Source organism: Caulobacter sp. P1_D6 (assembly GCF_056406095.1).
The window spans coordinates 56,813-104,718 of the sequence record NZ_JBFUAW010000025.1 but is presented as its reverse complement, the minus strand read 5'-3'; the positions used below and the strand labels follow the sequence as shown (position 1 = coordinate 104,718).

The following is a 47,906-nucleotide window of genomic DNA, read 5'->3' as shown; positions in this document are numbered from 1 at the left end:
CCCATTGGCCCGCGCCCTCGGCGGCCGGTTTCTCCCGAAAGGGATCGAGACCGGGTCCGGCTAAGCCTCAACAGGGCTGCCCACCGGATGCTGGCGGATAACGATGGCGCGGAGCGACTGGCTTCGTCGAAACGGTATTCATTCAAAGACCTCCGGACGTCGTCCGGCGCTCCGCGACCCTTTCCATTCCCTCTCACAGCCGAAGGCGTGAGCTTGAGAAGTCGTGCCCGCTAACACTTGCCCCCACCTGGCGGCTTCGCCGCCTGTCCGCCCCCACAGGGGGCGGAGGACGCGCCTCTTCCCCCTGTGGGGGAAGACGACCGCGAAGCGGTCCGTAGGGGGCAAGTGTTCGCCGCACCGAAGATCCCGGCCATGCCCCCGAACCCGCTTCGTCGAACACCCGTCGTTAAGCCGAGAGCGCTACAGTCTCCCGCCATGAGCAACCGTCCTTCCTCCGCCGGGGTCACCCCCGAACAGCTGGCCACCCTCAGCCACGAGTTCCGCACCCCGCTGAACGGCGTGCTGGGCATGGCCCGGCTGCTGGAAGGCACGCGGCTGACCGCCGAGCAGCGGGCCTATGTCGGGGCGCTGCGCGAAAGCGGCGACCACCTGCTGTCGCTGGTCAACGACGTGCTGGATTTCGCCCGGCTGGGCGCCACGGCCATCGAGCTGCACAACGCGCCGGTCGACGTCGAGAACCTGCTGCGCCAGGTCGCCGAGCTGCTGAGCCCGCGCGCCCACGAAAAGGCCATCGAGATCGCCTGGGCCGCCGCGCCCGGCCTGCCCGCCATCCTGGCCGACGAGGGCCGCCTGCGGCAGGTGCTGCTGAACTACGCCGGCAACGCCATCAAGTTCACCGAGGTCGGCGGCGTGCTGCTGAGCGCCGACGTCGCTCCGAACGGCCGCATCCGCTTCTCCGTCCGCGACACCGGGCCGGGCGTCGCCCCGGAAGCCCGCGCCGCCATCTTCGAGGCCTTCGTCCAGACCGATCCCTCGCACCAGGTCCAGCTGGGCGGCGCGGGCCTGGGCCTGGCCATCGTCGCCCGCCTGGCCGGCGCCATGAACGGCGAGGCCGGGGTCGGCGGCGAGCTGGGCCAGGGCGCGGACTTCTGGTTCGAGGCCCCGTTCGAGTTCGCGCCCGCCCTCCCGGTCGACCTGCCCCTGACCGGCCGCACCGTCGCCATCGCCTCGCCCAACGCCATGGTCCGCGAGGCCGCCATCCGCCAGGTCCGGGCCAGCGGCGGCCAGGCCCTGTCGGGCGAGACCGTCGCCGTCGCCCTGAAGGGCGCGCCGGCCGACGCCGTGCTGCTGCTGGACGCCGCCCTGGCCGGACCGCGCGGCGCGCTTAAGGCCCCGGCCGGCCGCGCCTGCGTCGCCCTGCTGACGCCCGAACAGCGCGACCGCATCCCCAAGCTGAAGGCCTCGGGCCTGGGCTACCTGATCAAGCCGCTGCGCCGCGCCTCGCTGATCGCCCAGGTGCTGGCCGCGCGCCCGGCCACCAAGGTGCAGCCTGTCGAGACCACGCCCTCGACCGCCCACGAGGACGACCGCATCGCCCCGGCCGCCGCGCCCGGCGTCCGCGTGCTGCTGGCCGAGGACAATCCGATCAACGCCCTGCTGGCCCGCGCCCTGCTGGAGCGCGAGGGCTGCAAGGTCGACCGCATCGCCAGCGGCGACGAGGCCGTCTCGGCGCTGTCGCGCGGCTTCTACGACCTGATCCTGATGGACCTGCGCATGCCGGGCCTGAACGGCATCGAGGCGACCAAGGCCCTGCGCGAGCGCGGCGTGACCACGCCGATCGTCGCCCTGACCGCCGACGCCTTCGACGAGGACCGCCGCGCCTGCCTGGCCGCCGGCATGAACGACTTCCTCCCCAAGCCCCTGACCCCGGCCGCCCTGCGCGGCGTGCTCATCAACTGGACCGGGCTCGGCTGGACGAAAGCCACGACGCGCGCCAAGGTCGCCGGCTAAGGCGGGAGCCGTGCTCCCCGAAGGTTCGACGGGGGTTTGAATGGCGACGCAGAAGGCCGGAACCGAAGACGCGACGCCCCAGGCACAGAGCGCCAAGGCCCTTCTGACCTCGTTCCACGGCCGTGTCGGCCGGCTGCAGTTCTGGCTGGTCCAGGTGGCGGCGGCGGCCATTTTCGGCCTGTTCTGGGCGCTGGTGAACCTGAAGCCGCCGGTCGATCCGACCGCCACGCCCGCGCCCCGTCCGCCGGGTTCGGAAATCCTCGACGCCCTGCCGTGGCTGATCGCCGTCGGCCTGGCCTGGCCGCTTATCGCCATCGGCGTGAAGCGCTGCCACGATCGCGGCAAGAGCGGCTTGTGGCTGTTGGCGGCCCTCGTGCCAGTGCTGGGCTGGCTGTGGTTGCTCTATGACCTGGGCGTCGTGAAGGGCCAGGACGCTCCCAACCGTTTCGGCGCCCCCGCCTCGGCCCAGGGCGAGGGCACACGGGACGTGCGCAGCACCACCGTGATGTTCTTCCTCGGCTTCTCGGCCGGCTTGCCCGCCCTGCTGGTGTTCGACACCCTGTCGATCTGGCTGCGCGACGTCGGGCTGAAGCTGGAGGTCATCGCCTTCTTCAGCCTGGCCACCCTGTTCACCGCCCTGAAGTTCCTGTGGGCCCCGATCGTCGACCGCACCGCGGTGCCGTTCCTGACCAAGTGGCTGGGCCACCGCCGCTCGTGGATGCTGGTCTCGCAGGCCGTGATCATCGTCGGCCTGACCCTGGTCTCGGGCACCAATCCCGCCACGCACCTGGGCCTGATGGCCCTGTTCGCGGTGATGGTAGGCTTCGCCTCGGCCAACCAGGACATCGTCATCGACGCCTGGCGGATCGAGGTGGCCGAGGACGCCAAGCAGGGCGCCATGGCCGCCGCCTATCAGTGGGGCTACCGCATCGCCATCATCGTGGCCGGCGCCGTCCCGCTGATCCTGGCCGAAGCCTTCACCTGGAGCCTGTCCTACGCCGCCATGGCCGCGCTGATGGGCGTGGGCGTGCTGGCCGTGCTGGCCGCCCCGCGCGAGGCTCAGCACGCCGTGCGCCCCATCGACACCGGCGACCTGCCGCCCCGCCCTGTCCAGGAAGCGGCGGAGACCGTGCTCCGCGTCCTGGTCCTGCTGCTGGGCGCCCTGATGCTGGGCGTGGGCCTGATCGGCGACCCGAGCCTGGCCTCGACCCTGTTGGGCCTATTCGGCGCCGACGCGACGGGGGCCAGCCTGGTCGAGGCCTTCAAGTCCGACGCCAAGCCCTGGCTGCAGCTGGCGGGCGTGATCGGCGGCTTCGCGGTGATCGCCCTGGCCGCTTGGCCGATCCCCGGCCGACCGACCCGACCGGGGGTTTATCTGTCCTCGGCCCTGGGCCAGCCCCTGGTCGATTTCTTCGGCCGCTACGCCAAGCTGGGCGGGCTGATCCTGGCGCTGATCTGCCTCTACCGGGTCTCGGACTTCGTCATCAACATCAACGGCGCGTTCTATGTCGATCTGGGCTTCTCCAAGCTGGAGATCGCCGAGGTCCGCAAGGTGTTCGGGGCGGTGATGTCGATCCTGGGCGTCACCCTGGGCGGCTGGTCGGTGTTGCGCTTCGGCCTGATGCGCTCGCTGATCGCCGGGGCGTTCCTGGGTTCGCTCAGCAATCTCAGCTTCGCCTGGCTGGCCATGGCCGGTCACGACATCTCGGCCCTGATGCTGGCCATCGCGGCCGACAACATCGGCGGCGGCTTCGCCGGCACGTGCCTGATCGCCTACATGTCCAGCCTGACCAGCGCCGGCTTCACCGCCACCCAGTACGCGCTGTTCTCGTCGCTGTACGCCCTGTTGGGCAAGCTGCTGGCCAGCCAGTCGGGCCGCATCGTCGAAAGCGTGGCCAAGGCCGCCGACGGCTCGGGCTTCGTCGCCGGCCTCAAGACGCTGATGGCTCGCCTGCCGGCCGAGAGCTACGCCCAGGCCATGGCCAAGTCCGGGGTCAGCCCGGCGGCGCTGGGGACCGGCTATTTCGTGTTCTACGTCTACACCACGGTGATCGGCTTCGTGGCCATCGTGCTGGTGTTCGTCGTCGCCGCCCGCCAGGCGGACCCGGCCCAAACCCAGGAGGCCAAATCCGAAGCCTAGGTCTCGCTCTTCAGGCACACCACCTGGGCCACGCGCAGGTCGCGGCGCAGGCCGTCGGCGACGCGGCCGTAGTTCTCGGTGGTGATCGACTCGCCCAGGGCGAAGCTGGCCGGGCGGCGGCGGCTGTGCTTGAGCAGGTCCTCGACCGTCTCCTGGGCCGTCGTGTAGATGCGGCCCCGGCGCGGCGACTCCGCCACCGTCACGCCGATCACCCGCCCGGCGCTGTCCAGGGCCGGAGCGCCCGACAGGCCCGACAGCGTGCCCTTCAGATTATCGGTCCGGCCGACCTCGGCCCAGACCAGCACCGGCTCGACCCGGGCGCCGCGCCCCCGGACGACCAGGTTCTCGCGGCCCAGCAGGCGCGAGGTGACCTCGCCGGGATGGCCCTGCGGGAAGCCCGGGTGATAGGCCCGCTCGCCGCGCCGGGGCGGCTCGGCCGCGGCGCGCAGCGGCACGGCCGGCGCCCCGCCCTCGGTGGTCAGGATGGCGGCGTCGCCGGAGGGGTCCAGGGTGACGCGGGCCGCGACGCCCCGCCCGTCGGCCACGACGATCGCCGCCTCGCGGCAGCCGTCGACCACGTGCCGGGCCGTCAGCCACGAGCCGCCGTCATCGACCGAGAAGGCCGTGCCGCTGCCGGGCTGGCCCTTCTCGGGCACCTGGACGACGATGGACGGATCGAACGGCGAGGCGGGGCCCAGCGGCAGGCCGACGTCGCCGGGCACCGGCGGCGGCGGCGGCGGCGCGTCGGAGCGCTCCTGCCGGCCGATGGCGACGACCAGCAGGGCGCTGACCACCGCCCCGTAGATCAGCCAATCCGGGAGTTTCGGGAAATGCACGGTGTCGCCCCCGCTCGCCCGACCGTCAGCCGGCCACCGCGGCGGCCAGGATCAGGGCGGTGGCGATCTTGGCCCCGACCAGCAGGGCGGCGGCGGCGACTTCGCCCTCGTTGATCCGCTCGGGCAAGCCCTTGAGCAGCATGTCGGTGATCCGGAAGACCAGCAGCTGGACGGCGATGGTCGAGACGCCCCACAGCACGATCTCCAGCGGCGACACCGAGGCCGACAGCGAGGTGGCCAGCGGAATGGCCAGGCCGACCATCACCCCGCCCAGCGACAGGGCGGCGGCGGCGTTGCCCTCGCGGATCAGCTTGATCTCCTTGTGCGGGGTCAGCAGGGCGTAGAGCGCCGTGCCCAGCACCAGCATCACCAGGGTGATGGCGGCGTGCATCAGGGTCAGCGGCAGGCCGCTGGCGAAGGCCTGGATCTCGGGCGACTGAAGCTGTGGCGGCATGGAAGCGGTAAACCCCGAACTTGAGGGACGCATTGCTAGCACGGGATCAAGCGCCGTGCGTAGAGGGCTCGTCGGCGACGCGAAGGCGCAGGGGTCGCGGCGCTATTGGACGAAGCTCGTCACCGACCAGCCGTAGGACCGGATCCGCCAGGCGCCGCTCTCCAACACGAGCACGAACGACCAGCCGCCGTGCTCGTCGAACGGCTTGCCGTCGCGGACGCCGGTCCAGCGCGTGGGCAGGGAAAAGTAGGCGGTGTCGCCGGTGCGGACGAAGTCCTGCGGCGGACCGAACGTGTGCCGAAGCTCCGAGATCGCGCCGACATGCCGCGCCATCAGGCCGCGCCAGTGGTCCAGGCCGGCTTGGCCGCTGAACACATGCGGCGGGAAGTTCTCGAGGATGGTCACGTCGCCCGTCGAGAACACGCCGTCCAGGACGCTCTGGTCGGCCGTCTCGAGGAACCGCGCAAGCGTCTCGGGGCCGGCCATCATCGCGGCGTCCGGTTCGGAACCGCCCGCCGGCTCCGACATCAGGCGGCCGCCTCGTCCTCGTCGTCGTCCAGCACGCCGGCCATGGCCGCCATCGACAGCTTGCGCATCGCCGAGGCGCGGACCTTCTCGCTCTCGCTCTTCAGCTGGCCGCAGGCGGCGAGGATGTCGCGGCCCCGCGGCGTGCGGATCGGCGAGGAGTAGCCGGCGCGGTTGAGGATCGCGGCGAAGGTCTCGATCGCGGCCCAGTCCGAGCACTGGTAGTCGGTGCCGGGCCACGGGTTGAACGGGATCAGGTTGACCTTGGCCGGGATGCCCTTGATCAGCTTGACCAGGGCGCGGGCCTCGTCGGGGCTGTCGTTGACGCCCTTCAGCATCACGTATTCGAACGTCACCCGGCGGGCGTTGCTCAGGCCCGGATAGGCGCGGATGCCGGCCATCAACTGCTCGAGCGGATACTTCTTGTTCAGCGGCACCAGCACATCGCGCAGGGCGTCGTTGGTGGCGTGCAGGCTGATGGCCAGCATGGCCTGGGTCTTATCGCCCAGGGCGTCCAGCTGCGGGACCACGCCCGACGTCGAGACCGTGATCCGGCGACGCGAGATGGCGATGCCCTCGTTGTCGCTGATGATCTCGATGGCGTTGGCCACGTGGCCCAGATTGTAGAGCGGCTCGCCCATGCCCATGAACACGATGTTGCTCAGCAGGCGGTCGTCCTTGTCGGAAGGCCATTCGGCGAGGTCGTCCTTGGCGATCTGCACCTGGGCGACGATCTCGGCGGCCGTCAGGTTGCGGACCAGGGCCTGGGTGCCGGTGTGGCAGAAGCTGCAGTTCAGCGTGCAGCCCACCTGGCTGGACACGCACAGCGCGCCGCTTCGGCCGACGGAGGGGATGTAGACGGTCTCGACCTCGATGCCCGGGGCCATGCGGATCAGCCACTTGCGGGTGCCGTCCTTGCTGACCTGGCGCTCGACCACCTCGGGGCGGGCGATCGTGAACTGATCGGCCAGACGGGCGCGGGTCTCCTTAGCCACGTCGCTCATCTGGGCGAAGTCGGTGATGCCGCGATGGTGCACCCAACGGAAGATCTGGGTGGCGCGCATCTTGGCCTTGCCGTGCTCGACCACGCCGCTCTCGGTCAGGGCGGCGACCATCTGCGGGCGGGTGAGGCCCGAGAGGTTGATCGGCGGCTTGGGGGCATCGGCCCTTCCCTCAGAATTGGGGGGAGCCATGCGCGACAGGTCGAGGGTGACGCTCAAGGGGCGGTCCGGGGGCAAGAGATTTTCGGGATCGAGGCGAGGATATAGCAGCTCTCCCGGCTTTTTCCAAAGGGACGGGGCGTCGCGGGCTTCCGAGCCGAGGGGCCGCGATTCACCATCGTCGTTTGCGGCCCGTTCACCGTCCTTGGTGATAATGCCCGATCTCTGGGGAGTCGGGCCTTGCTCATGACCATGTGGAAACGCCTTGCGGCGCGGCTCGTGACGCGTTTGGGCGCCGACGAGCGCGGGGCCATCGCCGTGCAGTTCGCGCTGCTGCTGATCCCCATCGCCATCCTGACGTTCGGCCTGATCGACCTGAGCCGCACCAGCGTCCAGAAGCGTCAGCTGCAGGACGCCCTGGACGCCGCGACCCTGATGGCCGCCCGCTCGACCGCGACCAACAACGACGATCTCACGGCGATCGGCCTGGCGGCCATGAAAACCGAGCTGGAGGGCCAGGGCGTGGACCTGGCCAAAGCCGTGGTCAAGTTCAAGCTTGGCACGGGCAACACGGTTGTCGGCTCGGTCGAGAACGTCCCGCTCACTCCGATCATCTCCAACCTCTGGAACACCGGCGACCTGCACGTCTCGGCCGGCTCCACCGTGATGCGCTCGGTGAACAAGCTGGAAGTGGCCCTGGTGCTCGACAACACCGGCTCGATGGGCAGCACCCTGAACTCGGGGACCAAGAAGATCGACGCCCTGATCAACGCCTCCAAGTCGCTGGTCGACGTCCTGGCCTCGGCCGCGGCCCGGGCCAGCGAGACCGACGCGGTGAAGATCAGCGTCGTGCCGTTCTCGATGACCGTGAACGTCGGCTCGACCTACCAGAGCCAGACCACCTGGCTGGCCGGCAAGATGCCGACCACCGGCTACGGCACGGACGTGTTCGCCACCAACCAGAACCGCTTCACCCTGCTGTCGAACCTGGGCCTGACCTGGGCCGGATGCGTCGAAAGCCGGCCCTCGCCCTATGACGTCACCGACGATGCGCCCGCCACCACGATCCCCGCCTCGATGTTCGTGCCGTTCTTCGCGCCGGACGAGCCCGACGACAACACCGTCGGCGTCGCCCAGTCCAGCACGACGCGCTATCGCGACAACCGGGTCGTGAACAATCCCGGCAACCCGATCGTCAACAACTGGCTGCCGGACGGCGTCTCGCCCAGCGGCACCCTGACGACAGCCTGGGCCACGCGCTCGACGCCGACCGCCAAGTACGGCGCGAGCAACAAGAACAATGTCATCAGCCCGGCCAAGACCGGCACCGCCTACGGCCCCAACGCCGGCTGCGGGCTGACCCCCCTGAAGCGCCTGACCAATGTCCGCACCACCACCGAGCGGGACGCAGTGAAGGCCAAGCTCGGCCAGATGATCGCCGACGGCAACACCAACGTCGCCATGGGCCTGGCCTGGGGCTGGCACACCCTGTCGAAGAACGCGCCGTTCGCCGACGGCGTCGATCCGGCCACCGCCAACGGCAAGAAGACCACCAAGGTGATCGTGCTGCTGACCGACGGCGACAACACCAACGACGTCACCAACAATCCCAACAAGTCGATCTATACGGGCTACGGCTATATGGCCCAGGGCCGCCTGAAGAACGCCTACGGCACGTCCCTGACGGCCAACTCCTCGGCGACCGACCGCCGCGACGCGATCGACAGCCGCGAAAAGCTGCTGTGCCAGAACGCCAAGGACAAGGGCGTGGTGATCTACGCCATCGGGGTGGGCGTCTCGGACCACTCCAGGACCATCCTGCAGCAGTGCGCCACCAAGCTGGACATGTATTACGACGTGACCAGCGCCGACCAACTGACCTCGGTGTTCAACACCATCGCCGGCTCGATCCAGAACCTGCGGATCACGAAATAGAAAAGGCCCGGAGCGCTGCTCCGGGCCTTTTCATTTCTATTTTTTCTTTGGTCGCACCTCGCCGCCGGCTCGTCCCGGGACTGATGGAGGGTCCGGGAGCGCGGCGGGCTGTGCTCCCTAGGCCAGCTTGATCTCGCGCAGGCGCTGCTGGAGGAAGGCGTCGGCGGTGATCGGCTCGGGATAGCGGTCCGGGTTCTCTTCCGTGACGCAGCTGGGCAGGGTCTTGATCAGATAGTCCGACGCGAAGTGCAGGAAGAACGGCGTCGAATAGCGCGGCACGCCGCGACGTTCCGGCGGCGGATTGACCACCCGGTGGATCGTCGAGGGCAGGACGTGGTTGGTCAGGCGCTCCAGCATGTCGCCGATGTTGCAGACCACGCAGCCGGGCGGCGGGTTGATCGGCAGCCAATCGCCGTTGCGGTCCAGCAGCTCCAGCCCGCCCTCTTCCGCGCCCATGAGCAGGGTGATGGTGTTGATGTCGCCGTGGGCCCCGGCCCGCACGCCGGTGGCGTCCTTGGGGATCGGCGGATAGTGCAGCAGGCGCAGCACGCTGTTGCCGTCCTTGACCGTCGGATCGAAGAAGTCGCGACCCAGGTTCAGATAGGTGGCGATGGCCTTCAGCACCCGCACGCCCAGGCTGTCGAGCGCGCCGTACAGCCAGCCGACATTGTGGTGGAAGCTGGGGATCTCGGCCGGCCAGACATTGTCGGCCATGTTGGCGCGGAACGGGTGGCCCGGCGGCAGGTCGCGGCCGACGTGCCAGAATTCCTTCAGGTCGTAATGGGTCGCGCCCTTGGCGGTCTCGATGCCGAACGGGATGTAGCCGCGCGAGCCGCCCGACGACCCGGCGTACTGCTTCTTGGTCTCCTCGGGCAGGGCGAAGAAGGCCTTGGCGTCGGCGATGGCCGCGTCGATGCGGGCCTGGGCCATGTCGTGGTCCGAGATCACCGCGAAGCCGTAGCGCTGGAACGACGCGCCCAGCTCCTGGGCGAACCTGTCGAAATCCTTCGAATACAGGGTGAACGAGACGGGTTCGATGGCGGATGCGGACACGGGCGTGGGCCTCGATATTAGTAAGACGGGACTTACTACACCGACAGCGGGCCGGCGCGAAGTCCCCGTTCATGCGGGGGTCATGTGCGATACTGGAACTTGACCATTGGCGAGGCGTTCTGCCTCGCATTGGTTCAAGACGCCAAGGATCACGGGCCATAGCCTGGGATCAAGGCCGCAAGAGGGAAACTACCGTGATGATGAAGAAGACCGCCCCGTGGATCGCCCTCCTGGGCGCCGCGACCCTGGCCTCCGCCTGCACCACGACCGATCCCTATACCGGCATGCCCGTGCGCAACAACACCGGCACCGGGGCCCTGACCGGCGCGGGCGTCGGCGCGGTGCTGGGCTATCTGACCAACACCAACAAGGGCGAGCAGGGTCGCAAGAACGCCCTGATCGGGGCCGGCATCGGCGCCCTGGCCGGCGGCGCCGTCGGCAACTACATGGACCGCCAGCAGGCCGACTTCCGCCGCAGCCTGGAAGGCTCGGGCGTGATGATCCGCCGCAACGGCGACCAGATCGTGCTGGTCATGCCCAGCGACGTGACCTTCGCGGTCGACAAGTCCGAGGTCCAGCCCAACTTCACCCGCGTGCTCGACGACGTGGCCCGTACGCTGAACGCCTATCCGCAGACCACGATCGACGTGGTCGGCCACGCCGACTCCAGCGGTCCGGACGACTACAACCAGACCCTGTCCGAGCGCCGCGCCAGCTCGGTGGCCGGCTATCTGACCGGCCCCGGCAAGGTGATCGCCGACCGGGTCTTCGTGGCTGGCCAAGGCGAGCGCCAGCCGATCGCCACCAACGACACCGCCGAAGGCCGCGCCCAGAACCGCCGGGTGGAGATCATCCTGCGCCCGCTGACGAAGTAGGGGTTCTGCAGGGGGCTGGTGGCTTACCCACTTGCCCCCTTCAGACCTTCGGCCATTTCCCCCCAGAGGGGAGGGTTCAGCGAGGAATGTCGGCCTGATCTCAGTAGAAACCGCTGTTGGCGGCGCCTTCATTGGTCATCGGATCGTGAGTGTATGGGCTGCCCGAACCTGGAACATGGCGGAAGAACAGGGTGCGCGCTTCGTCATAGGTCATGTTCGCGTCGTCGCCGGCATGGACCTGGAAATCCTCGCGGCCAAGGAACGCCGCATAGGCCGTCAGCGCGTAGGGCCCTTCGAGCTTCAGGTTCCTCAGCACCCGGCCGATCTGACCGACCGTATAGAACTTCGAGCCGCCCCAGCCGACCGCCAGGGCCGGAGGCACACGTCGAGCCAAGCGGCGCACCGCACGGTCGCGCTTGAACCTGTCCAGCCACCCCATCGTCGTACTCCCGTGGTTCCGCGACCTTAGCACGGAGCGGGAGGCGCTCTCCACGCTGGAAGACCCCTCAAAACGCCGCCTCGCCCGCCGCCGCGCCCAGCGCGTTCGTTCGCCGATGCGCCAGCGCCTCGGCCACGTGCACCCGCCGCACGCTGGCCGCGCCTTCCAGGTCGGCGATTGTCCGCGCCAGGCGCAGGACCCTCGTCCAGCCTCGGGCGCTGATCTGGCCGGCCTCGGCGGCGCGGGCCAGCAAGGTCCGTCCGGCCTCGTCGAGATCGACGATCTTCTCCAGGAAGCGTCCCTCGGCGCGGCCGTTCAGCGCCTCGGCCCCGATCGGCGAGCCCTCGATCGCTTCGGCCCGTTCCTGCTGCAGCCGCCGGGCTCGGGCCACCCGGGCGGCGACCTCGGCCGTGCCCTCGGACGGCGGGGGCAAGGACAGGTCGGCGGCGGTGACGGCGGGCATGTCGACGGCCAGGTCGATACGGTCCATCAGCGGCCCGCTGACCCGGCCCTGATAGTCGCGAATGCAGCGTGGGGCCTTGCCGCACGCCCCGCGCCCGGCCCCGCCGTGACCGCAGCGACAGGGGTTCATCGCCGCCACCAGTTGCACCCGGGCCGGATAGCGAACGTGGGCGTTGGCCCGGGCCACCATCACCTCGCCGGTCTCCAGCGGCCCGCGCAGGCTGTCCAGCGCCTGGACCCCGAACTCGGGAAGCTCGTCCAGGAACAGCACGCCGTTGTGGGCCAGCGACACCTCGCCCGGCTTGGCCTTCAGCCCGCCGCCGGTCAGGGCCGCCATCGAGGCGCTGTGGTGCGGAGCGCGATAGGGACGAGCCCGAGTCAGGGTTCCCTTGGCGATCAGCCCGGCCACCGAATGGACCATCGAGGTCTCCAGCAGTTCGTGCGAGCTCAAAGGCGGCAACAGCCCCGGCAGGCGCTGGGCCAGCATCGACTTGCCCGAACCCGGGGGGCCGCAGAACAGCAGGTTGTGCGAGCCGGCCGCGGCGATCTCCAGGGCCCGCTTGGCGTGCTCCTGGCCCTTGACGTCGCGCAGGTCGCGGACCGTCTCGCCCTCGACCACCGGGCCGGGTGACGGGGCCGACAGGATCTGGCCGCCCCGGAAGTGGTTGATCAGCGCCACCAGCGAGCGCGGCGCCAGGATCCGCGTGCCGCCCGCCCAGGCCGCTTCGGGTCCGCAGGCCTCGGGACAGATCAGGCCCAGGTCCATGGCGCCGGCGGCCATGGCGGCGGGCAGCGCCCCGGCGCAGGCCGCGATCCGTCCGTCCAAGGACAGTTCCCCCATCGCCGCCCAGCCGTCGAGCGCGTCGATCGGGATCACGCCCATCGCGGCCATCACCGCCAAGGCGATGGGCAGATCGTAGTGCGAGCCCTCCTTGGGCATGTCGGCCGGGGCCAGGTTGGCGACGATGCGCTTGGGCGGCAGGGCCAGGCCCATGCCGGCGAATGCTCCGCGCACCCGCTCCTTGCTCTCGGCCACGGCCTTGTCGCCCAGACCGACGATGACCATCACCTGCTGACCGCCCGTCAGCTGGACCTCGACGTCGACGCGACGCGCCTCGACACCCTCGAACGCCACCGTGACGACCTTTGCGGCCATTGGGATTCCGCCCTCTTGCCCACCGATTTATCCACAAGCCAAGCATGGCCGTTGGAGCGGAGCAAGAACGAAAAACGAACGTTTCAGGAAAGTGTGACGATTCAGTCGTCTAGAAGTAGTTCCTAATCCTCAGGTGGAGCTGAGCTCGGCGATCCGATCCCAGAGGATCGCGGCGGCGTCGGCGCCGCCGAACCGCTTGAGCTGCTGGGCCCCGGTGGGCGAGGTGACGTTGATCTCGGTCAGGTACTCTCCGATCACGTCGATGCCGACGAACAGCAGCCCGCGCTTCTTCAGTTCCGGGCCGATGATCGCGCAGAGCTCCAGGTCGCGCGCGGTCAGGTCCACGGCCTCGGCCCGGCCGCCCACGCGGAGGTTCGAGCGGACCTGGCCGGCGGCAGGCACGCGGTTGACCGCGCCCACCGGCTCGCCGTGGACCAGCAGGATGCGCTTGTCGCCCTTGCTCACGGCCGGGACGAATTTCTGGGCAATCACCTGCTCTCGGCCGATCATGGCGTGCAGTTCCAGCAGAGCGTCGAGGTTGGGGTCGTCGGCCAGAAGTCGCGCCACGCCCGAGCCGCCGCCGCCGTACAGGGGCTTGAGCACGATGTCGCCGTGCCGGGCGCGGAAGTCGTAGATCGCCTCGTGGTCGCTGGTGATCAGGGTCGGCGGCTGGACGCCCGGGAAGTCGGTGACGAACAGCTTTTCGGGCGCGTTGCGAACCTCGGCCGGATTGTTCACCACCAGGGTGTGGGGGTGGACCTTCTCCAGGAAGTGCGTGGCGGTGATGTAGGCCATGTCAAACGGCGGATCCTGGCGCATCAGCACCACGTCGACGTCATCCTTCATGTCCAGCAGCACGGTCTCGCCCAGCTCTGCGTGGGCGCCTTGCGTCTTGGTCAGCTTCAGGGGCTGGGCGCGAGCGAACACCCGACCGTCCTCCATCGACAGCTTGTCGGGCGTGTAGAACCACAGCTTGTGGCCGCGCGTCTGGGCCTCCCACATCATCAAGAAGGCCCCCCCCCCCCCCCCCCCCCCCGCGACTGCCTAGTTAAGGCGGCCCGGGCCCGAATGCGAGGGCCGACCGCGATCCGGACGCGAACCTCAGGCGGTTCCGGCCCGCCGGCGGGTCTTCACGGCCAGCAGGATCCCCGAAACCAGGAAGTAGACGGCCCCGAACGCCGCATAGGGCGCGACGACGGTGATGACCGAGGCGACGGGCCCGGCGGCGCTCTTGATGAAGAACCCGCCCGCCAGGGCCGACTGGGCGCCGCTCAGCACCATCGCCCACTGGGCGCCGTAGGTCCGCCAGCGGCGCACGCCGGCGGCCAGTTGCAGCACGCCGGCCAGGAACGCCCAGGCGCCGAACAGCACCAGCACCAGGCGCATGTCGATCTGGAGGGCGACCAGCACCGCCAGCGCGATCGCGGCGCTGACGGCGGTGTTGAGAGCCTGCGGGGCATTGGCGCGGAAGCCGCCGTTGGCCAGGGCGTCCCGCGCGTTGGCGAACGCGTCCCAGGCCGGATAGATCACCAGCAGAACGCCCGCGAGAACGGGATTGGACCGAGCGATCGTAAAGGCGAGCGCGACCCAAACGGCCGCCACGCCGGCGCGAAGGAAATAGTAGCGCACGAGCGCGTCGGCGCCGGTGCGCGAGAGCGGGATGTCGTTGGCCATGGGGGCCTCCATCGGAACGGAACAGTCTGGAAAATGTCACGACATTTAATGTCGCGACATGTGATATGATCTAACCGGCCGCCCGAACCCCTGTCGAGTCATTATTTGTCACGACATATATTTTTGCGCTAAGGCGGACCGTTCCGAGGAGCCCTCCATGCCAGACCCCGCTCGCACCCTCACGCTCGAAGACCAGCTGTGTTTTTCGCTGTACGGGGCGAGCCTGGCGATCAATCGCGCCTACAAGCCGCTGCTCGACGCCCTGGAGATCACCTACCCGCAGTACCTGGTGCTGAGCGCGCTCTGGGAAGTCGACGGCCAGAGCGTCGGCGCGATCGCCGAGCGCCTGGGCCTGGACTCCAGCAACGTCACGCCGCTGGTCAAGCGCATGGAGGCCGCCGGCCTGCTCTCGCGGGAGCGCAATCCGGCCGACGAGCGCCAGGTCGTCGTCAGCCTGACCGACCATGGCCGCGACATGCAGGCCCGCAGCGCGTGCCTCGGCCAGACCCTGTTCGAGTCGGCCGGGACGAGCGTCGAAAAGCTGATCCAGCTGAACAAGGACGTGCAGGCCTTCCGCGACTCGGTCGCGCGGTTCGTGACGGAGCGGCCCCAGCACTGAGGTCGGGGACATGCCCTTGTGCGTGTCCCCGTTTCCGGACACGGCGCTTGCCGTCAGGGACACGCCCCGAGGGCATGCCCCCGGCCGCCGCTAGTTCAGCCGCATCCGCATCCGTTCGCGCGCCGCCCGGGCCGCGATGGCCGCGCCGCCGTCCAGGACCTGGGCGCGCGACAGGGCCTGCAGGGCCCCGGCCAGGGCGCCCTGGCCCTCGCGGGCGGCGGCGACGTCCAGCCAAGGATGGTGGTCGGTGGGGTCGAGCAGGGCGCGGCGCAGGGCCGAGCGTTCGGCCCGGGCCCAGTCGCGGGCCTGCTGAGCGCGGGCGAAGATGTTGTTCTGCAGACGGATCAACACGGCCCGATCGCTGATCGGGCTCATCAGCACGTCCAGCTTGGCGGCGACGTCGGGCATCAGGCCGGTGCGCAGGGCCCGGCGCGACAGCTCGGACGGCAGCACGACCCGCCCCTCGCTGAACGGGTCCAGGGCCAGCGGCCCCTCCTCGGTCTCGATGCGCAGCAGGAAGTGGCCCGGGAAGTCGACACCGTGCAGCTCCAGGCCGCAGGCCCGGCCGGCGTGCAGGTAGAACACCCCCAGCGTCACCGGCAGGCCCTTGCGCCGCTCGGCCACGGCGACCACGTCGGCGTTGTCGGGATGGTCGTAGGTGATCAGGTCGCCCGACAGCCGCAGGTCGCCGGCCATGGTCTCGGCCAGGGCCTCCTCGGGCGACTCGCCCTTCAACCGCTCGGTCAGGCGGTCGATCGAGGCCTTGGCCATGTCGAGAACGGGAGCCAGGTCGCGGTCCGGATCGTCGTGGACGGCGCAGGCCAGGGCGGCCTCGAACAGCGGAAAAGCCTTGTCCGAACACTCGCCGGCGTCGGTCAGCAGGGCTTCGGCCTCTTCCCGCGTCATTGACCGTCCACCCACGCGTTGAGGACATGGCGAGGGCGGCGGCCGGGCGCGAGGGCGATCAGGTCCAGCCGGACCGAGGCGTCGCGCAGGCCGGCGCGGTGGGCGGCGATGTGCGCGCCGGCGCGACGCAGACGGGCCCGCTGCTCGTAGGTCACCGCTTCCAGCGCCGCCTCCAGACTGGTCCTGCTCTTGACTTCAACAACGGCCAGCACGCCGCCACGTTGCGCCAGCAGATCGATCTCGCCCAGCGGGGTGGCCAGGCGGAACCCCAGGATCCGATAGCCCTTGGCTATCAGCCACAGGGCCGCGACCACCTCGGCGCGACGACCCGACAGCCGCGCGGCGGCGCCCCGCGCCTGTCTTTCAGGACGGCCAGGGCGGACGACGCTCATCCGGCCTCCTTCATCGCCAAGGCTTGGCGGTAGAGGTCCTTGCGCGACAGCCCCAGGGCCTTGGCGACTTCGGAAGCGGCCTCGCCCAGCGGCAGGCGGGTCATGGCCTCGCGTAGCGCGGTCTCGGCGTCGGCGGCCGTGGCGACCTCGTCCTCGCCGGGGCCGACCAGGATGACGATCTCGCCCTTCGGTGCTTCGAAACGAGGATCGGCGGCCAGTTCGTCCAACGGCCCGCGGATGCAGGTCTCGTAGAGCTTGGTCAGTTCGCGGGCCACGGCCCCGGGGCGCGGACCGAACACGGCGGCCATGTCGGCCAGGCTGTCGGCCACCCGCGAGGCGCCCTCGTAGAAGATCAGCGTGGCGCGGACATTGGCCAGGTCCTCGAAGAACGTCTTGCGCGCGGCGGTCTTGGTCGGCGGGAAACCGGCGAACAGGAAGCGGTCGGTGGGCAGGCCGGCCAGGGTCAGGGCCGCCAGGGCCGCCGAGGCGCCGGGGATCGGGAACACCTGGTGGCCGGCCGCGATCGCCGCCTGGGCCAGGCGCAGGCCGGGATCAGAGACCATCGGGGTGCCGGCGTCCGAGACCAGGGCGACCCGCTCGCCGGCCTCAAGCCGCTCCAGAATGCGCGGCGTCTCGCGATCGGCGACGTGCTCGTCGTAGCGCTGCAGCCGCTTGGAGATGGCGTAGGCGGCCAGCAGCTTTCCCGACACCCGGGTGTCCTCGGCCAGCAGGACGTCGCACGCGTTCAGCACGTCCAAGGCCCGCAAGGTGATGTCGCGCAGGTTCCCGATCGGCGTCGCCACCAGATACAGCCCCGCCGCCAGCGGCGCGTCGGACAGGGCGGGCGGGGCAAGCTGGCGGCTCAAGGGCGAACTTTCCGACACGAACTGGGGCGCCGACGACGCGGTTACGCAAGACTGTGCCGACAGGACTATCAGGTCGCGAGCGTTCCTGTCAGCCGGTCCAGCACAAGACGGCCGGATCGGGTGGCGCGAAGCCGAATCCTATCGTCGACGAGAAGATGCGCCTCGACCAGATCTTTCACCTTTGGCGTGTCTGGCGACAAGCCCAGGGCGCCGATCTCGGCGAACGCCACGCCGTCGTCGATGCGCAGGCCCAGCAGCAGGCGCTCCTCGGCCGCCTCCAGGGCGGTGAGGGCTTCGCGCTCGAAGCCGACCCCGGTCTCGGCGACCGCGCGGATGTAGTCGGCGATCCTGCGCTGAGCGGTCGTGGCGAGCTTTCCATCCGCGAGCGTGAGACGCCCATGAGCCCCTGGACCGACGCCGACATAGTCGTGGCCGCGCCAGTAGACGAGGTTGTGTCGTGAACGGGCGGCCTGGCCCCGGGCGTGATTGGAGACCTCGTAGGCGTCGAAGCCGGCGGCCTCCAGCACGCTCTGGGTGGTCTCGAACAGGGCGGCGGCCAGGTCCTCGTCGGGCACGACCAGCTTGCCCCGGCCGACGGCGCGGTCGAAGGCGGTGCCGTGCTCGATGGTCAGTTGGTAGGGCGAGACGTGCTCGGGTCCATAGGCCAGCAGTTCTGACAGCTCCCGCGTCCACGCCTCCACCGTCTGGCCGGGCACGGCGTAGATCAGGTCGGCCGACAGGCGCGGGAAGGCCTTGGCCGCCACGGCGATCGCCCGTCGGGCCGAGCCGGCGTCGTGGTTGCGGCCCAGCAGCGCCAGGGCCTCGTCGTTCAGCGCCTGGACGCCCAGCGACAGCCGCGCCACGCCCGCCGCCGCCAGGGCTTCGAAGCGGTCGGTCTCGGCGTCGGTGGGATTGGCCTCGAGGCTGATCTCCAGGTCGTCGGCCGGCGTCCACAGCGCCTTGGCGGTCTCGATCACCCGGGCGACCTGGGCGGGGTCCATCAGCGAGGGCGTGCCGCCGCCGAAGAAGATCGACAGCAGGCGACGCGGTCCGGTCAGGTCGCGCTGGGCCTTCAGGTCGGCGACAATCGCGTCGGCCAGGGCGGCCTGCTCGTCGGTCCGCCCCCGGTCGCGCACGACGTTGAAGTCGCAATAGGGGCAGATCTTGGCGCAGTAGGGCCAGTGGACGTAGACGCCCAAGGGGGGGACGCCCAGCGACTCTCCCAACGAAGGTTGGGCGTCACTCAAACAGCGCCGCCTTCAGCTTTTCGAACGCCACGGCGCGGTGGCTCATGGCGTCCTTGGCCGCCGGCTCCATCTCGCCGAACGTCTGGTCGTAGCCGTTGGGGATGAAGATCGGGTCGTAGCCGAAGCCCCGGTCGCCGCGCGGCGGGAAGGTCAGGGTCCCGTGGACCTCGCCCTGCACCACCACCGCCGGCCCGCCGTTCGGCCAGGCCACGGCCAGGGCGCAGGTGAACCAGGCGGAACGATCCTGCGAGCCCGTCTCCTCGATCCGCTCGGCGACCTTGTCCATGGCGACGGCGAAATCCTTGGTCGGACCGGCCCAGCGCGCCGAATAGATGCCCGGCGCGCCGTCCAGGGCCGCGACCGACACGCCCGAATCGTCGGCCAGGGCGATCTGGCCCGACAGGTCGGCGGCGTGGCGGGCCTTCAGCAGGGCGTTGCCGACGAAGGTGGTCTCGGTCTCGTCCGGTTCGGGCAGACCCAGGGCGCCGGCGGCCAGCACCTCGAAGCGCCCGTCGAGCAGCGCGGCCAATTCCTTGGCCTTGCCGGGGTTGTGCGTCGCCGCGACCAGCTTAAGACCAGCTTCCAGCTTCAGCGTCATCGCGCGGCTCCTTTCCGGGACAAGATCATGCAGCTTCTCTACTCCCCCATGTCGCCCTTCGCCCGCAAGGTTCGCGTGGTCGCGTTCGAGCTGGGCCTGGCCGACCGGGTGGAGCTGGTGATCGCCAGTCCCTACACCGACGAGAGCCTGCGGGCGATCAATCCGCTGTCGAAGATCCCGATCCTGATCCCGGACACCGATGACGGCGGGGGCGCGCCGATCTTCGACTCGCCGGTGATCTGCGACTATCTGGAAGCCCTGGCCGGCAGGACCCTGACCCCCGCCGCCGGTCCGGAGCGCTGGGCCGCCCTGACCCGGCAGGCCATGGCCGACGGCATGGGCGACGCGGCCCTGGCCATCGTCCGCGAGCGCCTGCGCGACGCCCCGCACCGCCAGGACCTGTTCGACCGCCAGACCGCGGCGCTGGCCGCCGCCCTCGACCTGCTAGAGGCCGAGACCCCGCCCGCCGACCGCTTCGAGATCGGCGAGATCGCGGTCGCCGCCCATCTGGCCTATCTGGACATTCGCCAGGTTCTGGACTGGCGCGAGGGCCGTCCGAACCTCGCCGCCTGGTTCGAAACCGCCGGCCGCCGGAGCTCGATGGTGGCTACGGCGCCACACCTCGCATAATCCGTTCGATGAGCGCGATCATTACAGAGGTTTAATATCGTTTATCGATAAGCGACATTGGCGCTGGTGGAATCGCTCCCTATGTTCGCGCCATGGGAGACACGCCATGTCGGCGCGGTCCCGCACCCGACCCGAAGGCCCGCCAATGTCCGCCGCCAGACTGTTCCGCATCGTCGACGTCGTCGCCACCCGCCTGGCCACGCTGACGCTGATCGCCGGTCTGCCGCTCGCCGCCGTGACCTTCGCGATCAAGACGTTCTGACCCGGGGTCATGCTCGCCTTTGACCCGCCCCGATCCGCCGGGGCATGGTCGGCGTTTCTGCGTGAGGGGAAGAGCGGATGCGCGCCTTGGGGCCTGGCTCGGTATCGAGTTTCCTGAAGATTATTCTCGACGTGATCTATGTGGGTCTGTGGGTCTGGGTCAGCCTGCTGGCGATCTTCACGGTCGCCGTGCTGCTGCTCAGCTTCAATCCTGAACTGATCACCTCGAAACTGCATATCGGCAGCTCAGTCGACGAGCTTATCAACAAGGGCCCGCTGTTCGCGGGGGCGCTTGGGGCCTGGGCGCTGCTTTCGGGAGGCTGGATGGTGATCGTCGAGCGTCTGCGCCGGGTGTTCGCCACCCTGACCGCCGGCGACCCGTTCCATCCGGACAACGTCCGTCGCCTGCGCGTGGTGGGCCTGGTCCTGGCCGCGCTCGAGGTCGGCCACTACATCTTCGCCGCCCTGGCCAAGTGGCTGGCGCCGGACACCAAGATCGTCGACGGCTCGTTCAGCCTGAGCGCCTGGTTTCCGGTCCTGGTGGTGTTCGTCCTGGCCGAGGTCTTCCGCGAGGGCGCGCGCCTTCGACGGGAAGCCGAACTGACAATCTGACTCCGCGGAGACGAAGAACCCCATGGCCATCCGCGTGCAACTGGACCGCATCCTCCTGGAAAGACGGATGTCGCTGACCGAGCTGTCGGACCGGGTCGGCGTGACCATCGCCAACCTGTCGATCCTCAAGACCGGCAAGGCCCGCGCCGTGCGCTTCACCACCCTGGACGCCCTGTGCCGCGAACTGAACTGCCAACCGGGGGATTTGATGACGTACGAGCCGGGTCCGGGGGACGTGCACGAGGAGGACTGAGGATCGCGCTCCCGCTCTCCTAGCACCTACATTTCAACCGTCATTCCGGGCCTTGTGCCCGGAACCCCTCGTTCAGCTGACGGTGAAGCGCCTTGGCGCGCCGGCGCGCCACACCCCTGCCCTTGCGGCGGACAGAGGGGTCCCGGGCACAAGGCCCGGGATGACGAGGATTATTTGGAAACCGCCTCGCGTTGCTTCACGAACAGCTCGCCGATGCCCTTTTCCGCCAGGGCGAACAGGGCGTCGAACTCGGCGCGGGTGAAGCCGCGCTTCTCGCCGGTGGCCTGGACCTCGACGATGTCGCCGGTATCGGTCAGCACGAAGTTGCTGTCGGCCTCGGCGCTGGAGTCTTCCTCGTAGTCGAGGTCGAGCACCGGGGTGTCCTTGAACACGCCGCAGGAGATGGCCGCGACCTGGCCCAGGATCGGGTCGGTCTTCAGCACGCCTTCCTCGATCAGGTAGTTGACCGCGATGCGCAGGGCGACCCAGGCGCCGGTGATGGCGGCGGTGCGGGTGCCGCCGTCGGCCTGGATGACGTCGCAGTCCAGGCTGATCTGGCGTTCGCCCAGGGCCTTCATGTCGACGACGGCGCGCAGGGAGCGGCCGATCAGGCGCTGGATTTCCTGGGTGCGGCCGCTCTGCTTGCCCTGGGCGGCCTCACGCCGGCCGCGGGTGTGGGTGGCGCGGGGCAGCATGCCGTACTCGGCCGTGACCCAGCCGGCGCCCTTGTTGCGCATCCAGCCCGGGACGCTTTCCTCGACCGTGGCGGTGACCAGCACCTTGGTGTGGCCGAAGCTGACCAGGCACGAGCCCTCGGCATAGCGGTTGACGCCGGTTTCCAGCGTGACTTCGCGCGTTTGGTCTGGGGCGCGTTCGGACGGACGCATGGGAAACTCCGGGGCTTTGCGTGATAGGATGGGGCCGCTTATCCTAGTTAAGACGGTCGTCCAATCCCGTCGAAACCCGAGGGGACCTCCCCCGGGACCCTGGCGGCGCGTTCGAAGGCTACATGACACAGCTCTTTTCGGGGTTTTCCGCTCAGACTCCCAGCCTCACGGACCTGGACGCCCGCGCCCGCGACATCTTCCGGCGAGTCGTGGAATCCTATCTGGAGACCGGCGAACCCGTCGGTTCGCGGACCATTTCGCGCGGCGGGGTGCAGTTGTCGCCGGCCTCGATCCGCAACACCATGCAGGACCTGGCCCAGTTGGGCCTGCTGGACGCCCCCCACACCAGCGCCGGCCGCATCCCCACGCACGCGGGCCTGCGGATGTTCGTCGACGGCCTGCTGGAGGTGGGCGACATCGGCGAGGAGGAGCGGCGGATGATCGAGTCGCGCCTGTTCGCCCACGGCCGCTCCTTCGAGGAAGCCATGGGCGAGGCCAGCGCCATCCTGTCGGGCCTGGCCGGCGGGGCCGGCGTGGTGGTCGCCCCGGTCCGCGAGGGCGGGGTCAAGCACGTGGAGTTCGTGGCCCTGGGCGCCGACCAGGCCCTGGCGATCATGGTGTTCGACGACGGCACGGTCGAGAACCGGCTGATGAAGCGCGCGGCCGGCGTCACCCCAGCCTCGCTGCAGGAGGCCTCCAACTTCCTCAACGCCCGCCTGCGCGGCCGCACCCTGAACGAGACCAAGCTCGAGATGGCCGCCGAGCTGGACACCGCCCGGCGTGAACTGGACGCCGCGGCGGCGCGTTTGGTCGAGGACGGCCTGGCCGCCTGGAGCGGCGGCGACGACCCCGACCGCGCCCTGATCGTCCGCGGCAGGGCCAATCTGCTGGCCGACGCCAGCGCCCGGGAGGACCTGGAGCGCGTGCGGCGGCTGTTCGACGATCTGGAGCAGAAGGGCCAACTGATCGGCCTGCTGGACGACGTCCGCACCGCCGAGGGCGTGCGCATTTTCATCGGGGCCGAAACGCGACTCTTTTCGCTTTCGGGTTCCTCCCTGATCGCGGCGCCCTATATGACGGGCCGACAGAAGGTGTTGGGGGCGATCGGCGTGATCGGCCCCACCCGCTTAAACTATGCCCGGGTGATCCCGCTGGTGGACTACACCGCCCGCGTGCTCGGCCGGATGATGGACGGATAAGGACTGAGAGATGACCGACGAACAAACGCCGGCCGAAGACGTGGCCTTCGAGGCCGACGACGCGTCGCAGGAAATCGAGGCGCTGAAGCTGGAAGTGGCGGCCCTGAAGGATCAGGCGCTGCGCTACGCGGCCGACGTCGAGAACACCAAGCGCCGGGCCGAGCGCGAGATGAACGACGCCCGCGCCTACGCGATCCAGAAGTTCGCCCGCGACCTGCTGGGCGTGGCCGACAACCTGTCGCGCGCCACGGCCCTGAGCCCGCGCGACTCGCAGGATCCGGCGGTGACCAACTACATCATCGGCGTCGAGATGACCGAGAAGGAGCTGCTGGGCGCCTTCGAACGCAACGGCCTGAAGAAGATCGACCCGACCAAGGGCGAGAAGTTCGACCCCCATCTGCACCAGGCGGTGATGGAGCAGCCCTCGGACGAGGTCGCCGCGGGCGGCGTCATCCAGGTGCTGCAGGCCGGCTACGAGCTGATGGGCCGCCTGGTCCGTCCGGCCATGGTCGCCGTGGCCGCCAAGGGCTCGAAGGGCCCGGACTCGCCGGCCGAACCGACGGCGGGCGCCAATCCGTACGCCGGCAACGGCGCGGATACGGGCGGGACGTTCGACACCAAGGCCTGACCTTGAATGTCCCGCTCATCCCGGCGAAGGCCGGGATGAGCGGGATTTAGGGTTGGGCCTCGATCCGATCCGCCAGCCCCTTCGCCCCCGCCACGGCGTCGGCCCACGTGATGTCGAAGTCCGCGTCGTCGCCGTAGTACGGGTCGGCCACCGACTTGCCTTCTCGACCCTCGACCACGTCCAGCAACAGCAGCAGCTCCGCCGTCGCATCGGATGGCCGGATCCGCTTGAGGTCCGCGAGATTGTCGCGGTCCAGCGCGACGACGTGGGTGAAGCGACGAAAATCTTCCGGCTTCACCTGACGTCCGCGATAGCCGCCGATGTCGATCCCTTGCCGCAGCGCCACCGCCTGGGCCCGGCGGTCCGGCGGATGGCCGACGTGCCAGCCGCCCGTGCCCGCCGAATCGATCTCGACCTCCAGGCCCCGACGCTCGGCCTCCGCGCGGAAGGCGGCCTCGGCCAGGGGCGAGCGACAGATGTTGCCCAGGCAGACGAACAGGACAGAGGGCAGGACGGCGGCGCGCTTCACGGATGAGCCTTCAACAACGGGACTTCGGAAAGAAATGGGCCGCTTGCGCGCGACCCCGACAGGGCCAACATGTAGCCTCGCCCATTCCCCTGACGAAAGGCCGTCTTCCCATGACCACCCAAACCGCGATCCTCGCCGGCGGCTGCTTCTGGGGCGTCCAGGACCTGCTGCGCCGCTATCCGGGCGTGCTGAAGACCCGCGTCGGCTATTCCGGCGGCGACGTGCCCAACGCCACCTATCGCAACCACGGGACCCACGCCGAGGCGATCGAGATCATCTTCGACCCCGCCGTGATCAGCTACCGCCAGATCCTGGAGTTCTTCTTCCAGATCCACGATCCGACCACCCTGAACCGCCAGGGCAACGACCTTGGTCTCAGCTACCGCTCCGCGATCTTCTATGCCGACGACGAGCAGAAGCGCGTCGCGGAAGAGACCATCGAGGACGTCGACGCCTCCGGCCTGTGGCCGGGCAAGGTGGTGACCGAGCTCGCGCCCGCCGGCCCGTTCTGGGAGGCCGAACCCGAGCATCAGGACTATCTTGAGCGGATCCCCAACGGCTACACCTGCCACTTCATCCGCCCGGGCTGGAAGCTGCCGACCAAGGCCGAACGCGCCGCCGCCGGCTGAAGACTTTCCGACCATCGCGCGATCGCCGAGCCTGGGTGCGCATTTCGCCGCACCCAGGCCTTCCCCCGGTCGCGGTTTGCGCTAATGTCGCAAGTCCATTCATGACGGGGCCACGGGGGGATTCTCTCTGTCGGCGGCGACCCCGAACCTGGACCGAGATATGAAGCTTACCATCGAGCGGGCGGCGCTGCTGAAGGCGCTGGGTCACGTGCAGAGCGTCGTCGAGCGCCGCAACACCATCCCGATCCTGTCGAACATCCTGCTGTCGGCCGATCGCGACACCCTGTCGTTCTCGGCCACCGACCTGGACATGGAGATCATCGACGAGGGCCTGGCCCAGATCGACGGGCCCGGCCAGATCACCGCTCCGGCTCACACGCTCTATGAAATCGTCCGCAAGCTGCCCGACGGCTCTGACGTTTCGCTCAGCTTCAGCGGCGACGACCCCCGCCTGGTGATCCAGGCCGGCCGCTCGCGCTTCAATCTGCCGGTCCTGCCGGCCGGCGACTTCCCGGTGATGAGCAGCGACGGCTTGTCGGGCCGGATTTCGGTCGACACCAACGACCTGATGCGGCTGATCGACAAGACCCGCTTCGCGATCTCGACCGAAGAGACCCGCTATTACCTGAACGGCCTGTACCTCCACACCGTCAACGACGGCGGCGTGACCAAGTTGCGCGCCGTGGCCACCGACGGCCACCGCCTGGCCCTGGCCGAGATGGACGCGCCGGAAGGCTCGGCCGGCCTGCCCGGCGTGATCGTGCCCCGCAAGACCATCCAGGAGGCCCGCCGCCTGATGGAATCGGCCGGCGAGCAGGTCGACCTGCAGATCAGCGCCCAGAAGATCCGCTTCGAGTTCGGCCGCGCGGCCCTGACCTCCAAGGTCATCGACGGCGCCTTCCCGGACTATCTGCGCGTCATCCCGCGCGACAACGCCAAGATCCTGACGCTGGACAACGACCTGTTCGCCAAGGCCGTCGACCGGGTGGCCACCATCTCGGCCGAGAAGAGCCGCTCGGTGAAGCTGGCCGTCGAGCCGGGCCGCATCACCCTGACCGTGCGCAACATGGAAGCCGGCCAAGCCGTCGAAGAAGTCGAGGTCGACTACGACGGCGAAGCCTTCGAGATCGGCTTCAACGCCCGCTACCTACTGGACGTCTGCGGCCAGATCGGCGGCCCGATCGCCGAGTTCCGCTTCGCCGACCCGGCCTCGCCCACCCTGGTGGTCGACCCAACCGATCCGGGCGTCAAATACGTGCTGATGCCGCTGCGTGTGTAGCGACTACAGGCTTCGATCCAGGAAAAACGGGCGCCTCGGGCGCCCGTTTTGCTGTGCGGCTAACACTTGCCCCCTACGGATCGCTTCGCGATCGTCTTCCCCCAGAGGGGGAAGAGGGCCCCGTACGAACGCGCGCCCTCCGCCCCCCATGGGGGCGGACAGACCGCGCAGCGGTCAGGTGGGGGCAAGTGGGTGAGATTTCACGGGAACCGCCTCGCCCTCAGGCGATGCCGAGGGCTCGCACGACCAGCCAGAGGCCGCCGCAGATCACCGCCCACCCGGTCGCGATGCCGAGTTCCGGATTGGTCTGCCACCATTGGCGCTGAGCGCCCAAAGTCTTGAGTCGCATATGCCCCCTCCCCAGGGTTTTGTTAGCGCTATTCATGCCCGATGAGCCGGAAGGCGCAAGCAACCTGCGGTGTCACAAGATCGTCATGTCGACCCAGCCGACATCCTTGTCGGCCTTCCGGCCCGTGCTAAGGTCCGTTTCATAAGAAAACGGGAGGATGCGCATGGCGAGGGTCAGCTACATGACTGTGGGGTCGAACAAGCTGGAGGCGGCCAAGGCCTTCTATGACGCCCTGCTGGGAACGATCGGCATGAAGGGGGTCTACGAGCACCCCTCGGGCGGCCGGCTCTATCGCGGCAAGGGCACGGGGCTGTTCGGGGTGCTGGGCCCCTATGACGGCGAGGCCGCCTGCGTCGGCAACGGCATGATGGGCGGCTTCGACTTCGAGAGCCGCGAGGAGGTCGACGCCTTCCACGCCAAGGCGATCGCGCTGGGCGGCCGCTGCGAGGGTGCGCCGGGCGAGCGGATGCCGGGGGCCTATTTCGCCTATTTCCGCGATCTGGATGGCAACAAGCTGTGCGGCTACAAGTTCGGCTGACCGGCGGCTTGATGCGGGCCTTGGCCTGAGACCCTATATCCTCGCCGGACGCCGTCCGGCGCCGGCGAGGAGCATCTCATGAGCATGGATTTGAGCGGCCGCGCGGCCCTGGTCACCGGCGCGTCTTCGGGCTTCGGCGAGGCCGTGGCGCTGGGGCTGGCCAAGGCCGGCGCCAAGGTCGCCCTGGCCGCCCGCCGCGAGGACCGCCTGCGCGACCTGGCCGCGAGGATCCAGGCCGAGGGCGGCGAGGCGGTCGTCATCGTCGCCGACTTCACCAAGGAGGCGGAGGCCCAGCGGGCGGTCCGCGAGACCGAGGCCGCGTTCGGGCGCCTCGACATCCTGATCAACAACGCCGGCGTCATGTACCTGGAGCCGGTGGCCATCGCCGACCTCTCGCGCTGGCGCTCGATGATCGAGCTGAACCTGCTGGGCCTGATCGCCGCCACCCAGGCCGCCCTGCCCGGCATGACCGCCCGCAAGGACGGCCACATCGTCAACATCGCCTCGACCGCCGCCCACGTCGCCAACCCGATGGCGGCGGCCTATTCGGCGACCAAGTTCGGCGTGGCGGGCTTCTCGGAGTCGCTGCGCAAGGAGGTCCACAAGGACAACATCCGGGTCAGCGTCATCTCGCCCGGCATGGCCGCCACCGAGCTGCGCGACCACATCGCCGTCGAGTCGGTGCAGACCGCCGTGAACTCCGCCGCCGACGCCATGCGCCAGCTGACCGCCGAGGACGTGGCCGACGCCATCCTCTACGCCGTCTCGCGCCCGCCGCACGTGATGATTAACGAGATCCTGATGCGGTCCACGGATCAGGAGCGGTAGGCGGATTTAGACCTGCGGCGCGAATAGGCTAGAACCCCCCGGTGAGCCGCGCCGCCCTTCTTTCGCTGACCCTGACCGACTTTCGCTCGTACGAGCGGGCGACCCTGCGTCCGGATGGGGCCAGCGTCTATCTGTTCGGGGCCAACGGGGCCGGCAAGACCAACCTGCTGGAGGCCATCAGCCTGTTGTCGCCGGGCAAGGGCCTGCGCGGGTCCAGCCTGACCGAGGTGGGCCGCCGCCTGCCTGGCGAGGCGACCGGTCGCGCCTGGGCCGTCGCGACTGAAACCGAAGCGGGCGAGGACGAGCCCGTCCGCCTGGGCACCGGCGTCGAGCTGGCCGGCGCCGCCCGCCGCATCGTCCGCATCGAGGGCGAGACCGTGCCGCCCGGCCGCCTGGCCGACCACGTCCGCCCCATCTGGCTGACCCCGGCCCAGGACCGGCTGTTCCTCGAAGCCGCCGGCGAAAGGCGCAAGTTCTTCGACCGTCTGGTGTTCGCCGGCGAGCCCGACCACGCCCGCCACGCCAACGCCTACGACAAGGCCCAGCGTGAACGCATGCGCCTGCTGACCGACGCCGCCGAGAGCGGCCAGCCGGCCGACGCCGTCTGGCTCACCGCCCTGGAGGCCCGGCTGGGCCAGGCCGGCGCCCTGATGGCCGGGGCCCGGGCCCGCACGCTGCTGGCCCTGCAGGCCGAGATCGACAGTCGAGGCGACCGCCCCTTCCCCCGCGCTCGCCTGGCCCTGACCGGCGAGTGGGAGAAGATGGCCCTGGAGGGCGTCGAAACCGCCGAAATCGAGGTCCGACTCGCCGCCGCCCTGGCCGCCGCCCGGCCTCGCGACGGGGCCGCCGGACGGGCTCTGACCGGTCCTCACCGGGGCGATCTGGCCATCCATCACGTCGACAAGGACCGTCCTGCCGCGGAATGTTCGACCGGGGAACAGAAAGCGCTGATTCTGAACCTGGTTTTGGCCCAGGCGGCGCGACTTTCGCGTGCGAAAGACGCGCCGAATCCTATATTGTTGCTCGACGAAGTCGCCGCGCATCTCGACCTGAAAAGGCGGGCCGCATTGGCCGACGAAATCACGGCGCTCGGACTCCAGGCCTTTCTCACAGGCACGGACCAATCGCTGTTCGACCACCTGAAAGGTCGGGCTCTCGGCGTTCGCGTCAGCGAACTCGGCCTGACCGCATTGGAAGACGTATGACCGAAGAGACCAAAGGCCCTGAAGCCGACGCCAACACCGATCGCCTGACGACCGCGGACGGTTCGGAAATGTCGGCCCCTGAAGTGATGACCGGCGAATACAGCGCCGACTCCATCAAGGTGCTCAAGGGCCTGGACGCGGTGCGCAAGCGCCCCGGCATGTACATCGGCGACACCGATGACGGCTCGGGCCTGCACCACATGGTCTACGAGGTGGTCGACAACGCCATCGACGAAGCCCTGGCCGGCCACGCCACCAAGGTGGAGGTGATCCTCAACGCCGACGGCTCGGTGACGGTCACCGACGACGGCCGCGGCATCCCGGTCGACATCCACGAGGGCGAAGGCGTCAGCGCGGCCGAGGTCATCATGACCCAGCTGCACGCCGGCGGTAAGTTCGACCAGAACAGCTACAAGGTCTCGGGCGGCCTGCACGGCGTGGGCGTCTCGGTGGTCAACGCGCTCAGCGACTGGCTGGAGCTGAAGATCCACCGCAACGGCCACAGCTACCAGATGCGCTTCGAGCGCGGCGACGCGGTGACCTCGCTGGCCCAGACCGGCGATTCGCCCGTCCGCGCCGACGGCCCCAAGGCCGGCGAGACCCTGACGGGCACGGAAGTGACCTTCTTCCCGTCGCTGGAAACCTTCGCCTTCATCGAATTCGACCGGAAGACCCTGGAGCACCGCCTGCGCGAGCTGGCCTTCCTGAACTCCGGCGTGACGATCTATTTCCGCGACCTGCGCGACGCCGAGCCTTGGGAAGAAAAGCTGCACTACGAGGGCGGCATCGAGGCCTTCGTGCGCCACCTCGACAAGGCCAAGACCCCGCTGCTGAAGACGCCGATCGTCATTCGCGGCCGCAAGGACAAGGTCGAGGTCGACCTGGCCCTGTGGTGGAACGACAGCTACCACGAGCACATGCTGTGCTTCACCAACAACATCCCCCAGCGGGATGGCGGCACGCACTTGTCGGCGTTCCGGGGCGCTCTGACCCGGATCATCACCGGCTATGCCGAGAGCTCGGGCATCACCAAGAAGGAAAAGGTCAGCGTCGGGGGCGAGGACGCCCGCGAAGGCCTGACCTGCGTGCTGTCGGTCAAGGTGCCGGACCCCAAGTTCAGCTCGCAGACCAAGGACAAGCTGGTCTCGTCCGAAGTGCGCCCGGCCGTCGAAAGCCTGGTGCAGGAAGGCCTGTCGACCTGGTTCGAGGAGCATCCGAACGAGGCCAAGGCCATCGTCTCCAAGATCGCCGAGGCCGCCGCCGCCCGTGAAGCGGCCCGCAAGGCCCGCGAACTGACCCGGCGCAAGAGCGCGCTCGACATCACCAGCCTGCCCGGCAAACTGGCCGACTGCTCCGAGCGCGATCCGGCCAAGTCCGAGATCTTCATCGTCGAGGGCGACTCGGCCGGCGGCTCGGCCAAGCAGGCCCGCAACCGCGACAACCAGGCCGTCCTGCCCCTGCGCGGCAAGATCCTGAACGTCGAGCGGGCGCGCTTCGACAAGATGCTGTCGTCCGACCAAATCGGCACGCTGATCACGGCGCTGGGCGCCGGCATCGGCCGCGACGACTTCAACCCGGACAAGGTGCGCTACCACAAGATCGTGCTGATGACCGACGCCGACGTCGACGGCGCCCACATCCGCACCCTGCTGCTGACCTTCTTCTATCGTCAGATGCCGGAGCTGATCGAGCGCGGCTACATCTACATCGCCCAGCCGCCGCTCTACAAAGCCGCCAAGGGCAAGTCGTCGCGCTATCTGAAGGACGACAGCGAGATGGACGCCTTCCTGGTCGACGAAGGCGTCGAAGGCGCCGAGCTGGACCTGCCGTCGGGCGAGCGCCGGACCGGCCAGGACCTGCTGGCCCTGGTCCAGCTCTGCCGCCAGGCCAAGGGCAACATCGACCGCCTGGCCGCCCGCGCCCCGGCCTTCGCCGTCGAACAGGGGGCCCTGGCCGGCCTGCTCGGCGACAAGCCGGACATCGCCGCCGCCGCCAAGCGTCTTGATCTCTATGCGGAAGAAGGCGACGGCCCGTGGTCGGGCGAGCGCGGCGACACCGCCTACGTGTTCAAGCGCATCCGTCGCGGCGTCACCGAAAGCGTGGTGCTGGACGACGGCCTGCTGCACGCCGCCGACGCCCGCCGCCTGGCCGAACGGGCCGGCGCCCTGGGCGACATCTTCTCCGGCGCGGCGATCTTCCGCCGCAAGGACAAGTCGACCACCGTGCGCGGTCCGCTCGACCTGCTGGGCGCGGTGCTGGACGCCGGCCGCAAGGGCCTGTCGATCCAGCGCTACAAGGGCCTGGGCGAGATGAACCCCGACCAGCTGTGGGAGACCACCCTGGACGTCGAGGCCCGCACCCTGCTGCAGGTCCGCGTCAACCACGCCGACGACGCCGACGACATGTTCAGCCGTCTGATGGGCGACCTGGTCGAACCCCGCCGCGAGTTCATCCAGGAAAATGCCCTGGACGCCGAGGTGGACGTTTAACGAAGCGACAGCCGCCGGTTACGCGGGATCGAGTTTGAACACGATCTCGGCGTTCCGGTGCGCGACGCGCGCTCTTTCGGAATCGCTCAGAGGCGCGGTTTCGATGAAACGCACGGCGGGCGGCGTGGGCTGGAAGGGGTGATCGATCGCCCACATGATCCGGTCCGCGCCCAGCTTGTCGATGCAGAATCGCAGGGCGGCCGGGTCCTCGACGCCGCTCGTCGTGATCCAGATGTTTCGGGCCATGTATTCACTCGGCGTCAGCCTGTTCTTTCGACCGGCCCGTGACCCTGGCTGCGCCATGAAGTCGAGCCTCCAGAGCCAGAAGGGCAAGGCCTCGCCCATATGGCCGATCACGATCTTGAGCTTCGGAAAGCGGTCCAGCGTACCGCTCATCATGAGCCTGAGAACGTGCGTAGCCACCTCCACCCCGTAGCCCCAGGTCGCGCCTTCCAGGCGGTAGTCCCGAAAGGGCGCAGCCATCCCGTCGGACGGCGCCCGGGGATGGATGTAAAGCGGCGCGTCCAGCGCTTGAGCGGCTTCCAGGATCGGCGCGAAGCGCTCGTCGTCCAGATAGAGGTTGTCCGTATGCGAGTTGATGATGAAGCCGTTGAGCTTCAGGGCGGTGATCGCGCGCTCCATCTCCTTCGCGGCGGCCGATGGATCCTGCGGCGCGAAGCAGGCCAAGCCCGCGAACCGCGCCGGATGCGCATCCATGGCGGCCCGCAGGCGATCATTGGCGACGCGCGCCAGGGTCGTCGCCTCGGCGGGCTCGAACATCTGCGGCCCGGGCATAGCGATTGAAAGGATGTGCATGTCAACGCCGCTGGCGTCCATTTCGGCCAGCCTGGCCGCGCCGATGTCCAACAGTTTGGGAAGCAGCTGAAGCGCGCTGGCGTCGCGGCTTCCGGCCGGCGGCGCTGGCGCGTTGGGCGGGCGCGGCTCGTAGAGCAGCTTCAGCAACGGCAGGTCGAGGCTCGGGCCGCCCTTGGCGAGCACAGCCCGCATGGGCTCCACGAACTCGGGGATCGTGAACGCCTCCTCGGTCGCGATCTTGCGCAGTCGAGTCGCCGGCGCCGACTGAACGGCGTCGGGAAGCAGGGAGATGGCGGCGAGCCCGCCGAGAGTTGCTCGTCGGCTAGTCCCGACCATCGCTCTCTCCTTCGTGAGTCCTGAATAGATGGAGCTTAAGTCGCATATCGGCGTCACGCCACCTCTGGTGGCGTCGTCGCGACGGAAACGCGCTAATCGTCCGTGAAGTAGTCCGCGATCGCGGCGTCCTCCGACTCCAGCTCGAAGTTCGGCGACCCCGCACGTTCCAGGGCGTGGCGGATCTGCCAGGCGCTGCGGCCGACATGGATGTCCATGCCGCGCAGTTCCTCGACGATCGCCGCGCGGGTGGCCTCGTCGACCGACTTGTTGTTCTCCAGCCGCGCCTGGTCCAGCCGCCAGCCGAAATAGCTGTCGGGCGTTAGCTCGATCACCGCCCCCGGGGCCGGCAGCCACTCGTAGATCGCGCACCGATGGTCGACCGCTGAGTCGACATAGCCGGCCAGGCAGTTGCGGTAGCGCCGCGCGGCGTCGCGGATGGCCGCCACTGTCTCCAGCGGCTTCAGACGATCCGTACCCGGATGAGGTGGCTTGGGCAGGTCGCGGCGGAAGTCGTCGGCCACCAGGTTGAACAGCGCCCTGGCGTTGGGCGCCCGCGTCCAAACCGCGACCCGCTCGGCCAGAACGGCCTCCGGCAAACGCCGGCTGAGCAGGGCGTGGGCCTCGGCCAGCAGCTTGGCCTGGGCGGCGCTGACCCGCACGGCCACCCCGCCGGCGTCGCGCAGCGGACGCGGCAGAGCGCCCAGGGTCCGCACCTGCAACGGGTCGATCCGGTCGGCGTGGCGCAGGGTCTTGGCCGGTTTCGGATCGCCCAGCAGGGCGACCAGGACGCGGTAGTCCTCCGGCGCCCAGGCGATCTCGCCCAGCCGCTCCAGCGCCCGGGCCAGCCCCTCCGGAGCCGGATCGAGCACCAGGCGCACCGCCTTGCGCAGCGGCGCGTCCAGCAGCAGGTCGACGTCGGTCGACGCGCGGCCGTCGGCCTCTGTCGCCAGCATCAGGCAGATCAGGTGTCGTCGCGCCGTCGGGGCGGTGAGGAACGGGGTGTGCGGCGCGGGCCACAGCGCGGCCAGCACGTCCGCATAGGCGGGCGCGATCAGGCGCAGCAGGGGCGAGGCGGACTCGGTCGCCTTGGCCAGAACGAGGGTGGTCATCGATAGCTCCCGGCGACAGCCGGGGCGGCCGTCGCTAGCGGTTGTGTTGGAGACGAAGCGGGCGCGGCTCGCACGACGCGCGCCATCGCACCGGGATCGGTGGCTTGTATGGCTGGGCGGCGTTCAAGGTCATGCGGCGGCGGCTTCTTCCAGAGCGTGGATCGGGAAACGCTGATCTCATGATCCCCGGTCACGGACAAGGTCGTCGCGACGCTGGAGGCGACTTGGCGTTCACCTTGTTGCCGTCAGGACACGGTTCGGCGAACGCCGTACGCGTCATGTCATCGGGCGAAAGGCGCGCATTTCGCCCTTGCCAAAACCAATACATAGCTATGTATATATACCGACATGTTTGTGATCCCGAGAGCCTGATCATGACCCCCGACACCCTCGCCGACCTGGGCGTGACCTTCCTGGGCAGCCGGATGAAACGCCTGGCCGACCGGCTGCAGACCGATGCGGCCGCCACGCTCCAGGCCATGGACCTGCCAATCCAGCCGGCCCAGCAGCAGTTCCTGGCCGTGCTGCGCCAGCAGGGGCCGCAGACCGTGGGCGGCGTCGCCCTGCACCTGCGGCTCAGCCAGCCGACCGCCACCCGCGCCATCCAGGCCCTGATCGAGCAGGGCCTGATCGACGTCAGCCGCGAAGGCCGTGACCAGCGCCAGAAGCTGCTGTCGCTGAGCCCCGACGGCGTGGCGCTGATGGACCGGCTGGAACGCGACCTGTGGCCCAAGGTCGAGGCCGCGGCCGTGTCGCTGTGCGGCGGCCGCCATGCCGCCCTTCTGAAGGAGATCGCGATGATCGAAGCCGAACTGGATCGCCGCTCGCTGGTCGACCGGGTGATGACGCCCGACATGACGATCCGCGATTTCACCGACGACCTGGCCCAGGCGTTTTACGACATCAACGCCGCCTGGATCTCGCAGATGTTCGCCCTCGAGGAGAACGACGTCACGCTGCTGGAGAACCCGCGCGAGCTGATCGTCGACAAGGGCGGGGCGGTGCTGTTCGCGGAGACCCTCGACCTCGGCGTGGTGGGAACCTGCGCCATCATGAAGATGAAGGACGGCTGGTTCGAGCTGACCAAGATGGGCGTGCTGGAGGCCGCGCGCGGCCGCAAGGTCGGCGAGTTCCTGCTGGCGGCGTCGATCGAGCGGGCCAAGGCGATGGGCGTGGCCGACCGGCTCTACCTGCTGACCAACAGGAAATGCGGGCCGGCGATCCATCTCTACGAAAAGCTGGGCTTCCAGCACGACGCCGAGATCATGGCGCTGTTCGGCGCGCGGTATGAGCGCTGCGACGTGGCGATGCGGTATCGGGCCTAGGACGAGACCTGCGCCGCCACGGCCTTCAGCACCGCCTTGGCCGCGTTCGGGCCCAGCCGGACCTGCAGGCCCCGCTGGCCGCCATTGATGTAGACGCGATCGTGGGCCAGGGCGTCGGCCTCGATCACCGCCGGCAGGGGCTTCCTCTGGCCGAACGGGCTGATGCCGCCGACCTTGTAGCCGCTGATCCGCTCGGCGTCGGCGGGCTTCATCATCTGGGCCGACTTGCCGCCGACCGCCGCCGCCAGCTTCTTCATCGCCACCTCCCGGTCGGACGGGACGATGACCAGCACCGGCTTGCCGTCGACCAGGGCCATCAGGGTCTTGAGCACCCGGCCAGGATCCTCGCCCAACGCGGCGGCGGCGGCCAAGCCGATGCTGTCGGCGTCCGGATCGTAGTCGTAGGCGTGGACCGTGAAATCGACCCCGGCCTTGGTCAGGGCGAGGGTGGCGGGAGTGGTGCGGGACATGGCGTGACTATAGCCAAGCCCGCCCGCGCCGAACCAGACCCCGGTTTGGGCCTGGTCTCCCTAAGCCTGGTCCGAACCTATTTCGGGCAGATCGCGTCGCCCTCGTTGGAGGCCAGCCGCACCTCGGTCAGCGACAGCGAGAACGGTCCGCCGGTGCTGACCGCGAACGGCGCGGTGACATGGTCCATCTTCGCGCCGGCCGCCTGGAAGCAGGACAGTTTGATCTTGGCGCTGCGCCACTCGCCGGGCTTGGCGTCCTTGAGCAGGCCGGAGACGTCCACCGTCCCGCCGCACGAGGCGTCGTCGCTGCAGCCGATGCCCATCGACACCGGAGCGGTCGGCGCGGCGTCGATCCGATAACGGACCATCACCGCCATGTCGCCGGTGGTCTGGCGCGACAGGTCGACCGCAGGACCGTGGACGGCCAGCGTTCCCTGGCCCGTCCAGGTCGCCTGGCGGGCGTTCTCCTGGGCCCCGGCGTCGATCGTCTTGATCGAGCCCGCCCCCAGGAAGTCCATCCGCCACGGCGCGGGCAGGCGACCATCCACGAAGTAGCGATCGACGCTGCCGGCGGCGGCGACATTGCCCGCGTCCTCCGGCAGGGCGCCCACCTGGCCGCCCTTGGCGTAGGACAGGCCGTAGCCGTAGGCGAACTGCGGGTCGTAGCCGGGCTGACCGCGGTTCAGCGGGCCCTGATCGGCGCGCTTGGGCCAGGAGAAGCCCAGCTTGCCCTGGAAGTCGCGCTTGGACTTGCCGTCCTTGCCCGCCACTAGGACATCGGCCACGCCGCCGCCCTCGCTGCCCGGCAGCCAGGCCGCCACGAACGCGTCCGAGGCGTTGATCTCGGGGTTCACCCAGAGGGGGCGGCCCGACAGGAACACCGACACCACGGGGATGCCCTGCGCCTTCAGCTTCTTGAGCAGGGCCAGGTCGGTCTTGTCGCCCAGTTGGTAGCCGAGGTTGGCGACATCGCCCTGGAACTCGGCATAGGGGTCCTCGCCGAACACCACGATGGCGACGTCGGGCTTGGTCTTGAACGCGCCGTCGGGAGCCAGCTCGGCCTGGCCGCCGGAGGCCTTCACCGCCTGCTCGATCCCGCCCCAGATCGACTGGCCGTGCGGGAAGTCGCTGTTCTTGTTGCCCGTGCCCTGCCAGGTCAGGGTCCAGCCGCCGGAGGCCTTGCCGATGTCGTCGGCGGCGCCGGCGACCAGCACCCTGGCGCCCGGCTTGACCGGCAGCACGCCGTCATTCTTCAGCAGCACCAGCGACTTGGCCACCGCCTCGCGGGCGATCGCGCGGTGTTCGTCCGCGCCCAGACGGTCCAGCTTGCCCTGGACGGTCGGCGCGACGCGCTCGAACAGACCGGTCTTGACCTTGACCCGCAGGATGCGGCGCACCGCGTCGTCCAGCCGCGCCATCGGGATCTCGCCCGCCTTCATCTGGGCCAGGGTGTTGTCGTAGAGCCCCTTCCAGCTGTCGGGCGCCATGTACATGTCGAGCCCGGCGTTCATCGCCTGCGGGCAGCTGACGTTGGTGCAGCCCGCAAGCTGTCCGTGGGCGTTCCAGTCGCTGACCACGAAGCCCTGGAAGCCCATCCGCCCCTTCAGCACGTCGGTGATCAGGGTCTTGTTGCCGGTGATCTTCTGGCCGTTCCAGCTGGAGAACGAGGCCATCACCGTCAGGATGCCGGCGTCGATGCTGGGCGGATAGCCCTGGGCGTGGATCGCCACCAGCTCGGTCTCGGAGATCCTGGCGTCGCCCTGATCCTGACCGCCGTCGGTGCCGCCGTCAGCCAGGAAGTGCTTGGCCGAGCCGGCGATGTGACCGGCGCCAAGGGTCTGGCCGGGCTTCAGTTCGCCCTGCAGGCCCAAGGTCATCGGGCCCGAATAGGACTTCACGACCTCGGGGTCCTCGGCATAGCCCTCGTAGCTGCGGCCCCAGCGGTCGTCGCGGGGCACGGCCACGGTGGGGCCGAAGGTCCAGTCGCCGCCGACCACGGCCACCTCTTCGCCGGTGGCCTGGCCGATGCGGCGGATCAGGGCCGGGTCGCGCGCGGCGCCCAGGCCGATATTGTGCGGGAAGATCGTGGCCCCGACGATGTTGTTGTGGCCGTGCACGGCGTCGATGCCGAACATGATCGGGATCGGGGTGTGGCCCGGCCGCGCGGCCAGGGCCTCCTTGCGATAGGCGTCGACCAGGTCGATCCAGGCCTTGGGCGGGGCGCGATCGTTGCCGCCCGGCGCGGAGTTGCCGCCGGCCAGGATCGAGCCCAGCGGATACTTCTCGAGATCGGCCGGGGTCATCGAGGCGATGTCGCCCTGGATGGTTTGGCCGACCTTCTCCTCGACGCTCATCTTGGCCATCAACTGGGTGATGAAGGCCTCGGTCTTGGCGTCGGTGATCGCCGCCGGGCTGGCCGCCGCGGGCCATTGGGCCGGATGGGCGATGGTCGCCTGGTCTTGGCTTGATTGGGCCGCCGACTGAGCAAGGGCCGGCGCGCCCGCCAGGCAGACCATGCTGGTCGAGGCGACAAGGGCCGAAATCAGAAGGCGGCGGGAGGCTATGGTCATTCAACACCTTCGAGAAGCGGCCCTGGCGACGGAGCGCGGGCGGACATTGCGCGGCAAAAAACCGGCGCGACGGGGAGAACATCGTCGCGCCGGAGTTTGGAGAGCCCCCGATGAAGGGGATCCAGTCACGCCGCCGTCGGAGGGGTCTGACGAAGGCGCGTCGTCCCCGCCGACGGATCGGCGCTGGAACGGGACGGATCGGAATTTCGTGGACGCCGCTCGCCGCTATCGGCGCGCGGACGCGGTGTGGGTGTTCCCTTCCCTGAAGCGGGGGCTGACGCCCCTCTTTGACGGTCCTGACTGCACCATGGATTGACAGCGCTGTCCAGATATTTGATAGCGGTACCTTGTCGAGCCGCCCTGGATGTCGGATCGAGGCCCGTCGCCGCGAGGCTTCAGGCCACCATGGCCTCGGCGGCCCACATGCCGTGGCGCTTCATGTAGTCGGCGTGGCTGGGCATGGCGTCGACGCGACGGGCGATCAGCGCCTTCATGTTGCGGAAACCGTCGGCGATCGCCCGGCTGTCCTGGTCCGCCACCAGCGGCGTATAGCCTTGCGGCTGGACGCCCTGCCCCAGCAGCACGGCCAGCCAGGAGGTCGGGGTGAACATCTCGTCGGGATGGATGACCAGCTGGCCGCGCTCGCGGAACAGTTCGATCCGCTCGGCCAGCGAGTCCGGGATCGGCATCTGGCGCGTGTAGGACCACAGGGCCGCGTCGTCGCGGGCGGTGGCTTTGTAGTGCAGGATCAGGAAGTCGCGGATCGTCTCCATGTCGGTCGCGATGCGCCGGTTGTAGACCTCGCGGTTGGCGGGCGAGAACCGGCGGTCGGGGAAGTGCTGCAGCAGCTTGTTGATGCTGGCCTGGATCAGATGGATGCTGGTGGACTCCAGCGGCTCCATGAACCCGCTGGATAGCCCGATGGCGACGACGTTCTTGTCCCACATCTTGCGGCGACGGCCGGTGGCGAACCTCAGCAGGCGGGCGTCGGCCAGGGGCTCGCTTTCGAGATTGCCCATCAGCATCGCGACGGCGTCGTCGTCCGAGATGAAGCGGCTGGAATAGACATAGCCGTTGCCCACCCGGTGCTGCAGCGGGATGCGCCACTGCCAGCCGGCCTCGCGGGCCGTCGAGGTGGTGTACGGCGACAGGGGGCCGCGCAGGGCGCAGGGCACGGCGGCGGCGCGGTCCATCGGCAGGTAGGACGACCAGTCGTCATAGCCGGCCTTCAGCGTCTGCTCGATCAGCAGGCCCCGGAAACCTGTGCAGTCGATGAACAGGTCGCCCTCGACGCTGGCGCCGGACTTCAGCCGCAGGGCCGTGACGAACCCGGTTTCGGAATCCTGGTCGACCTGGACGACCTCGCCCTCGGTCCGGACGACGCCCAGGCCCTGGGCGAAGCGGCGCAGGTACTGGCCGTAGAGGATGGTGTCGAAGTGATAGGCGAAGCCGAAGGTCGCCATCGGGTCGCGCGGATCGTCGCTCTGGCGATCGAACCGGCCGGCCTTGGCGGCCTGGGCGCACAGCGAATAGTCGGCCAGGGCAAGGCTTCCCCCGTCTTGGGCGCCCTCCTGGTTCAGCTTCAGCCAGTACTGGAAGAAATGGCCCATCTCGGCGTTGAGGCCGTAGACGCCGAACGGGTGGAAATAGGACTGGCCAAGGCCGCCCCAGTCGCGGAACTCGATGCCCAGCTTGTAGGTCGCCTGGGTCTCGCGCATGAACTCGGCCTCGTCCAGGCCCAACATGGCGTTGAACAGGCGGATCGGCGGGATCGTCGCCTCGCCGACGCCGACCACCCCGATGTCCTGGGACTCGACCACCTGGATCCGGTAGCGGCGATCCAGGCCCCGGGCCAGGGCCGCGGCGGTCATCCATCCGGCGCTTCCGCCCCCGACGATGACGATGTTCTGGATCCAGTCGTTATCCGACATGTCGCCGTTCCTTCCGGCCTAGTAACAGCTCGTCGCCCAGGGATCGTGCGACCGATCCTCCGCCCGGCGACGGCGATGCTCAAGGAAAATGGCCATGGCTCGCCAGGAGCCATGGCCATCCCACGCCTGGGCCCTAGCGGCCGAAGCGGTAGCGCAGACCGAACGAGACGCGCCGGTCGCCCGACACGAAACGCAGGGGCAGGTCGGAGAACTGCAGGTAGCTCTTGCTGTCTTCCTTGGTCAGGTTGGAAGCCTCCAGCGTCACCTTCAGGTCCTGGGTGATGTCGTAGGCCACCTGGCCGTCCAGCTGGCCGTAGGCTTCGTTGTAGATGCCCAGGTTGTGGACGTCCGCGCCGGAGCCGAAGCCGTAGTTGCCCTGATAGGCCTTGTCACGCCAGGCATAGGACAGGCGGGTCGAGAACGGACCCCGCTCGAAATAGCCCTGGACGTTGAAGGCGTTCTTGGAGACGCCCGGGATCGGCAGGTTGTCGGAGAAGTCGTTGGCGTAGGGCGACTTGGAGTCCGAGTAGGTGTAGTTGGCCGTGAAGCCCAGACCGTTCTCGAACGCGTACTGCGCCTGAGCCTCCAGCCCCTTGATCTCGCCGCCCTCGCCGTTGACCACCGAGGTGAACGTGCCGGTCGAAGCGCCCGCCACCGACTGGTCCTTCACCGTCACCGGGAAGGTGTTGGAGACGATGAACGAGTCGACGGTCTTGTAGAACACGCCGGCCGAGACCAGGCCCTGGCTGCCGAAATAGTGCTCCCAGGCCAGGTCGAACTGCGACGCGCGGAACGGGTCGAGGTTGGGGTTGCCGCCGCTGCCGTTGGTGTAGAGGAACTTGTCGAGGTTCGGCCCCGGGGTGGACGAACGGGTGAAGTTATAAGACGCGCCCTGGCCCAGGTCGAACAGGTTCTGGGCGGCGACGACGCGGGCGCCGGTCGCCCGGACCTTGTCGTTCTCGTTGATGTTGAACACCGCGTTGATGCTGGGCAGGACGTCGGTGTACTCGCGCACCGTGCGGGCCGAATCCGGGTTCTTCAGGATCCCGTTCCAGCTGTCGGTGCCCCACCACAGCGGGGTCACCGGCGTGTTGGACGAGTCGATGGTCAGCTTGGTGTGCACCACGCGGACGCCGGCGTTGATGTGGTAGCCGTCATCACCCAGGTCGGCCATCACATAGCCCGACGTCGTCGCGTCCTTGATTTTGAAGGACTCGATCGGGTCGCGATAGAAGCCGAGCTTGGTCGACGGATACAGCGCCTGCAGCCATGCCACCGGGTCTTTCATCTGCGCGTAGTCCTGGAAGATCGCGTTCACGCCGTGGACGTTGTCGGTGACCGCGCGACCCGGGGCCGAGGCGGCGGTCTGGTAGGGCGTGACCACGGCGGGCGAGTCGCCAAAGCGGCTGCAGCCGTAGAAGGCGATGTCGCACTTCTTCAGGCCGATCGAGCCGTCTTGGAAGTAGCCCAGCGGGGTCCAGTCCACGAAGACGCCGTGGTCGGTCGTGCCCTGGGCGCTGGCCGGCAGTTCGCCCTTGGCGGAGTAGTCGGCCAGGTAGCGGCCATAGTCGGAGTCGACCTTGTTTTCCGAATAGCGCAGGCCGCCGGTCAGCACCATGTTGGCGCCCTCGCCGAACTCGGGACGCCAGCTGAGGTCGCCGGTGATGGCCTTGTCGTCCAGCTTGGACTTGTCGCCGAACGCCCAGTGCGACTTGAAGAACACCGAGCTGGGCGTGGTCATGGCGGTGGCCAGGTTGGCCGCCGGCGTGAACATCGGATAGGCGCCGTTGGTGAAGCCGTAGGTCGCCGTCAGCGGGGCGGTCGAGTTCGGGGCGAAGCCCGCGATCCCGTCACGCACCGTGTACTGCGTGTAGCGCGTGTCGACTTGGCCCGAGGTGGACTTGTAGTCGGTCTTGGACCAGGCGGCGCGGACCTTGCCGCTCAGGCGCTCGGTGCCCTTCCAGTCGAGCGCCAGCTGCACGTTGTCGGTCTTGGCCTTGGCGTTCTTGGCGAAGGTGTCGCCTTCCGACGAGTTGGCGGTCACGAAGCCCGACTGCAGGACGTTGTCGCTGCTCTTGGTCAGCCCCTGCGAATTATACATCGCGTTTTCGTTGGCGTAGGCCCACTTCAGCGAGTGCTCGCCGGTGAAGATCTTCAGGTCGGAGTGGAACCAGTCCGCTCGCAGGGTCACCGTGTCCGAGATGTCCCAGTCGGCGTTCAGCGAGAAGGCGGTGCGCTTGCGCTCCTGGTGGCGGTTGTTGCTGTAGCGGTATTCCGGCGACCAGATGTTGGTCGTGCCCGTCTGGACCTGGTTGTTGCCGGTCGCGGTGGGCCGGTTCAGATAGGCCCAGCCGCCGCGGTTCTCGCCGCTGAGCACCTCGGTGTCGATCGAGCTTTCGTCGTAGGTGAAGCTGCCCAGCAGACCGAAGCTGTCGGAGAACTTGTAGCCGATCACCGCCGACAGGTTCGGCTTGAGCTTGCCCTTCGTCGAACCCTTGTTGCCGGCGACGTCGAGCGCCAGGGTCAGGTCGTTGGCCATGTCCAGCGCGTTGCGGGTCTTCAGGTTGACCGTGCCGCCTAGGGCGCCTTCGATCTGGTCGGCCTGCGGCGACTTGATGACGTCCACGCCCGCCAGCAGGTTGGAGGGGATGCCCTCCAGCGAGTTGGTCTGCTTGGCGTTGCCCTCGCCCAGGCGGAAGGCTTCCAGCCCCGACAGGAACGTGTCGCTGTTCAGCAGCGTGACGTTCTGGTCCAGGCCCCGGATGCGGACCTTGGTGCCCTGGCCGTTCTCGCGGTCGATCTGCACGCCGGGCAGGCGTTGCAGCGACTCGGCGATGTTCTGGTCGGGGAACTTGCCCATGTCCTCGGCGGTGATCGACTCGATGATCTGGTCCGAGTTCTTCTTGAGAGTCAGCGCGTTGGCCAGCGAGGCGCGGAAGCCGGTGACGACGACGGCGTCAACCTCAGATGGTTGGTCGTTTTGAGCTGGCGCGGCCTGGGCGAGGGCCTGGCTGGCGCTCAGCAGCACCATGGCCGAGGCGGCCCCGAGCAGAGCCGTGCGTGATCGATAAGACGTTGTGGTCATTATGCATTCCCCTGATGTGCGGCAGCAGTTCTCAGTCTCGATCAGCGGAGCCGAACGAGCCAAGACGCGGAAGTTTGAGGGATGCGTGCGCATCCTCCCGTGGAGTTCCGGCTTTTTTTGGAGTGCCGGTAGCTTCAACCTATGGACAACCGACAGCGCTGTCAACTTTGGACGGGATATTTCGAAATCGATTTTCGTTATGCGGCTTTCAGGTCACGCCCGGCGTCGTTCTCGCGGTCACTTTCGGGCGAGGGCTGAACCGATCGCCGCCAGGGCCACGGGCTCCATCGCGGCGTAGCCTTCGCGGGTGGGGTGGACCCCGTCATAGGCCAGGCCCGGCTTCATGCCGCCCGCCCCGTCGTCCAGCACCTGGGTGTAGTCGGCCAGCACCGCGCCGCGTTCGGCCGCGTAGGCGCGCAGCCAGGCGTTCAGGGTTCTGACCTTGGCCGTAGGGCCCAGGCCAGGTTTCCAGGGAAATTCCGCGACTGGCGTGACCGTGGCCAGGATCACGGCGATTCCGCCGGCCTGGGCCAGCGTCGTCATGGCCTGCAGGTTGGCCTGGGTGGCGGCCGGATCGTAGGGCCCGGCGTTCTGGGCGATGTCGTTGACCCCCGCCAGGATGTGCACGGCCGCCGGCTTCAGCGCGACCACGTCCGGCCAGAACCGCACCAGCATCTGGGCCGTCACCTGACCGCCGATGCCCCGCCCCAGCAGGCCGTTGTCGGCGAAGAAGGCCGGATGAAAGTCGCGCCAGCCCTGGGTGATCGAGTCGCCGATGAACACCACCCGCCGCCGCTCGGGCGGCAGGTCGCGGTCGGCGGCGTTCTCGGCGGCGTAGCGCTGCAGGAACGGCCAGTCGGTGCGCAGCCGCTCCTCCTCCGAGGGCCACTGGGGCGGGACAGTGGTCTGGGCCAGGGCGAGGCCGGGGACCGCGCCGAGACCGGCCGTCAGCAGGGCGCGACGATCCAGCATCAGCGCACCTCCGCCTTGGCCGGGGTCACGTTCCAGCCGCGCAGCTCGACCTTGGCGCCGCCCCTCGCCGCGCCCGGATAGCGAATCTCCACCGTCCGCCGCTCGCCGGGCAGAAGCGAGACGTAGTTGTCGGCGTAGTAGGCCGGCAGGATCCGTGCGCCCTTGGCGTCGACCAGGGTCAGCTTGCCGTTCAGCGCCGGGGCCGAACCGGTGTTGGCCAGGATCACCGTGACCACGGTCTCCGCGCCCGAGGCGGACGAGGCCGCCGCGATCGACACCGGCTGGGCCGCCATCGCCGACAGCTTGCGCTCGCCCTCGGCGTCCCTGGCCGCCCAGTAGAGGTTGCTCGACAACAGCGTCCCGTCGGCGGCGGTCAGGTCCAGCCGCACCACCACCGCGCCTTGGTCCAGCGGCAGGTCCAGCATCTCGCCCAGGGCCGTGCTGTTGGCGGCCGCGTCGATCCGCGAGGACCGATTGGCCAGGACCTTGCCGTCCAACGCCACGACCCGGGCCCGAAGCGTCGCCCCGGTGATCGGTGTCAGGCCGTTGTTGACCAGGGCCAGCCGGTGGTCGGGCTGGCTCATCTGGACGTGGACGATCTCCGAGCCCTTCTGGGTCCCGTAGTACGAGGCGTGGGTGTCGTAGTCGTGGCTGAGGATCTGCCACATGGTCGAGGGCCAGGCGGGCTGAGTCATCCACAGCAGGCGGCCCGACGACCTGGTCCACAGCTCCTGGTTCATGCCCTCGAAGATCGCCCGGTGCGTCTCGTAGTTCATCAGCTGGGCCTTGCGCTCGAAGTCCTCGAGGCTGGTGGGCGCGCCCAGCTTGGCGGTCATGGCGTCGATGAAGGTCTTGGTCGCGCCGTTCCCGGTGGGATGCCAGTCGTGATAGGCCCAGACGTCGCTGATCGGCCAGCGATCGGGAGCGGGAACGGCGGCTTCGAACGCCTCCAGGGTCGGGAACGACGGCGTGCCGACCTCGACCGAGAAGCCCTTGGCGTGCTCGGTGAAATAGGTCTCGGGCTCGCGGTAGTTGTAGGGTCCGCTGTTCTGCAGGTTCACCCGGTTGGAGCTGCCGGTGTACCAGCGGGTGCCGTCCAGGTCGTGGACCAGCGCCTCCAGCCCCTCGTTGAGGATCGGCTGCGGCACGCCCTCGTTGCGGCCGAACCACAGGGCGATCGAGGGGTGGTTGCGATAGCGGCTGATGACGTCGGTGGCGTTCTTCAGGAACAGCGGCACGTCCTGCGGCTCCAGCTGGTAGTCCTGGGTCGAGGCCCAGAAGTCGTTCAGCACCAGCAGGCCGTACTCGTCAGCCAGGTCGTAGAAGACGTCCTCGGTGTTCTGCCCCACCCAGTTGCGGATGGTGTTGAGGTGGGCGTCCTTGTGCAGCCGGAAATAGGGCTCCAGCCGCTCGCGGGAGACACGCTTGCGCCAGTCGTCCGTGCCCCAGTTGCCGCCGCGCGCGGCGATCTTCACGCCGTTGACCTTGAGGACAAGGTAGGGCGTCAGGCCGGTGTCGGGCACGTCCCTCACCGCCGGCGAGGTCTCGCCGACCTTGGTCAGCGAGGTGGCCCAGCCGTCGGCGACCTTGCGGATTCCCTCGTGGCTGCCGTCGGTGACGTCCTGGCCCAGCTGGCGGGCCCTGGAGTAGTCGACCTCGACCCGGCGCAGGTCGCCGTGGCTGTCCATCAGCGACAGCTCGTAGGTCATCTGGCGCAGCCCGATGCGGCTGTCCCTCTGGTCACTGACCTTGCCGTCGACCGAGGCGATCAGGCGCAGGCCGTACAGCGTCTGGGCGCCGTAGCCGTTGGGCCACCAGAGCTTGGGATTCTGCACCGACAGCTGCGGGAAGTCGGCGGGCCTGAACACCACCGCGGCCTGGCCAGGCGCCACGGTGACGGTCTTCTCGACGGCGACGGTGTCGAAGGCGGCGCGCACGACGGTTTGAACGGACGCGTCGGTCAGGTTCTCGACCGGCACGGTGATCTCGACCTCGGCGACGCTGTTGTCGGCTTTCGGAAGCGTGGTGACCACATGGCTGTCGCCGATCCGCACCGGGCCGGTCGAGCGCAGCACCACGTCCTGCCACAGGCCGGTGTTGCGGTCACGGACGCTGGGGATCCAGTCCCAACCCTCGCTGGCGATGAAGGTCGGTCCGTCCAAGGCCTGCATGCCGCCGTTCTCGCCGACCCCGGCGGTCAGCGACTCCTCATGGGCCAGGCCCGGATGCGGCGGCGGCGAAACCTTGACGGCGACGGCGTTGGCGAGGCCCGGCTTCAGCTTGCCGGTGACATCGAACTGGCCGCGGACGAACGCGCCCTTCAGGTCGCCCAGCTTCTCGCCGTTCAGCCAGATCTCGGCGGCGTAGTTGATCCCCTTGAAGATCAGCTGCTGATGGCGGCCGTCCTGGCCGCTATCCTCGCTTTTGGGCGCGATGAACTCGCTGCGGTACCAGTAGTCCTGCTTGTTCAGGCTCTCGGGGATGGCGGTGTTGTTCAGCGCATAGTCCGGGTCCGGATAGACGCCGCGATCGACCAGGGTGGTCAGCACGGTGCCGGGCACGGTGGCCGCGTACCAGGCCTTGGCGTCGTAGCCAGGCTTGGACAGCGCTGTCCCGGGATTCCCATTTTTCGGGGCGGTGATTTTCGGCGCCTCGACCAGCGACCAGCGCTTCAGGGTCCAGGCCTCGGCGCCTTCCGTGGCGGGGGCGGCGACCAGGGCCGGGCCGGCATAGGGCGGGACGGCGACCGGCTTGGAGAAGGCGGCCTTGCTCTTGGGCCGTGTCCAGGCGTCCTGCGGCGTGACCTGGCCGTACATCTGACGCACCTGCACCGGCCAGGTCGGGCTGCCGGGTTCGTACACCGTCAGCGCCGGGTCGGGCTTGGCCGTCGCCAGGGCCTTGAGCTCGGCCGGCGTCAAGGCGCCCGCCTGAGCGGTGAAGCCGGCGACCCGGCCGCCGAACGGCGCGGTTCCGGCCGGCTTGCGCGGGCCCAGTTGCACGGTCGTGGCCGGAGCGACCAGCGTCGCCGCTCCCTCCCCGACCTTGGCCCCGTCGACATAGAGCGTGACGTTCGTCCCGTCCGACACCGCCGCGACGTGGGCCCAGACGCCCGGCTTCAGCACGCTCGAACCCTTCACGGTCGCGGCGCCGATCGAGACGGCCGGCGCTCCGTGGTCGAGCACGATGAAACGGCCGCCGCTCGTCGGGTCACCGATCCCCGCCACCACGACCCGCCCGGCGGGTGCGGTCGCCGGCGAGATCCAGCCTTGCAGCGACCATGGCCCTTGCGCCGGCAGCGGGCTTCCCGCCAGCGGCTTGACCAGGCCGTCGCCGCCACGCGGCAGGTCGGCGTTGTAAGGTCCGTAAACGGATTGGGCGCTGGCCGACACCGCGACCAGCAGGGCGCAGGAGGCCAACAGCGACAGGCGTGAAATCCGGCGGATCTGGTGGCGCATCATGTTTCCTCCTCGGTGGACGGCCTCTGCGGGCCGCTTATCAGTGTCAGGTCGGCGTCAGGGTCGCGGCAGCAGGCGACAGAGCGCCTCGTGGCCGCCTCGAGACGGGAAGGCGCCCGACGGGGTGAAATCCTGGACGACCCCCATCGCGCCGGCGGTCGGCCAGGGTATCGATCCGGCCCCGTTCGGATTGCCGGTGCGCGCGAAATTGGC

At 69.0% G+C, this 47,906-nt stretch carries 42 protein-coding genes and 1 pseudogene (1 of these 43 cut by a window edge); 17 read left to right on the top strand and 26 right to left on the bottom strand.

The genetic code is table 11. The annotated features are described in order from the left end of the window. The first annotated feature begins 435 nt into the window (after positions 1-435). Together AC1DYP_RS15625 and AC1DYP_RS15620 are read left to right on the top strand one after the other, a co-directional pair. Positions 436-1,971: a response regulator gene (locus AC1DYP_RS15625; protein ID WP_477047100.1), complete on the top strand. Its 1,536-nt coding sequence runs from the start codon at positions 436-438 to the stop codon at positions 1,969-1,971. A 40-nt stretch (positions 1,972-2,011) separates the two neighbouring features. Then, positions 2,012-4,111, top strand: a complete 2,100-nt coding sequence (locus AC1DYP_RS15620) for an AmpG family muropeptide MFS transporter (RefSeq protein WP_477047099.1) — start codon at positions 2,012-2,014, stop codon at positions 4,109-4,111. Here AC1DYP_RS15620 and AC1DYP_RS15615 read toward each other — a convergent pair. The 4 genes from AC1DYP_RS15615 to rlmN all read right to left on the bottom strand — a co-directional run bounded on the left by AC1DYP_RS15615 (position 4,108) and on the right by rlmN (position 7,146). Further along, positions 4,108-4,947 (bottom strand): S1 family peptidase, encoded by an 840-nt coding sequence (locus AC1DYP_RS15615; RefSeq protein ID WP_477034640.1) that lies wholly within the window; start codon positions 4,945-4,947, stop codon positions 4,108-4,110. The genes AC1DYP_RS15620 and AC1DYP_RS15615 overlap by 4 nt on opposite strands. 25 nt (positions 4,948-4,972) lie before the next feature. Continuing rightward, complete coding sequence (locus AC1DYP_RS15610) at positions 4,973-5,401, bottom strand: DUF350 domain-containing protein (protein ID WP_477034639.1); 429 nt, start codon at positions 5,399-5,401, stop codon at positions 4,973-4,975. Between the two features lie 102 nt (positions 5,402-5,503). Next, positions 5,504-5,929, bottom strand: a complete 426-nt coding sequence (locus tag AC1DYP_RS15605; RefSeq protein WP_477047098.1) for a Cif family virulence factor — start codon at positions 5,927-5,929, stop codon at positions 5,504-5,506. Beyond that, positions 5,929-7,146: a dual-specificity RNA methyltransferase RlmN gene (rlmN, locus tag AC1DYP_RS15600; RefSeq protein ID WP_477047097.1), complete on the bottom strand. Its 1,218-nt coding sequence runs from the start codon at positions 7,144-7,146 to the stop codon at positions 5,929-5,931. Before rlmN ends, AC1DYP_RS15605 begins: the two co-directional genes overlap by 1 nt. A gap of 219 nt (positions 7,147-7,365) precedes the next feature. On the opposite strand from rlmN, the gene AC1DYP_RS15595 reads away from it, so the two are divergent. Continuing rightward, positions 7,366-9,021, top strand: coding sequence for a TadE/TadG family type IV pilus assembly protein (locus AC1DYP_RS15595; protein ID WP_477047096.1), 1,656 nt, complete (start codon positions 7,366-7,368; stop codon positions 9,019-9,021). A 117-nt stretch (positions 9,022-9,138) separates the two neighbouring features. Here AC1DYP_RS15595 and AC1DYP_RS15590 read toward each other — a convergent pair whose 3' ends face one another. Then, a complete protein-coding gene (locus AC1DYP_RS15590; protein ID WP_477047095.1) occupies positions 9,139-10,074 on the bottom strand; it encodes an isopenicillin N synthase family dioxygenase in 936 nt (311 codons plus the stop codon). A gap of 197 nt (positions 10,075-10,271) precedes the next feature. Here AC1DYP_RS15590 and AC1DYP_RS15585 point away from each other — a divergent pair, with 197 nt between their 5' ends. Next, positions 10,272-10,949, top strand: a complete 678-nt coding sequence (locus AC1DYP_RS15585; RefSeq protein ID WP_477034634.1) for a YiaD family glycine zipper/OmpA-like lipoprotein — start codon at positions 10,272-10,274, stop codon at positions 10,947-10,949. A 100-nt stretch (positions 10,950-11,049) separates the two neighbouring features. Here AC1DYP_RS15585 and AC1DYP_RS15580 read toward each other — a convergent pair whose 3' ends face one another. The 4 genes and pseudogenes from AC1DYP_RS15580 to AC1DYP_RS15565 all read right to left on the bottom strand — a co-directional run bounded on the left by AC1DYP_RS15580 (position 11,050) and on the right by AC1DYP_RS15565 (position 14,680). Beyond that, positions 11,050-11,388 carry a DUF6559 family protein gene (locus AC1DYP_RS15580; protein WP_477047094.1) on the bottom strand — a complete coding sequence of 113 codons (339 nt, stop codon included), beginning with the start codon at positions 11,386-11,388 and terminating at the stop codon, positions 11,050-11,052. A gap of 67 nt (positions 11,389-11,455) precedes the next feature. Next, positions 11,456-13,006: a YifB family Mg chelatase-like AAA ATPase gene (locus AC1DYP_RS15575; RefSeq protein ID WP_477047093.1), complete on the bottom strand. Its 1,551-nt coding sequence runs from the start codon at positions 13,004-13,006 to the stop codon at positions 11,456-11,458. A 129-nt stretch (positions 13,007-13,135) separates the two neighbouring features. Then, a pseudogene (gene gshB / locus AC1DYP_RS15570) lies at positions 13,136-14,020 on the bottom strand (glutathione synthase); the annotation flags it as partial. 87 nt (positions 14,021-14,107) lie between these two features. Next, positions 14,108-14,680 carry a DUF308 domain-containing protein gene (locus AC1DYP_RS15565; RefSeq protein WP_477047092.1) on the bottom strand — a complete coding sequence of 191 codons (573 nt, stop codon included), beginning with the start codon at positions 14,678-14,680 and terminating at the stop codon, positions 14,108-14,110. A gap of 157 nt (positions 14,681-14,837) precedes the next feature. Here AC1DYP_RS15565 and AC1DYP_RS15560 point away from each other — a divergent pair, with 157 nt between their 5' ends. Then, positions 14,838-15,299 (top strand): MarR family winged helix-turn-helix transcriptional regulator, encoded by a 462-nt coding sequence (locus AC1DYP_RS15560; protein ID WP_477047091.1) that lies wholly within the window; start codon positions 14,838-14,840, stop codon positions 15,297-15,299. Between the two features lie 90 nt (positions 15,300-15,389). On the opposite strand, the gene AC1DYP_RS15555 is transcribed toward AC1DYP_RS15560, so the two are convergent. From AC1DYP_RS15555 to rdgB, 5 genes are all read right to left on the bottom strand, one after another. Continuing rightward, a complete protein-coding gene (locus tag AC1DYP_RS15555; protein ID WP_477047090.1) occupies positions 15,390-16,205 on the bottom strand; it encodes a SirB1 family protein in 816 nt (271 codons plus the stop codon). Then, positions 16,202-16,597, bottom strand: coding sequence for a YraN family protein (locus AC1DYP_RS15550; protein ID WP_477047089.1), 396 nt, complete (start codon positions 16,595-16,597; stop codon positions 16,202-16,204). Before AC1DYP_RS15550 ends, AC1DYP_RS15555 begins: the two co-directional genes overlap by 4 nt. Next, on the bottom strand, positions 16,594-17,463 hold the full coding sequence (rsmI, locus tag AC1DYP_RS15545) for a 16S rRNA (cytidine(1402)-2'-O)-methyltransferase (protein WP_477047088.1): 870 nt from the start codon (positions 17,461-17,463) through the stop codon (positions 16,594-16,596). Before rsmI ends, AC1DYP_RS15550 begins: the two co-directional genes overlap by 4 nt. Positions 17,464-17,531: 68 nt before the next feature. Beyond that, positions 17,532-18,677: a radical SAM family heme chaperone HemW gene (gene hemW / locus AC1DYP_RS15540; protein ID WP_477047101.1), complete on the bottom strand. Its 1,146-nt coding sequence runs from the start codon at positions 18,675-18,677 to the stop codon at positions 17,532-17,534. Positions 18,678-18,702: 25 nt separating this feature from the next. Next, a complete protein-coding gene (gene rdgB, locus AC1DYP_RS15535) occupies positions 18,703-19,308 on the bottom strand; it encodes an RdgB/HAM1 family non-canonical purine NTP pyrophosphatase (RefSeq protein ID WP_477047087.1) in 606 nt (201 codons plus the stop codon). A 27-nt stretch (positions 19,309-19,335) separates the two neighbouring features. Between rdgB and AC1DYP_RS15530 the strand changes: the two genes are divergently transcribed. The 3 genes from AC1DYP_RS15530 (at position 19,336) to AC1DYP_RS15520 (ending at position 21,064) form a co-directional block, all read left to right on the top strand. Next, positions 19,336-19,938, top strand: a complete 603-nt coding sequence (locus AC1DYP_RS15530) for a glutathione S-transferase N-terminal domain-containing protein (RefSeq protein WP_477047086.1) — start codon at positions 19,336-19,338, stop codon at positions 19,936-19,938. Between the two features lie 339 nt (positions 19,939-20,277). Beyond that, a complete protein-coding gene (locus AC1DYP_RS15525; protein WP_477047085.1) occupies positions 20,278-20,811 on the top strand; it encodes a DUF2975 domain-containing protein in 534 nt (177 codons plus the stop codon). A 22-nt stretch (positions 20,812-20,833) separates the two neighbouring features. Beyond that, positions 20,834-21,064, top strand: coding sequence for a helix-turn-helix domain-containing protein (locus tag AC1DYP_RS15520; RefSeq protein WP_477047084.1), 231 nt, complete (start codon positions 20,834-20,836; stop codon positions 21,062-21,064). A gap of 170 nt (positions 21,065-21,234) precedes the next feature. On the opposite strand, the gene rph is transcribed toward AC1DYP_RS15520, so the two are convergent. Beyond that, positions 21,235-21,951, bottom strand: coding sequence for a ribonuclease PH (gene rph / locus AC1DYP_RS15515; RefSeq protein ID WP_477047083.1), 717 nt, complete (start codon positions 21,949-21,951; stop codon positions 21,235-21,237). A 122-nt stretch (positions 21,952-22,073) separates the two neighbouring features. Here rph and hrcA point away from each other — a divergent pair, with 122 nt between their 5' ends. Then, positions 22,074-23,150, top strand: coding sequence for a heat-inducible transcriptional repressor HrcA (hrcA, locus tag AC1DYP_RS15510; protein WP_477034621.1), 1,077 nt, complete (start codon positions 22,074-22,076; stop codon positions 23,148-23,150). A 10-nt stretch (positions 23,151-23,160) separates the two neighbouring features. Beyond that, entirely contained in the window at positions 23,161-23,778 is a 618-nt protein-coding gene (gene grpE, locus AC1DYP_RS15505) for a nucleotide exchange factor GrpE (protein ID WP_477034620.1), read from the top strand. Positions 23,779-23,824: 46 nt separating this feature from the next. Here grpE and AC1DYP_RS15500 read toward each other — a convergent pair whose 3' ends face one another. Further along, a complete protein-coding gene (locus AC1DYP_RS15500; protein WP_477047082.1) occupies positions 23,825-24,307 on the bottom strand; it encodes a low molecular weight protein-tyrosine-phosphatase in 483 nt (160 codons plus the stop codon). A gap of 110 nt (positions 24,308-24,417) precedes the next feature. Between AC1DYP_RS15500 and msrA the strand changes: the two genes are divergently transcribed. Together msrA and dnaN are read left to right on the top strand one after the other, a co-directional pair. Further along, on the top strand, positions 24,418-24,936 hold the full coding sequence (gene msrA / locus AC1DYP_RS15495; RefSeq protein WP_477047081.1) for a peptide-methionine (S)-S-oxide reductase MsrA: 519 nt from the start codon (positions 24,418-24,420) through the stop codon (positions 24,934-24,936). A 160-nt stretch (positions 24,937-25,096) separates the two neighbouring features. After that, complete coding sequence (gene dnaN, locus AC1DYP_RS15490; RefSeq protein ID WP_056444050.1) at positions 25,097-26,215, top strand: DNA polymerase III subunit beta; 1,119 nt, start codon at positions 25,097-25,099, stop codon at positions 26,213-26,215. Positions 26,216-26,435: 220 nt separating this feature from the next. On the opposite strand, the gene AC1DYP_RS15485 is transcribed toward dnaN, so the two are convergent. Then, the gene (locus AC1DYP_RS15485; protein WP_477047080.1) at positions 26,436-26,564 is read right to left on the bottom strand and encodes a hypothetical protein; all 129 of its coding nucleotides are present in this window, start codon (positions 26,562-26,564) and stop codon (positions 26,436-26,438) included. 163 nt (positions 26,565-26,727) lie between these two features. On the opposite strand from AC1DYP_RS15485, the gene AC1DYP_RS15480 reads away from it, so the two are divergent. The 4 genes from AC1DYP_RS15480 (at position 26,728) to gyrB (ending at position 31,624) form a co-directional block, all read left to right on the top strand. Beyond that, positions 26,728-27,102: a VOC family protein gene (locus AC1DYP_RS15480; protein ID WP_477047079.1), complete on the top strand. Its 375-nt coding sequence runs from the start codon at positions 26,728-26,730 to the stop codon at positions 27,100-27,102. 78 nt (positions 27,103-27,180) lie between these two features. Next, a complete protein-coding gene (locus AC1DYP_RS15475; protein ID WP_477047078.1) occupies positions 27,181-27,930 on the top strand; it encodes an SDR family NAD(P)-dependent oxidoreductase in 750 nt (249 codons plus the stop codon). Between the two features lie 41 nt (positions 27,931-27,971). Next, positions 27,972-29,135: a DNA replication/repair protein RecF gene (gene recF, locus AC1DYP_RS15470; protein ID WP_477047077.1), complete on the top strand. Its 1,164-nt coding sequence runs from the start codon at positions 27,972-27,974 to the stop codon at positions 29,133-29,135. After that, positions 29,132-31,624: a DNA topoisomerase (ATP-hydrolyzing) subunit B gene (gene gyrB / locus AC1DYP_RS15465; protein ID WP_477047076.1), complete on the top strand. Its 2,493-nt coding sequence runs from the start codon at positions 29,132-29,134 to the stop codon at positions 31,622-31,624. Before recF ends, gyrB begins: the two co-directional genes overlap by 4 nt. An 18-nt stretch (positions 31,625-31,642) precedes the next feature. Here gyrB and AC1DYP_RS15460 read toward each other — a convergent pair whose 3' ends face one another. Next, positions 31,643-32,776, bottom strand: coding sequence for an amidohydrolase family protein (locus AC1DYP_RS15460; RefSeq protein ID WP_477047075.1), 1,134 nt, complete (start codon positions 32,774-32,776; stop codon positions 31,643-31,645). Positions 32,777-32,868: 92 nt separating this feature from the next. After that, the gene (locus AC1DYP_RS15455) at positions 32,869-33,885 is read right to left on the bottom strand and encodes a hypothetical protein (protein ID WP_477047074.1); all 1,017 of its coding nucleotides are present in this window, start codon (positions 33,883-33,885) and stop codon (positions 32,869-32,871) included. A 374-nt stretch (positions 33,886-34,259) separates the two neighbouring features. Here AC1DYP_RS15455 and AC1DYP_RS15450 point away from each other — a divergent pair, with 374 nt between their 5' ends. Continuing rightward, positions 34,260-35,210 (top strand): bifunctional helix-turn-helix transcriptional regulator/GNAT family N-acetyltransferase, encoded by a 951-nt coding sequence (locus AC1DYP_RS15450; protein ID WP_477047073.1) that lies wholly within the window; start codon positions 34,260-34,262, stop codon positions 35,208-35,210. Here the strand turns inward: AC1DYP_RS15450 and ybaK are convergent. The 7 genes from ybaK to AC1DYP_RS15415 form a co-directional block, all read right to left on the bottom strand. Next, on the bottom strand, positions 35,207-35,680 hold the full coding sequence (gene ybaK / locus AC1DYP_RS15445) for a Cys-tRNA(Pro) deacylase (RefSeq protein WP_477047072.1): 474 nt from the start codon (positions 35,678-35,680) through the stop codon (positions 35,207-35,209). The genes AC1DYP_RS15450 and ybaK overlap by 4 nt on opposite strands. 77 nt (positions 35,681-35,757) lie before the next feature. Then, the gene (locus AC1DYP_RS15440; RefSeq protein WP_477047071.1) at positions 35,758-38,250 is read right to left on the bottom strand and encodes a glycoside hydrolase family 3 protein; all 2,493 of its coding nucleotides are present in this window, start codon (positions 38,248-38,250) and stop codon (positions 35,758-35,760) included. A 395-nt stretch (positions 38,251-38,645) separates the two neighbouring features. Continuing rightward, positions 38,646-40,181 carry a tryptophan halogenase family protein gene (locus tag AC1DYP_RS15435; protein ID WP_477047070.1) on the bottom strand — a complete coding sequence of 512 codons (1,536 nt, stop codon included), beginning with the start codon at positions 40,179-40,181 and terminating at the stop codon, positions 38,646-38,648. A 133-nt stretch (positions 40,182-40,314) separates the two neighbouring features. After that, positions 40,315-43,266 (bottom strand): TonB-dependent receptor, encoded by a 2,952-nt coding sequence (locus AC1DYP_RS15430; RefSeq protein WP_477047069.1) that lies wholly within the window; start codon positions 43,264-43,266, stop codon positions 40,315-40,317. Positions 43,267-43,503: 237 nt separating this feature from the next. Further along, on the bottom strand, positions 43,504-44,238 hold the full coding sequence (locus AC1DYP_RS15425) for an SGNH/GDSL hydrolase family protein (RefSeq protein ID WP_477047068.1): 735 nt from the start codon (positions 44,236-44,238) through the stop codon (positions 43,504-43,506). Continuing rightward, on the bottom strand, positions 44,238-47,693 hold the full coding sequence (locus AC1DYP_RS15420; protein ID WP_477047067.1) for a glycosyl hydrolase 2 galactose-binding domain-containing protein: 3,456 nt from the start codon (positions 47,691-47,693) through the stop codon (positions 44,238-44,240). Before AC1DYP_RS15420 ends, AC1DYP_RS15425 begins: the two co-directional genes overlap by 1 nt. 57 nt (positions 47,694-47,750) lie before the next feature. Continuing rightward, a protein-coding gene (locus tag AC1DYP_RS15415) for a carboxylesterase/lipase family protein (RefSeq protein WP_477047066.1) crosses the window boundary here: on the bottom strand, positions 47,751-47,906 show its end. 1,356 nt of this gene lie beyond the right edge of the window; the window shows 156 of its 1,512 coding nt (coding positions 1,357-1,512); the start codon falls outside the window, past its right edge; its stop codon occupies positions 47,751-47,753.

What these genes read in the sequence shown, in the direction of transcription:
- gyrB (WP_477047076.1), top strand. Translation starts at nt 29,132, where the DNA reads ATGACCGAAGAGACCAAAGGCCCTGAAGCCGACGCCAACACCGATCGC.
- AC1DYP_RS15560 (WP_477047091.1), top strand. Translation starts at nt 14,838, where the DNA reads ATGCCAGACCCCGCTCGCACCCTCACGCTCGAAGACCAGCTGTGTTTT.
- AC1DYP_RS15520 (WP_477047084.1), top strand. Translation starts at nt 20,834, where the DNA reads ATGGCCATCCGCGTGCAACTGGACCGCATCCTCCTGGAAAGACGGATG.
- AC1DYP_RS15455 (WP_477047074.1), bottom strand. Translation starts at nt 33,885, where the DNA reads ATGACCACCCTCGTTCTGGCCAAGGCGACCGAGTCCGCCTCGCCCCTG.
- AC1DYP_RS15530 (WP_477047086.1), top strand. Translation starts at nt 19,336, where the DNA reads ATGCAGCTTCTCTACTCCCCCATGTCGCCCTTCGCCCGCAAGGTTCGC.
- AC1DYP_RS15620 (WP_477047099.1), top strand. Translation starts at nt 2,012, where the DNA reads ATGGCGACGCAGAAGGCCGGAACCGAAGACGCGACGCCCCAGGCACAG.
- AC1DYP_RS15480 (WP_477047079.1), top strand. Translation starts at nt 26,728, where the DNA reads ATGGCGAGGGTCAGCTACATGACTGTGGGGTCGAACAAGCTGGAGGCG.
- AC1DYP_RS15585 (WP_477034634.1), top strand. Translation starts at nt 10,272, where the DNA reads ATGATGAAGAAGACCGCCCCGTGGATCGCCCTCCTGGGCGCCGCGACC.
- grpE (WP_477034620.1), top strand. Translation starts at nt 23,161, where the DNA reads ATGACCGACGAACAAACGCCGGCCGAAGACGTGGCCTTCGAGGCCGAC.
- AC1DYP_RS15485 (WP_477047080.1), bottom strand. Translation starts at nt 26,564, where the DNA reads ATGCGACTCAAGACTTTGGGCGCTCAGCGCCAATGGTGGCAGACCAAT.
- AC1DYP_RS15525 (WP_477047085.1), top strand. Translation starts at nt 20,278, where the DNA reads ATGCGCGCCTTGGGGCCTGGCTCGGTATCGAGTTTCCTGAAGATTATT.
- AC1DYP_RS15420 (WP_477047067.1), bottom strand. Translation starts at nt 47,693, where the DNA reads ATGCGCCACCAGATCCGCCGGATTTCACGCCTGTCGCTGTTGGCCTCC.
- rdgB (WP_477047087.1), bottom strand. Translation starts at nt 19,308, where the DNA reads ATGACGCTGAAGCTGGAAGCTGGTCTTAAGCTGGTCGCGGCGACGCAC.
- rph (WP_477047083.1), bottom strand. Translation starts at nt 21,951, where the DNA reads ATGCGTCCGTCCGAACGCGCCCCAGACCAAACGCGCGAAGTCACGCTG.
- ybaK (WP_477047072.1), bottom strand. Translation starts at nt 35,680, where the DNA reads ATGTCCCGCACCACTCCCGCCACCCTCGCCCTGACCAAGGCCGGGGTC.
- AC1DYP_RS15435 (WP_477047070.1), bottom strand. Translation starts at nt 40,181, where the DNA reads ATGTCGGATAACGACTGGATCCAGAACATCGTCATCGTCGGGGGCGGA.
- AC1DYP_RS15550 (WP_477047089.1), bottom strand. Translation starts at nt 16,597, where the DNA reads ATGAGCGTCGTCCGCCCTGGCCGTCCTGAAAGACAGGCGCGGGGCGCC.
- AC1DYP_RS15475 (WP_477047078.1), top strand. Translation starts at nt 27,181, where the DNA reads ATGAGCATGGATTTGAGCGGCCGCGCGGCCCTGGTCACCGGCGCGTCT.
- AC1DYP_RS15605 (WP_477047098.1), bottom strand. Translation starts at nt 5,929, where the DNA reads ATGTCGGAGCCGGCGGGCGGTTCCGAACCGGACGCCGCGATGATGGCC.
- AC1DYP_RS15450 (WP_477047073.1), top strand. Translation starts at nt 34,260, where the DNA reads ATGACCCCCGACACCCTCGCCGACCTGGGCGTGACCTTCCTGGGCAGC.
- AC1DYP_RS15460 (WP_477047075.1), bottom strand. Translation starts at nt 32,776, where the DNA reads ATGGTCGGGACTAGCCGACGAGCAACTCTCGGCGGGCTCGCCGCCATC.
- AC1DYP_RS15425 (WP_477047068.1), bottom strand. Translation starts at nt 44,238, where the DNA reads ATGCTGGATCGTCGCGCCCTGCTGACGGCCGGTCTCGGCGCGGTCCCC.
- msrA (WP_477047081.1), top strand. Translation starts at nt 24,418, where the DNA reads ATGACCACCCAAACCGCGATCCTCGCCGGCGGCTGCTTCTGGGGCGTC.
- AC1DYP_RS15430 (WP_477047069.1), bottom strand. Translation starts at nt 43,266, where the DNA reads ATGACCACAACGTCTTATCGATCACGCACGGCTCTGCTCGGGGCCGCC.
- AC1DYP_RS15580 (WP_477047094.1), bottom strand. Translation starts at nt 11,388, where the DNA reads ATGGGGTGGCTGGACAGGTTCAAGCGCGACCGTGCGGTGCGCCGCTTG.
- hrcA (WP_477034621.1), top strand. Translation starts at nt 22,074, where the DNA reads ATGACACAGCTCTTTTCGGGGTTTTCCGCTCAGACTCCCAGCCTCACG.
- AC1DYP_RS15555 (WP_477047090.1), bottom strand. Translation starts at nt 16,205, where the DNA reads ATGACGCGGGAAGAGGCCGAAGCCCTGCTGACCGACGCCGGCGAGTGT.
- AC1DYP_RS15440 (WP_477047071.1), bottom strand. Translation starts at nt 38,250, where the DNA reads ATGACCATAGCCTCCCGCCGCCTTCTGATTTCGGCCCTTGTCGCCTCG.
- AC1DYP_RS15625 (WP_477047100.1), top strand. Translation starts at nt 436, where the DNA reads ATGAGCAACCGTCCTTCCTCCGCCGGGGTCACCCCCGAACAGCTGGCC.
- dnaN (WP_056444050.1), top strand. Translation starts at nt 25,097, where the DNA reads ATGAAGCTTACCATCGAGCGGGCGGCGCTGCTGAAGGCGCTGGGTCAC.
- AC1DYP_RS15575 (WP_477047093.1), bottom strand. Translation starts at nt 13,006, where the DNA reads ATGGCCGCAAAGGTCGTCACGGTGGCGTTCGAGGGTGTCGAGGCGCGT.
- AC1DYP_RS15565 (WP_477047092.1), bottom strand. Translation starts at nt 14,680, where the DNA reads ATGGCCAACGACATCCCGCTCTCGCGCACCGGCGCCGACGCGCTCGTG.
- AC1DYP_RS15610 (WP_477034639.1), bottom strand. Translation starts at nt 5,401, where the DNA reads ATGCCGCCACAGCTTCAGTCGCCCGAGATCCAGGCCTTCGCCAGCGGC.